This window comes from Microbacterium pygmaeum (assembly GCF_900100885.1).
Taxonomy (GTDB): Bacteria; Actinomycetota; Actinomycetes; order Actinomycetales; family Microbacteriaceae; genus Microbacterium; species Microbacterium pygmaeum.
In genome coordinates this window covers 3,533,720-3,591,390 of sequence record NZ_LT629692.1, presented here as the reverse complement: position 1 = coordinate 3,591,390, position 57,671 = coordinate 3,533,720, and the positions used below count along the sequence as shown (strand labels likewise).

The window sequence follows — 57,671 nt, the reverse complement described above, 5'->3', positions numbered from 1 at the left end:
TGGCACCGAATGCGAGAACGACGACGAGCAGGATCTGCTCGACCAGCCAGCTGCTTGCCGCGCGGGCGCGACGAATGATATTCGACATGTGTGTTTCCCCAGGTTCTGGCCGATCGCCCACGATCGACCTCGTGCGAGCGTACGCCCGTCTGTCCCCCGAATGGTGGACACGTCGCCATCTGGCGCGTACTCGCCGCGGAGATGGCGCGTTCTGGTTCACGGACTGTTCAGCGAGTGCCTGTCCGTGAATACGACGCGATGCGGTGGAGCGACTTCGACCCTGGCGCTGCGAGGTCGAGGATAGGCTCTCGCCACGGGACGAAGACGTCGGCGTCCCCAGAAGGCCGGGCTCATGGGATTCGATCACGCCCTCGTGGTGGGCGCCGGGATCGGCGGGCTGATGGCGGCGGCCGCGTTGTCTGCGAGATACGGTCGCGTCACGATCGTCGAGCGCGATGAGCTGCCGAGCACCGCAGCACATCGCCGCGGCGTCCCGCAGGGCGAGCAGATGCACTCCATCCTCGCGATCGGGCAGGCCGCCGCGGAGGATCTTCTCCCCGGCATCGCGGCCGCGCTTTCGGGCGCGGGTGGGCTCTGGTACGACTCCCCGCACGACACGGCAAGCCTGAATGCACTCGGATGGACGGCGCGCGGGCCCAGCGAAGCGTGGATCTACGGCATCCGTCGCTACGTCCTCGAGCACGTGATCCGCGAACAGGTGCGGGCGCTCCCGAATGTGGAGGTCGTCCGCGGTCGAGCGGTCGGCCTGCTCAGCACGCCGGATCGCCGGCGGGTGACGGGTCTGGCGCTGAAAGACGCGCGCGACGATCACATCACCGCCGACCTGGTGGTCGACTCCTCGGGACGCACATCTCACGCGGCCGACTGGGTCGCCGATCTCGGGTACGAACCCCCCGCCGAAGAGGAGCTCGTCAGCGACATCACCTACTCGACGGTGGTGATCCGGCTACCGGAGGGCGCGCTGCCCGAAGGTCTCAGGGGTGTGCTGGCCCCGCCGACGCCCGAGAACCTGTACGGCGCAGTGCTGCTGCCCTGCGACAACGGCCTGCACCAGATCGCTGCGCTCGGCCAGAACAGCACGACGCCCCCGACCGATCGCGATGGGTACATCGATCATCTCGCGCGTGCGAATTCGCCGATCATCGCCGAGATCGCGCGGAGCGCAGAGTTCATCGGTCCGCCGAAGCCTTTCAAGATCCGTGGCACACGGCGGCGGCGGTGGGAGGACATGGTCGACCGCCCGGAAGGATTCGTCGTGGTGGGCGACGCCGTGCTGGCGCTCAACCCCATCTACGGGCAGGGGATGTCCGTGGCGGCTGTCGAAGCTCTCCGCATGCGAGACATCCTCACGTCAGCTGACGACGACCGCGGGCTCGCCCGTCGTATCCAGGAGTCCTTCCGCCCCACCATCGATTTCCCCTTCTCGACCGGCGTCACCAACGACGCCCGGTTCGCGGGCTCGACGGCGATCGGCTTCACCCCACCCCCTGCGCCGGCGACCGGTGTGATCACGGCGCTGGCCACTGAGGACTGGCAGATCGCGGTCGCTCTTCGATACGCGGGCCACTACTTCACCCTTGATCCGCTGCGGCGTCCGGAGGTGGCGGAGAAGATGCGGGCGTGGGCGTCAGCGGGGCGGGCGGTGCGTCCGTTCGATCCTCGACGAGTCCCACCGGCGTTCGAGGGTGAGCCGCTGCCGCGCTGACCGGTGGAGCCGACGGCGGCCTGCGCGCCAGACGGCGACGACGTGCTCGCCGCCGCATCCTCCGAGCCCACGCGAATGCACGCTCCCAGGACGAATCGCGGATGAAGACCAGATCCAGTGCGATCATCGCCAGCGAGAACGGCCACAGACCGAGGAACAGTCCGATCCCGATGTGCATGCCCATGATCACAACCAGCGCCGCGTACCGTGTCGGCTTCCACAGGAGCAGGAGTGGGAACAGCAACTGGGCCCAAATCGAGATCCATGACCCGATCACCACGAAGGGTGTGACCTTCCACGCCAGATCGCTCAGCACGGGGAACACCCGGAACACATCGAGGTTCAATGCGTAATACAGCGCGCTCCCGTCCAGCCACTCTTTGCCCATGAGCTTGAAGATGCCCGCGTTGACGTAGATGAGAACCACTTGATAGCCACACAGCACGACTGCGGTGTTGTGGGCGGCGGCCCGAACCCACACGGGGATGCGCCGCACGATCGCAGACGGATAGATCGACGGGATGCCTCGTCGCCGACGCCACCACTCATCCAGCGACCAATGCCGTGACAGGTTCGCCAGAACGCAGAACAGGAGCGCGATCCGCATGACCGTGTCGCCGCCGTTGGCCAGGAACACACTGTTGGTGCTGAGCGCGACCCAGAACAACAGGAGCAGCGGTGTCACGATGCGCGTGGCGAAGCCGAGGAGGAACAGCACCGCCAGGAGCGACATCACCGCATAGCTGATATCGAAGGCGACGGCGTTGTCCTTCGGGAACACCAACCTGAGGAATTCCGGCCACCCGCGCAGCTCGACCGCCGGGTCAACCCATCGGGACCCGGCTCCCCACAGATAGTGGCGGTCAGGAGCGCTGGAGGCGAGGAAGGACAGGATCGCGATCCCGAAAAGGATCCGAAGCCCCGCCATGCTGTACGTCGCCCGCTCGGCGCCGGTGAACCAGTCCACGACCCGGGCGCTAAGGGGGAGCTTCGGCTGGGTGCTCGGCTGGGTGTTCGGCCGTCCGCTGAGCACGCGCTGCGTCGCGTTCACTGCTCGCCCCCGTACCGGGCGACCACGTCATCGAAGGTGGCCAGCACGTCAGGCCGGATGACGTCGTCGGCCTGGCGCCAACCGAACCGGAGGATGGTCGGATCGTACTGCGCGGTGCTGTCGAAGCGGCGGTCGAAATCGTTGGGACGCTCGCGCACGATCTCCCAGCGCACCCGCTCCACATCCTTCCCGAAGGTCGCGGTCGCGAAGTAGGTCGCGTACTCCTTCAGCATGTAGTCGTAACGCAGCAGATTGATGACGTCGGCTCGGCTGTCGCCGATGAAGGCGAGGTCCAACACCAGATCCTCGGAGGGCTTCGCCCGGAAGCCGTCGTCCGTGCGCTCGATGAACGTATCGCGCACGACCGCCTGCTGATCCTCCTCCAGCTTGCGGAATCGCTCCAGATAGGCGCCGAGCGCGTTCCATGAGAGCTTCTGGATGCGCGATGGCACGGGGCTGCCGACGACGGATCGGAACTCGACGGCGGTGGCGTTGACCCATGCACTCTTCACGAGCGCACCGGACTCGTCGCGCCATTGCGCCTGCACCCGCAGCTGCGGATTGGTCTTCGCGATGTCGGGTGCGAAGATGTCCCACTTCTGGGAGAAGAAGGGGCTGGCGGCTCTCGTGACCGGCGAGAGCGCCGACGCCACCGGGTTGGGCGGCAGAACGATCAGGAGGGTGACGAGCACGTACGCCGTGATGGACGCCAGCGCCACAGTGGTCGCGACGGTGCGGCCACGCGTTCGTTGCGTCATTCCTGCATTCTGCCGCTCATCCTGCGTTGCGGGTCCTTTTCGTGTGAGCGGCTTCGCGACTCCATGGTCAGGAGCACCGCCGCGTAGGCCAGGAACGCGATGGCGATCAGCGCCAAGAACGCCGGGGTCAGGATGCGATCCCACAGCAGCGCCTCGCGACCGGCGATCAGCGACGCGACGATCGCGACGAGACTGACCAGCTGCGCCTGGAAGAGGATCCGGAACGAGCTCCAGCGCGCATCGCGCAGCATCCCGAACGCCACGACTCCCGGCAGGGACAGGACTGCGCCCATCACCTGTGCGGTCAGCGGCGTCAGCGTCCACGCCCACACCGGGATCACCAGCTGCGGCGCGACGAACATGACTGCGCCGGTGATCAGCGAGGCGGCGCCGACCGCGAGCATCGCAGTGCGCACGGGCGTGGGCAGGAGGAGATCGGATGCCTCGGGCCGCCCATCATCCTGCCTCCGCTGCGCCCACCACAGCGCGGCGACCACGAAGGGCGTCGTCGCGTAGAGCGTCATCCACGCGGCGAACGACAGGTTCTGCGAGAACTTGTCCAGGTGCAGCAGCGTTGCGACGAGCAGCGCGCCGGCGAAGACGACCACCGCAGGAAAGCCCGGAGCCACGCGATGCCACCTGGTCGGGCCTACGACGCGGATGAAGAACCAGATGCCGCCGACGTATGCCGAGGCGAGCATGTAGGCGGTCAGCGGCGGGTCGATAGGCCACGCGAACAGCTCGCCGGTACGCGTCGGGAAGCCATAGAGCAGCACCGCGGCGATCAGCAGGAACGGCAGGATCACCGCGGCGACGACGCGCGTGGCGGGGGAGAGGCGATCGGATGCCGCGCGCGCGGGGGCACCGTTGCGTTTGTCGGTGCCGCGCTCGCCGGCGTCGCGCCCGCGGGCGTTGCTCTGGCCGGCGGCGCGCCCGCCGGCGTTGCTCTGGCCCGCGCCGCGCCCGCCGGCGTTGCTCTGATCGGCGTCGCGCCCGCCGGCGTTGCTCTGTCCGGCGTCGCGCCCGCGGGCGTTGCTCTGTCCGGCGTCGCGCCCGCTGGCGCCGCCGGCGGCGTCAGGCCGCGACACGGGCGAGGACTTCTGCGTAGGTGAGTCCCGCACCGACGGCGATCGCCGCGTCGATGGCGTTGGTCGCGCCACTCTCCCGCAGCGCCGCCACCGCGGGCGCATACAGCTCGAAGCCGGCGGGGTTGACCGTGCCGGTGCGACGTCGAAGGCGCTGCGCGGCTCCGATCAGGAGTCCGACACCGTCGGCATCCCCTCGTGCCGCGTGGATCGCGGTCAGCCCCTCGAGTCCGTACACGACCCCTTCGTCATGGCGGAGGGCGATGGACATGTCGAGGGATTCGGCGAAGTCGGCCTCGGCGCCGGCGATGTCGCCGCCGAAGAAGCGCGGCCACCCGCGGTGATGCTGCGCGATCGCGATCCCGAGCAGCTCGCCGTTCGCAGTTGCGAGATCGAGGCTGCGGGCGAACCGCTCCGCGGCGCCGGCGACATCGCCTCCGGCGATGTCGATGCGGCCCTGCGTGACGAGCGTCATCGCCTCACCCCAAGAGTCGTGCGCTGCGCCGAAGCCGGCCAGGCTCTCCTCGAGCACGCTGCGCGCCGCGCCCATGTCGGGCCCGGACGGCGCGGCCAGGTAGGCCAGGGCGAGCGACACCCCGGCGAGGGCGGCGCCGGCCGGATCTCCGACTTCGCGGAAACGCTCGGCACTCGTGCGCAGGCCCGGGATCACATCGACCTCGCGCTCGCGCCAGAACGTGTTCGCGCGCGTGAAGTACAGTGCGATGGCCTCGGTGCGCGGCGGAAGGGCGATGTCGTCGCGGGTGGCGATCTCGAGCAGCTCGGTCATCCAGGTGCGGACGAGTCCGAGCAGACCGCTGATCCAGACGTACAGGTACAGCGACCAGAGGAACTCTGCGACTTCGTCCAGCCGGCGCGCGTTCAGGAGGTGGCGCACGACGCCGGTCAGGTTCTCCGCTTCGGCGTCGAGCCGCCGCATCCATTCGAGCTGGTGAGCGCTTCGCAGACCTGCGGTCGCCTCGCGCGCCAGCTGCATGTAATGGGCGACCCAGGCCTCGGTCGCCGCTGCGCGCGCCTCGTCGCCGATCCGCTCGCGCGCGAAGGCGCGCATGAGCGACAGCATGCCGAAGACCCGGAGTCCGTCGCGGTCGCGCTGCCAGAGCAGGCTCGCATCCAGCAGCGCCTCGACCGCGTCGATGTCGTCGACGCCGACGATCACGTCCATGGCCGCCTCGAGGCTGAAGGGTCCGGTGAACACGGACAGCGCGTCGAACGCGGTCGAGGCGGCGGGCTCGAGGAGCCGCACGCTCCAGTCGATCGTGCTGCGCAGCGCCTGCTGGCGCGGGGGCAGGTCGCGAGAACCGCCGACGAGGAGCGTGAAGGCGGAATCCAGGCGCGCCAGGATCATCTCGGGCGACATGGTGCGCACCCGGGCCGCGGCCAGCTCGATCGCGAGCGGGACGCCGTCGACAGCCCGCACGATCGCCTCGACGGCGGGCGTGTTCTCGGGCGTGAGGCGGAACCCGGGACTGATGCCGGTGGCGAACTGCACGAAGAGCGCGACGGCTGGCCAGACGCGTCCCTCGGGGGCGGTCGGCGCGGAGCCGTCGGACGGTGTCGCGTTGGGACCGGTAGCGGCATCGGCGTCGTCGGCGCGGTCGGCGCTCGGAACCGCGAGCGGCCCGAGTTCGAAGGTGCGCTCAGCGCGGACGCGCAGCGGCGAACGGCTGGTCACGAGCACCTGGAGGCGGGGCAGCGTGGAGACGAGGTCGACGAGGTCGCCGGTCGCGTCGAGCAGGTGCTCCATGTTGTCTACGACGAGGAGCAGGTCGCGGTCGATCAGCGCCGCGATCAGCTTGTCGCCGAGGCGCTCGCCGCCGGAGTCGCGCACGCCGACCGCGCGCGCGATCGCGCTCACCACCTGCTGCGGCTCCGACAGCGATTCCAGGGGCACGAACGCGACCTCGCGCCCGGTGGCGGCGACCGCACTGCCGACCTCGATCGCCAGCCGCGACTTGCCGATGCCGCCCGGGCCGACGATCGTCACGATCCGCACCCCGGGCGCGCCGAGGAGCTCGAGCAGCCGGGTCTTCTCCTCCTGCCGGCCGACGAGCGGGTTGTACGGCGCGGGGACGGTGGCCGCGGCATCCGGTCTCTTCGTCGTTTCCGCCTGCGGACGTGACGCATCGAAGCGATCGGCGAGGAGCGTCGCGAGGTCGGCGACGAGCAGCTCCTTGAGCTCGGCCGGTGTCTCGAAGCCGCGGTACGAGCTCGTGTCATCGGAGCGCACCCGGTCGAGGAGGGCCGACAGGCGCGCCTCGCGGTCGGGCGCCGGCTCTTTGATGTAGATCAGATGCGGCATCCCGCCCGACAGCCGGTACTCGTCCTCGAGCCCGGAGATCTCCTCATCGGGGGCGACCCACCCGTAGCTCTGCCAGTAGACGGCGACGAAGATGTCGCTCTGCGCGAGGTAGGACCGGTAGAGCGAGCGCGGCGGATGCGGGCGCGCGCCGAGCTCGAACATGACCGGTGCGAGGTGAAGCGACTCGATCGCGGCACGGGCGACGTCGCGCTCGGGCTCGAGTTCTCGGAGTGTGGAGCTGAGGAAGACCCGGATGCGCTGGTCGGGAGTGCGGATCGACGCCGGGTGAGCGTCCATGGGGAAAGTGTGCCGCAGCCGGGCGCCGGCGTCCACACCCTGATGGCCGCGCCCGGAGACCGCGCCCGGAGACCGCGCTCGGGCGATAGCTCGGGGCGATGGCGTTCACAAGTCAGGAGATTCCGGCGGTTCAGCCCGTCGCGGCTCGCGAACAGGCCGATTCACCTGACTTGTGAACGAGCAACGCAGGGTCAGGGGGTCGGGGAGTTCCAGGACAGCGACTCGATGTAGCGCAGCAGCACGCCCTCGCGCAGCGCCCAGGGGCTCACCTCGAGCTCGTCGACATCCATCGCGGTCATCGCCGTATGCAGGACGACGGCCGCCGCGACGATCTGGAAGGTCCGGTCGGGCGTGATCCCCGGCAGCTCTTGCCGAGCGGATGCCGGGATCCGCGCCAGCCGCGGAATCCAGGAGCCGAGGGACGCGCGGGGGAGCAGCATCCGCTCGATTCCGGACCATCCCGGGACCGGGTAGCCGACCAGCTTCGCCAGCGACCGGATCGCCTTCGACGAACCCACGACGTGGTCGGCCCGCGGCTGTGCGCGGAAGTCCTTCGCGACCGGGGCCAGGATCTCTCGCGCGTGCTGCCGGAGCCGCTCGACCGCCTCTTCACCGGGCGGGTCGTCGGGAAGGAAGCCGATCGTCGTGCGGCCGGCGCCGAGAGGGACGGATGCCGCGACCTCGGGCAACTCGTCGGACCCGGCGGCGATCTCGAGCGAGCCGCCACCGATGTCGAAGAGCAGGATCTGACCGGCCGCCCACCCGAACCAGCGGCGGACCGCGAGGAACGTGAACCGCGCCTCGGTCTCGCCGCCGAGGACCTGCAGCGGCTGGCCGAGGGCCTCCTCGATGCGGGCGATGACGTCGGCACCGTTGGCGGCCTCGCGGACTGCGGAGGTCGCTGTGGCGAGCAGCTCGTCGACGCGCTCGGCGGCGGCGACTGCTCGAGCCTCGGTGACGGCGCTCACCAACGCGGCGACGCCCTCCTCGGTGATCGCGCCGTCGGCGTCGAGGTAGCGCATCAGGCGCAGGACGGTCCGCTGGCTCGTCGCGGCCAGCGGCCTCCCGCCCGGCCGGACGTCGGCGACCAGCAGATGGACCGTGTTCGAGCCGATGTCGAGAACTCCGAGGCGCACGGTCTCGAGGTTAGCGGGCCTCGGCGGGCGGCTCGCGGGTACCGGGCCTCGGCGGGCGGTCTCGGGGTCAGCGGGCTTCGGCGCGGCCGGCGAGGTCAGCGGGCCTCGGCGGGCGGTCTGGGGGTTGCCGGGACTCAGCGCGGCCGGCGAGGTCAGCGGGCCCGGGCGGGCGGTCTCGGGGTCGGCGGGCTTCGGCGCGCGGTCTGGGGTTGCCGAGCCTCGGCGCGCGGTCTGGGGGTTGCCGGGCCTCGGCGGGCGGTGTCGGGGTTACCGGACCTCGGCGGGCGGTGTCGGGGTTGCCGGGCCTCAGCGGACGGTCGACGAGGTCACGGTGAGGGCCGGCGCGCTCGGCGCGGTCGGTGCCGCGACCTGGATCCCGACCCGCTGCGTCTGGCCCGCCTGGATCGCGGCACCCCAGTCGGCGCCGGTGCAGGTCACGACCGACGAGGCGATCGCGCACGTCATGCCCCAGCTGCTGGTGATCGCGGTCGCGCCGGGAGAGGGCCAGCTCACGCTCCAGGACGAGGCGCCGGATGCCGCGGTCACCGCGATGTCGGCCACGTAGCCCTCGGCCCAGGCGCTCTGCACCGCAAAGGTGGCGACGACTCCGGCGGCATTGCCCGGTGCCGGCGAGGCAGGCGGGGCCGGGGTCGTCGTGCGCGGCGTCGGGGTCGCGGTGGGTTTGGGTGTCGCGGTCGCGGTGGGTGTCGCCGACGCGGTCGGTTTGGGTGTCGCGCTGGCAGTCGGTTTGGGTGTCGCGCTCGCGGTCGGCTTCGGCGTCGCGCTGGACGTCGGTTTCGGTGTCGCGCTGGCCGTCGGCTTGGGCGTCGCCGATGCGGTCGGCTTCGGCGTCGCAGTCGGCGTCGGCGAGGCCGTCGGCGTCTTCCCCAGCAGTGGCGCCAGCGCGGTCAGCTTCGCCTGCTGCGGCGTCTTCCAGTCGTCCATCACGAGGCCGCCGGTATCGCCGCTGTTCGGATTGAACGACCAGTACGCGAAGCTCATGCTCTTCTTGCCGAGGTAGCCGACGAGACTCTGCAGCCACTGCTTGTCGCTGGTCGTGGTCAGTTTCGTCCCGAATTCGCCGAGCAGCACCGGGGCGATCTTGCTCGTGGAGATGTAGCCCCAGTTCTGCTCCCACACCGACTCGAGGTTCGCCGGATAGTTCGCCGCAGTGAACCATGCCTGCCCCGACACGCTCGCGGGGTAGTCGTGCGGCGAGTACACGACGCGGTTCGCGACGCTGAGGGCCACCGGCTTGGTCTTCACGCCGCGCAGCCCGCCGCCCCACCAGGTGGTCGATCCGTCGGATTCGCGCTCGATTCCCTCGACGATGATCAGCAGGTTCGGGTTCACCGAGAGCACCGCGTTCCCGCCGCGCGTGGCCGCCGCCTGCCAGTCGCGCGCCGCGTCGCCGCAGCCCCAGCACGCCGCGCCGCGCGGCTCATTGTGCAGGTCGACTCCAATGACGGTGGGCTCGGATTTGTACCGCAGCGCCAGCATCTTCCAGTCGTCGATCCACTTCTTCTCCGGGTATGCGCTCGTGTACCAGAGTTCGGACTGACCCGCCGAGTCGGGCCGGTGCCGGTCGAGGATCACGTTCAGGCCGTTCGCCTTCGCGCGCGCGATGACGGCGTCCATCAGCTTCAAGGGGCTCAGCGGCGCGAGCGCCGGGTTCAGGGTCGCGTTGATCGAGGTCGTCGACGTCTTGCCGAGGCACTCGTTCGAGAACGGCAGGCGGATGGTGTTGAACCCCCACCCGGCGATCTGCTTGAGCCCCTGCTCGAGCGTGATCGACCAGAGTCCGTGCGGCGCGCAGTCGGAGGTCTCCATCCCGAACCACGACACCGCCTTGATCGTGTACGGCGTCCCCGCGGCGGTGACGATCTGCGCGCCCTTGGTCTGCAGAGCTCCGGATGCCGCGGCCGACGCGGCCGCGGCGGTGCCGCCGATCAGCCCGAGAGCCAGTGCGCCCGCGGCGAGCATCGCCAGCGATCGCCGGAGGACGGTGGAGCGAGATCTGTGGTGCTCTGGGCGCATGGTGCCAGGGCTTTCTCGTTCGGATGCCGGGAGTGCTCGTTCCGCTCACGGTACCGCACCCGGATGACGGGCTGATTTCGGGTGCGGCGCGGAGGTGCGCCCGGATCAGCTCACCCGGGCATCCGGGCACTTGGAGACCATCGCCTTCACGAACGCCACCGACTGGTACGCGTACTGGTACGCCCACTCCACGATGTTCAGCGAAGCGTCGACGGGCTCGACGACGGTCTGGCCGGAATAGCAGCGGTCGAAGATGTAGCGCGTCCGCGCGACGTGGGGGGTGAAGGTGAGGACGACCACGCGCTCGCCGGGCGCGTAGTCGTTGAGCACACCCGCCTCGCCGGCCGTGGTGAACGGCTTCGGATGCACGCAGTCCACGTAGTCCTCGTCGCAGATCGACTGATTCTTCGCCGACTGCTCGCCCTCCAGCGGCACCGAGATCAGGATGCGGTCGGCAACGCCCTGGTCGCGGAGCGCCTCGGCGGCGCGGATGCGCTCGATCGTGGGCGGGCCGATGACGTAGATGAGGTCAGCGGTGCCGACCTTCTCGGTCGGCGGGAAGACGTAGGCGGGCAGTCCTGCGCCCGCCACCACGAGGAGCACCGCCGCGGCCGATGCCGCGGCGATCGCCCAGCGTCGCCTGGTCCCCATGATCTGCTCCCGGTCGGGTCGACCGATGAGCGAGAGCAGCATCGACATCGCCCACCGTGAGGGTCGTGCCTCGGCCCGACCTGCGGAGAGTCTACTGACCGGCGCGTCAGGCGCGGCATCCGATCTTCGTCCTGCCATTACGATGAGCGAGATGTTTGCCGACGACGCAGCCACCCTTCCCGCGCAGACCCCGCTCTCGCTCTACCGTGAGATCGACCGCGCGGAGTGGGCGCATCTCGCCGCCGGCACCACCCTGCCGCTGACCGAGACCGAGATCGTGCAGATCCGCGGACTCGGCGACCGGCTCGACATGGCAGAGGTCCGCGAGGTCTACCTCCCGCTGTCGGGGCTGCTCAGCCTGTATGCGACGGCGACGAAGCGCCTGGGCGCCGAGACGAGCTCGTTCCTGCGCGATGACGATTCGACGACGCCGTTCGTGATCGCGGTGGCGGGGTCGGTCGCGGTGGGCAAGTCGACGATCTCGCGCCTGCTGCGCGAGCTGGTCTCGCGGTGGCCGGGAACGCCTCGGGTCGAGCTCGTCACGACGGACGGATTCCTCTACCCGAACGCCGAGCTCGAGCGGCGCGGGCTCATGGATCGCAAGGGCTTCCCGGAGTCGTACGACCGCCGCGCGCTGGTGAACTTCCTGACCGAGGTCAAGAGCGGCGCCGCCGAGGTGCGCGCGCCGTTCTACTCGCACATGCGTTATGACATCGTGCCGGACGCGCACACGACCATTCGGCGCCCCGATGTCGTCATCGTCGAGGGGCTGAACGTGCTGCAGCCCTCGCCGTCGCCGAGCGAGATGGCCATCAGCGAGCTGTTCGACTTCTCCATCTACGTCGACGCCGACACGTCGCACATCAGCGACTGGTACGTGGAGCGGTTCCTCGCCCTGCGACGGGGGGCGTTCAGCAACCCGAACTCGTTCTTCAACGTGTTCGCGCACCTGACCGACGCGGAAGCCGTGCGTATGGCGCTCGGGTTCTGGAACGACATCAACCTGCCGAACCTCGAGGAGAACGTGCTGCCGACCAAGCACCAGGCCAAGCTCGTGCTGGAGAAGGGCGCAGACCACGCGGTCGAGCGGGTGCTGCTGAGGAAGCTCTAGATGTACCCGGCTGTGACGTTGGTGACGGTTCGGGACTTGCGGTGAGGAGAACCTCCGGGGCTTAGTGGAAGTGCTTACGTTCCCTAGTCTCCCCGGAGGTTCCCATGGCCCACGGTAATGCTCGGTTGAATATCCACGGACGGACCCTGTTGATAACTCGGGTCATTCATGATGGGCGCCCTCTCGCTCATGTCGCCCGAGAGCTCGGGCTCTCGCGTCAGTGCGCGCATCGGTGGGTGTCCAGGTTCCGGCTGGAGGGCGCGGCCGGGTTGGTGGATCGGTCGTCCCGGCCACGGTCGATGCCGCGGCGCACGCCAGTCGAGATCGAGCAGCGGGTGCTCGCGTTACGCGCTCAGCTGCGGCAAGGTCAGGACCGGATCGGGCCGGTCGCTGGGGTTCCAGCCCGCACGGTCGGAGCGATCCTGCGCCGCCACGGCGTCCCACGGTTATCGGAATGCGACCCGTTGACCGGGCAGATCATCCGCGCCTCGAAACAGACCGCCGTCCGATATGAACGCTCCCGCCCCGGTGAGCTGGTGCATATGGACGTGAAGAAGCTGGGCCGTATCCCCGACGGCGGCGGGTGGCGCGCCCACGGCAGAGCGGCCGGCGATACCGCCGCTCACAAGAAGGCTCGGATCGGCTTCGACTACGTCCACTCGATCATCGATGACCACTCCAGGCTTGCGTACTCCGAGATCCACCCGGACGAGAAGGGGCCAACCTGCGCTGGGTTCCTTGCCCGCGCTGCCGCGTACTTCGCCGTGCACGGCATCCCCCGCATCGAACAGGTCATGACCGACAACCATTTCAGCTACCGGCTCTCACACGACGTCCAGGCCGTGCTCCGCACGCTCGGCGCGAAACACGTCCTCATCCGCCCGCACTGCCCCTGGCAGAACGGGAAGGTAGAACGCCTGAACCGCACTCTGCAAACCGAGTGGGCCTACCGGCAGGTCTTCCCCTCAAACACCGCCCGCACCAACGCCCTCGCACCCTTCATTGAGCACTACAACACCGAACGCCACCACACCGCCATCAACGGCACACCCCTCAGCAGAGTGTTACCCACGTGACTGCTGAGTACATCTAGAAAGCGGGGGCGAGGACCCCGTCGGTCTCGATGTAGCGCTCGCCGGTGTCGGGGCATACCCAGCCGTCCGCGTCGGCGCGCAGCGGCTTGCCGGCACGACCGACCCAGCCGATCAGGCGAGCCGGCACCCCGACGACGAGTCCGTAGTCGGGGACGTCCTTCGTCACGACGGCACCGGCTGCCACCAGTGCCCAGGCGCCGATGCGCACCGGCGCCACGCACACGGCGCGAGCGCCGATCGAGGCGCCGTCGCCGATCTCGACGCCCACCGCGTGCCAGTCATCGGCGGTCTTCACGGTCAGGTCGGGATTCGCGGCACGGGGGAATTCGTCGTTGGTCAGCACCGCCGCCGGTCCGATGAAGACCCCGTCGCCGAGCACGGCCGGCTCGTAGACGAGGGCGTAGTTCTGCAGCTTGCACGCAGCGCCGATCGTGACGCCAGGGCCGATATAGGCGCCGCGGCCGATCGTGCAGTCCGCCCCGACGACCGCGTTCTCGCGCACCTGGGCGAGGTGCCACACACGGGTTCCGGCGCCGATGTCCGCGCTGTCGGCGACATCGGCCGAGGGGTGCACGTCGGCGGCTCGCGTGTCGGTCATCGACATCCTCCTCAGAATCCGTACGGAGAAATGCTTGCTGATCTCAGTGCTCCCAAAGCTATACTTCTCCCCTGGGGATATCGAGGGTCGTGCGCTGTGGGAAGCGCGTCAGCGGCCGTCGGTACTGAAACACCTGCTGGGGCGGGTGGTCCGGGTGCTTTCGCGGTGCTGCGGACAGTCTGGGGAGACATGGGGAACGGGGCATCCGTCGTTGAAAAAACGGCGCGATTGAGCATTGCTGTCATCGGAGCGGGGTACTGGGGTCCGAACCTCGCCCGCAACTTCCGGACCGGTCCGGCGTGGCATCTCGCCGCGATCTGCGACCTCGACATCGATCGCGCGCGTCGCGTCGCGGACTCGGTGGGCGGTGTGCCGGTCACCGACGACCTGCACGACGTCCTGTCTGATCCGCTGATCGACGCGGTCGCGATCGCCACACCGGCGCGCACGCACCATGCGATCGTGATGGCGGCGCTGGAGGCTGGCAAGCACGTCATCGTCGAGAAGCCGCTGGCCGACAGCGGCGTCGCCGGCCGCGAGATGGTCGAGCGCGCGGGGGAGATGGGTCTGGTCCTGATGGCCGACCACACGTACTGCTACACGCCGGCGGTGCTGAAGATCCGCGAGCTCATCGCCGACGGGTTCCTGGGCGACATCCTCTTCGTCGACAGCGTGCGCATCAACCTGGGACTCATCCAGCCCGACGTCGACGTCTTCTGGGACCTCGCGCCGCACGACCTGTCGATCATGGACTTCGTGCTGCCCGGCGGCCTGCGGACCACCAGCGTGGCGGCGCACGGGGCGGATCCGCTGCGCACCGGCAAGGCGTGCATCGGCTACCTCGCGATGCCGCTGGCCGGGGGAGCGGTCGCCCACGTGCACGCCAACTGGCTGAGCCCGACCAAGATCCGCCAGATGGTGATCGGCGGCACCAAGCGCACGCTGGTGTGGGATGACCTCAACCCCCAGCAGCGGCTGAGCGTCTACGACCGGGGCGTCGACATCGAGCAGGTGTCGAAGGGCAGCGCAGCGGACGCGCGTGCCGCGCACATCTCCTACCGGCTCGGCGACACGTGGTCGCCGGCGCTGCCCGAGGGCGAGGCGCTGGCCGGCGTCGCCGCCGAGTTCGCCGCGGCGATCCGGGAGGGCCGCAGCGCGCGCACCGGTGGCGAGGCCGGTCTGCGGGTGCTGGCGGTGCTCGAGGCCGCGAACCGCAGCCTCGAGCGCGGCGGCGCGCCTGAGCCGCTCGAACCGCTCGAACCGCTCGCCGTCGAGCTCGTCAGCGGGGGAGTCGTCCGATGACGCGGCTGGAGGGCTCCCGCATCCTCGTCACGGGCGGTGCCGGCACGATCGGCTCGACCCTCGTCGACCAGCTGCTGGACGCCGGGGCCGCGCACATCGACGTGCTGGACAACCTGGTCCGCGGGCGCATCGGCAACCTCGAGCACGCACTGGCCACCGGTCGGGTCACGCTCGTGGACGGCGACATCCGCGATGCTGCGCTGGTGGATGACCTCACCGCCGGCAAGGACCTGGTCTACCACCAGGCCGCAATCCGCATCACGCAGTGCGCCGAGGAGCCGCGGCTGGCTCTCGAGGTGCTCGTCGACGGCACGTTCAACGTCGTCGAGTCGGCGGCGAGGCACCGGGTGCGCAAGCTCATCGCGGCATCCAGCGCATCCGTGTTCGGCCTCGCGGAGGAGTTCCCGACGACCGAACGGCACCACCACCACAACAACGACACGCTCTACGGCGCCGCCAAATCGTTCAACGAAGGGCTGCTGCGCAGCTTCCGGGCGATGCAGGGCCTGGACTACGTCATCCTGCGCTACTTCAACGTCTATGGGCCCCGCATGGACGTGCACGGCCTGTACACCGAGGTGCTGGTGCGCTGGATGGAGCGGATCGCGGACGGCGAGCCGCCGCTGATCTTCGGCGACGGCCGCCAGACGATGGATTTCGTCTGCGTGCCGGACATCGCCCGTGCGAACGTGCTGGCCGGAGCCAGCGACATCGTGGACGGCGACTACAACATCGCCAGCGGCACCGAGACCAGCCTGCTCGAACTCGCCGAGGCGCTGCTGCGGGTCATGGGTTCGGACCTGGGGGTCGAGCACGGCCCGGAGCGCGCCGTCAACGGCGTTCCCCGCCGGCTCGCCGACACGACGGCCGCCCGGCGCGACCTCGGCTTCGAGGCATCCATCGGCATCGAGGAGGGTCTTCGGATGCTGGTGGACTGGTGGGCCCCGCTGCGGGAAGAGATCGCGGCCGGCCGGACGGTCCGCGCATGAGCGCCCGCATCAACGTGATGGTGCCCTGGCTCGGGACCGAGGAGGCGGATGCCGTCGCGGAGGTGATCGCCAGCGGCTGGGTGGCACAGGGCCCGCGCGTCCTGCGCTTCGAGCAGGAGTTCGCCGCCGCGATGCAGGCGCCGTACGCCGTCGCCACGACGAGCTGCACGACCGCCCTGCACCTGGCGCTGATCGTCGCGGGGATCGGGCCGGGCGACGAGGTCGTCATCCCTTCGTTCTCGTTCATCGCCACCACGAACGCGGTCCGCTACGTCGGTGCCGACCCCGTGTTCGCCGACGTCGACGCGGGCACCGGCAACCTCACGGGCGACACCGTGGCGGCAGCTCTGACGCCGGCCACCCGCGCCGTGATCGCCGTCGACCAGGGCGGGGTGCCGGTCGACCTGGACGGCATCCGGGCGGTCACCGACCGGCTCGGAATCGTCGTGATCGAGGATGCCGCGTGCGGCGCCGGCTCGACTTACAAAGGGCGCCCCGTGGGCGCCGGCGCGGAGATCTCGGCGTGGTCGTTCCACCCGCGCAAGCTCCTGACGACCGGCGAAGGCGGCATGCTCACGACGACGCGCGAGGACTGGGCCGCGCGGGCGCGTCACCTCCGCGAGCACGCCATGAGCGTCTCGGCCGCCGACCGGCACCGCTCGGTGCTGCCGCCGGCCGAGGAGTACGGCGAGGTGGGCTTCAACTTCCGGATGACCGACCTGCAGGCCGCCGTCGGCATCGTCCAGCTGGGGCGCCTGCCCGAGATCGTGCGGCGTCGCCGCGAGATCGCGGCGGCCTACCAGCGCGCCATCGCCGGCATCCCGGGTCTTCGCGCGGTCGCCGACCCGTCGTACGGCACCGGCAACTACCAGTCCTTCTGGGTCGAGGTCCTCGACGAGTACCCGACCGATCGCGAGGGGCTGCTCGAGGCGCTCGCCCACGCCGACGTCTCGGCGCGACGCGGCATCATGGCCGCGCACCGCCAGCCGCCGTACCGTTCCCTGACGCCGGAGCGCGGGCTGCCGGTCACCGAACGCCTGAACGAGACCACGCTGATCCTTCCGGTGTTCCACACGTTGACCGCCGACGAGCAGGATCGCGTGATCGCGGTGCTGCGCGCACCGGCCGGGGTCGCGGCATGAGCGCGGGGCTGCTGCTCGTGGGGGCGAGCGGACTGGTGCGGGAGGTCCTGGCCGCCGGGATCACCGGCGTCGCAGGAATCCTCGACGATGACCAGACGCTGCACGGCAGCCAGATCGACGGCATCCCGGTGGTCGGCGCGGTCTCAGCGGCGACCGACCGCGACGAGTCGCTGCTGGTGTGCATCGGGCCGAGCGCGAGCCGCCGCAGCGTCGTACGCCGACTCGCGAAGTCCGGCGTCGGCCTCGACCGGTACGCGACGTACGTCGCGCGGTCGGCCCGGATCGGCCGGACGAGCACGGTCGCCCCTGGCAGCATCCTGCTCGACGGCGTGGTCGTCACCGCGGATGCGAGCATCGGTCACCACGTCGTGGTGATGCCGAACTGCACCGTCACGCACGACTGCGTGCTCGATGATTTCGCGACGCTCGCGGCGGGCGTCGCGCTCGGCGGGTCGGTGCGCATCCGCGGGGCCGCGTACGTCGGCATGAACGCGTCGATCCGCCAGGGCGTCGAGATCGGCCGCGGCGCGACGGTCGGCATGGGCGCCGTGGTGCTCGCCGACGTCCCGGGCGATCGGACCTGGGCAGGGGTGCCCGCTCGAGAACTGGAGGCACGGGGATGACCGGCGGCCTGCCGTTCCTGGACGCGGTGCCGTTCGTCGACCTCGGCGCCCAGCAGGCGGAGATCGTGGACGAGGTGCTCCCGGTCTGGCGTGCCCAGCTCGAATCGGCCGCCTTCATGGGCGGCCCGGAGGTCGACGCGTTCGAACGCGAGTTCGCCGACTACCTCGGTGTGCGCCACGTGATCGGGGTCTCGAACGGCACCGACGCGCTCGAGCTCGCGTACCGGGCGGTCGGCATCGGCACGGGCGACGAGGTGATCGTTCCGGCGAACACGTTCATCGCCACCGCCGAGGCGGTCTCGCGGATCGGCGCCGTGCCCGTCTTCGTCGATGTCGACGACGACCACCTCCTCCTCGACCCGGACGCCGTCGCGGCGGCGATCACGCCCCGCACCCGCGCGATCGTGCCGGTGCACCTGTTCGGGCAGACCGCGCCGATGGAGCAGATCGCCTCGATCGCCCGTGCCCACGACCTGGTCGTGATCGAGGATGCCGCCCAGGCGCAGGGCGCCGCCTCCGCGGCCGGTCGGGCCGGCGCGCTGTCACGGGTGGCGGCGACCAGCTTCTATCCCGGCAAGAACCTCGGCGCCGCGGGCGATGCGGGCGCGGTCATGACCGATGACGCCGCCCTCGCGGCGCGCGTGCGCACGCTCGGCGCCCACGGCAGCGCCGTCAAGTACGTGCACGATGTCGTCGGCGTCAACGCACGCCTCGACGCGGTGCAGGCGGTCGTGCTGCGCGCCAAGCTGCGGCGCCTCGACGGCTGGAACGCGATGCGCCGGGCCGCAGCGGCGCGCTACGCCGCCATGCTCACCGGCTTGGACGGGGTGCGCCTGCCCGCCGTGCGCCCGGGCAACGACGACGTCTGGCACCTCTTCGTCGTGCGTGTCGACGACCGTGATCGGGTGGCGGCCGTGCTTGCTGCGGCGGGCGTCGGCACCGGCATCCACTACCCGACGCCCGTGCCCTTCACCGCCGCCTACGCATCGCTCGGCTACCGTCGTGGACAGTTCCCGGTCGCCGAGGCGGCAGCGGGCCGCATCCTGTCGCTGCCGATGTTCCCGCACCTGAGCGAGGCGCAGCAGGAGCAGGTCGTCGGCGCGCTGGCCGGAGCGCTCCGGCGCACGACCGAGCGGATCGCGTCATGAGGATCGTCCGCCCCGCGCGGATGCTCCGCCGCCCGAAGGTCACCGTGGTGATCCCGCACTACAACTACGGGCAGTTCCTGCAGACGGCGGTCGACTCGGCACTGGACCAGCGCGGCCTCGACCTCGAGATCATCATCGTGGATGACCGATCCACCGACGGCAGCGATGCGATCGCGCGCCGTATCGCCGCGGCCGATCAGCGGATCACGCTCGTCGAGCACGCGGAGAACATGCGGCACATCCGCACGTACAACGACGGACTGGCCAGGGCGACCGGCGACTACGTCGTGCTGCTGTCGGCCGATGACGCCCTCACCCCCGATTCGCTCACCCGTTCTGTCGCGCTGATGGAGGCGCATCCGAACGTCGGCCTGGTCTACGGCGGAGTGGAGTTCTTCTCCGGGGAGCTGCCAGCGGTCCGCGCCGGTGGCGGGTGGTGGCAGCTGTGGACCGGCGAGGAGTGGATCGACCGACTCGTGCGCCGCGGGCGCAACGCAGTGGTCAACCCCGAGGCCGTGATGCGTCGTTCGGTGTACCTGAGCACCGGCGGCTACGACCTCGACTTCCCGCACGCCGGCGACATGTACATGTGGCTGCAGGCCGCCGCCGTCAGCGATGTGGGCTTCGTCGCCGGACCCCGCCAGGCGTACTACCGCAGCGATCACGGCGCCAACATGCACTCCAGCCAGTACGGCGGAGTGCTCGATGACATGCGGCAGGTGCGAGACGTCTACGAGCGCTTCTTCGCCGCGGACGGATCGGGGCTCGCCGGTGCCGACGCGCTCGCCGCGACCGCGCGACGCTCGGTCGCGCGCGAAGCCCTGCTTCGCGGCGCGCTGCTGCGGGCCGAAGGCGCCCCGGCCGAGGTGCTCTCGGAGCTCCAGGGCTTCGCCCGCGAGACTGCGCCGGAGATCGTGCGCACCCCGGTCTGGCGCTGGGCTGATCGCACCGCGATCGAGGGACGGCGGGCACGCGGCATCCGCTCGGCCGAACGTCTGCGCTGGAAGATCCGCTCACGTCGCCAGCTGGCGCTCGGGCTCTGAGGTCGCCGACGATGACCCGTTCGATGAGTGACCACCGCGCGACGCTGCGCTCCCAGGCGACGCGCGGCGCGGCCTGGAGCGGCGTGAGCACGATCGTGCTGCGCCTGGGCGGACTCGTCGTCGGGATCGTGCTGGCCCGGCTGCTCAGCCCCGAGGAGTTCGGTGTCTACGCGGTCGCCCTCACCGTGCAGGCGATCCTGATCACCGTGGCCGACCTGGGGTTGTCCGCCGACCTCATCCGCAGCGACGACCCCGACCGCATCGCGCCGACCGTCGCCACCCTTGGGCTTACCAGCGGCGCGATCATGACCGCGATCACGCTGGCCTCCAGCGTCGCGATCGCGGACCTGCTCGGAGCCCCCGCGGCGGCGCCCGCCATCTCGGTGCTCTCGCTCACGCTGGTGCTGGCCGGGGCGAGCGTCGTGCCGTACGCGATGCTGCAGCGCCGGTTCCAGCAGCGCGAGCTCTTCTTCGTCGGCGTCGCCGACTTCCTCGTCTCCACGACGGTGACCCTGGCCCTCGTCGCGATCGGCCTGGGTCCGCTGGGCCTGGCGATCGGACGCGTGGCGGCGCAGGTCGTCTCGACGGTCATGCAGTTCGTGCTGGCCCGGGTGGTGCCGCGGTTCGGCATCGACCGCGCCGCGATCGGGCCGGTGCTCGCCTTCGGCCTGCCCATCGCCGCCGCCAACCTGCTCTCCTGGACGCTGCTGAACGTCGACAACATCATCCTGGTGCGCATCGCCGGCGCTGCCGCCCTGGGGTTCTACGTGCTCGCCTTCAACATCTCGGGCTGGCCGATGAGCGCCCTGTCGCAGGTCGTGCGCTCGATCTCGCTGCCGTACTTCTCGCGCACCGGCAGCGGGAGCGAGGGACTCGCCCCCGTCGTCGCGGTGGCCTGGGCCGGAGCGCTCCCCGCCGGCGCGGTGCTGGCCGCGCTCAGCGCGCCGCTCATCGAAGTCGTCTACGGCGCGAAATGGCTGCCCGCCGCGCCGGTGCTGGCCGCGCTCGGCCTCTACGGCAGTCTGCGCGTGGTCTTCGACCTCTTCGCCGGCTTCCTCTACGCCCGCGGGCGGTCGCGGCCGGTGCTGTGGATCCAGCTCGCCTGGCTCGCGGTCCTCGTGGTGGGCATGATCTTCGCCACGCAGGCGTTCGGGATCGTCGGCGCCGGATGGGTGCACGTGGTCGTGGCGGTCGTCGTGGTCCTTCCCGCATACGCGCTGGCGCTGCGCTCGGCCGGCGTCCGCTTCCGGACGATCCTGCGGGCGGCGTGGTGGCCGACGGTGGCGGCGGTCCCCGCGGTCGCTGTCGCGATCGGCGCACGTCTGCTGATCGAGAACCCGGTCGGGGCGGTGCTGGTCGGCGGTCTCGGCGCCGTCGCGGTCTACCTGCTCGTCGGGTGGCCGTGGCTGCGGCAGCACGTGCGGGCGATCCGCGGCTCGGAGCGGGTCGGCGTGGCGGTGCACGATGTCGCGTGATCTCGCGGTGGCGCCAGCGACGCGGGTGCGCACCTGGACGGGATACGCCGAGTCGCACGCGATGTCGGGACGGATGCTGCGGCTGGCGGCTCGCCTCGCACCGTCGCCGCTGCGCCCGATCGCCCGGATTCCCGCGCCGAGGCTGGCGCCCCGCGCTCGGCCGCTGGTCTCCGTCGTCATCCCCTGCTACAACTACGCCCGGTTCCTCCCGGCCGCCGTGCGCAGCGCGGTCCTGCAGGAGGGTGTCGAGGTCGAGGTGCTCGTGGTCGACGACGTCTCGACCGACGACAGCCTCGAGGTCGCCCGCCGGCTCGCGGCCGAGTATCCGTCCGTCCGAGTGCTCGCGCGGGCCGAGAACGGCGGTCATGTCCGCGCCTTCAACACCGGGTGGGCGGCGGCATCGGGTGCGTACATCGTGAAGCTGGACGCCGACGATCTGCTGGCTGCCGGGTCGCTCGCACGCGCCGCAGCACTCCTGGAGTCGTGCCCCGGCGTCGGGCTCGTCTACGGGCACCCGCGGCACTTCGAGTCCGCCGAACCGCCCGCCGGCCGCACGACCGACGTCCGGTGGACGGTGTGGCGCGGGCGGGACTGGCTCGCCGAGCGCTGCCGGCTCGGCGTCAGCGCGATCACCAACCCGGAGATGGTGCTCCGCTCGAGCGTCCTCGCCGAGATCGGCCCGATGGACCCGGCGGTCCCGTACGCACCGGACATGGAGATCGCGATGCGGGTCGCCGCGGTCAGCGACGTCGGCTGGGTCGGCGGGGCGGATCAGGCCCTGCACCGCGAGCACGGCGGGAGCATGAGCGAGACCGACGGATCGGGCACCCTCGTCGACCTGGAAGCACGGGCCGATGCGTTCGCGAGCGTGTTCCGCCGCGTCGGCGATCGCGTTCCCGGTGCGAGCGCGCTGCACGACGACGCCCGTCGGGCGCTGGCACGCGATGCGCTCCGCTTCGCGTCGGCCGCGCACGACCGCGGGCACCCGCGCGGCGGGGACGACGAGCTGCTCTCGTTCGCCGCGCGCATCTGGCCGGCCGCGCGGGAGTGGTCGTCGTTCCAGCGGGTGGAGCGGGACGCGGCATCCGGACCGGCTGCCCGCGTCGCCGCGCTCGCCCGACGCGCCGCACGCCGTGCCCGGCAGGACGTCTCCTATGCGCGATGGGTGGTCTCCGGTGTCTGAATCGATCGTGGGTGCGTCCGTGAGCCGGATGCTGGCCACGGCGCGTCGCGCACGCGAGGTCGGGGCGCGCGGCGTCGCCCAGCGCCTCGCCTGGCGCGCCTATCGCGACACCGGCGCCGCCGACCTCTTCTTCCAGATCGCCGACGAGGACATCCTGGCCGAGGTGCCGGACGACCTCCCCGTCCCGCAGGAGCGTCCCGTCCGCGGCGATCCGCTCACCATCGGATGGGTCTGCACGGCGCCGGCTCCAGGCTCAGGCGGGCACACCACCCTGTTCCGGATGGTCGAGGCGCTCGAAGCGCAGGGGCACCGGTGCGTCCTCTACTTCTCCGACCGTCACGGGATGGACGCCATTGCGCTGCAGGAGGTCGTCCGGCGTCACTGGCCCGCACTGCGGGCGGAGGTGCGGGACGTGGCTGACGGCATCCGCGACCTGGACGCGGTCGTGGCCTCGGGCTGGGAGTCGGCCCATCTCATCGTCCGCTACGGCCGGACGCCGATGCGGCGGCTGTACTTCATCCAGGACTACGAGCCGCACTTCTACGGCCACGGTGCCGAGCACGAATTCGCCGCGATGACCTACCGCCTGCCGTTCCGGCGCATCGCGCTGGGCGAGATGCTCGACGGGATGATCCGGGAGGAGACCGGCCTGCACTCGGACGTCGTGCCGTTCGGATGCGACTCGTCGGCGTACCGCCTGCCTTCGCCGCAGCCGGCCCGGCACGGGATCGTCTTCTACTGTCGTCCCGATTACGCCCGTCGCGGCTACCAGCTCGCGCGCGTCGCGCTCACCCTGTTCCACCGCGCGCACCCGGAGCAGGAGATCCACATCTATGGCGCACCGCCCCGCGGATTCGACGTGCCGCACACCTTCCACGGCCGCCTGTCGACCGACGAGCTGAACGAGCTGTACGGCAGGACGATCGCCGGGCTCGCCATGTCGTTCACCAACATCACCCTCGTCGCCGAGGAGATGCTCGCGGCCGGCAACATCCCGGTCGTGAACGACATGCCGCTGGCGCACGCGGTGCTGCCCAACCCGCTCGTCCGCTGGGCCGAGCCGACCGCCGGCGCACTTGCGGGCGCCCTCGCCGCAGTCGTGACCGCACCGGACCGCGAGGCGAACGCGATCGCTGCCGCCGCCTCGGCGGGCGGACGGTCGTGGCAGCCGACCGGCGACGCGGTCGTGCGGATCGTGGAGGACGAGGTGTACGGGTCGTGACCGGCATCCGCTCGAATCTCCACCACCTGCTCACGCAGTCCGCGCAGCGGCTCCCCGACGCGCCCGCCCTCACGTACAAGAACGAGACCGCGACCTACTCAGAGGTCGCGGCGGCCGTGGCATCCGTCGCCGGGCATCTTCGGGAACTGGGGCTTCGCAGAGGCGACCGGGTGGCGATCCTCCTCGAGAAGCGCATCGAGACGGTCGTCGCGATGTTCGCGGTGTCCGCGGCCGGCGGGATCTTCGTGCCGGTCAACTCCGTGCTCAAGCCCGCACAGGTCGAGCACATCCTCGGCGACAGCGGCGCGCGCATCCTGGTGACGACGGCCGACCGGCTCCGCCAGCTCGCCGACCTGCTGCGGCAGGCCCGGATCGAGCACGTGGTCGTGGTGGGCGAGTGCGCAGGGGTTGCGAGGCAGGACGTCCCTTACGGGCTGCACGCCTGGCGGGCGGCATCCGCGCCCAACGGCGGACTCGGCGAGCCGGCGGCGATCGACGTCGACCCCGCGGCCATCCTGTACACCTCGGGGAGCACCGGCAAGCCCAAAGGCGTGGTGCTCAGCCACCGCAACCTCCTCGTCGGCGCCGAGAGCGTCAGCACCTACCTGCACAACACGAGCGATGACGTGATCCTCAGCGCCCTGCCGCTGAGCTTCGACGCCGGCCTGAGCCAGATCACCACGGCGTTCTGCGTGGGGGCGCATGTGATCCTGCTGAACTACCTGCTGCCGCGCGAGGTTCCCGCGCTCTGCGCGCGGCACGGCGTGACCGGGCTCACGGCGGTGCCGCCGCTCTGGCTGCAGCTGGCCGACGTGCCCTGGCCCGAGGAGGCCGCGCGGAGGCTGCGGTACTTCGCCAACACCGGGGGACGGATGCCGCGACCCACCCTCGATCGCCTGCGCGCCACCTTCACCGTGGCGGACCCGTACCTGATGTACGGGCTGACGGAGGCCTTCCGCTCGACCTACCTCGACCCCGCCGAGGTGGACCGGCGCCCCGACTCGATCGGCAAGGCGATCCCGAACGCCGAGATCCTCGTGCTGCGGCCGGACGGCACGCCCTGCGGGCCAGGCGAGCCGGGAGAACTGGTCCACCGCGGCGCGCTCGTCGCCCTCGGGTACTGGAACGACCCGGCGCGCACCGCAGAGCGGTTCCGGCCGGTGACGCACGCCGGCCAGGATTGGCGTGCGCCCGAGCTGGCGGTGTGGTCTGGCGACACCGTCGTCGCGGACGAGGAGGGGTTCCTCTTCTTCGTCGGTCGCTCCGACGACATGATCAAGACCTCGGGCTACCGGGTCAGTCCCACCGAGATCGAAGAGGCCGCGTACAGCACCGGCCTCGTCCGCGACGCGGTCGCCCTCGGGGTCGCCGATGCCGCGCTGGGGCAGCGCATCCTGCTGATCGCCAGCCCCGTGCAGCCCGAACTCGACGTCGCAGCGCTGATCGCAGCGCTGCGCCGGCTCCTGCCGCTGTACATGGTCCCCGCGCGCATCGAGGTCCGCGGGGAGCTGCCGCGCTCGCCCAACGGCAAGTTCGACCGCGCGCTGCTGAAATCGGAGGTGGCCGCATGATGGCCCACCAGCACCTGGCCGCGTTCGGCACGCGGGACGGCGAGCTGCGAGTCGGGGGCATGCCGCTCAGCCGGCTGGCCGCCCGGGTCGGCTCGACGCCGTTCTTCGCGTATGACAGGGGTGTGCTCGACAACAGGATCGACGCGCTCCGCAACACGCTTCCGTCGCGCATCGACCTCAGCTTCGCGATGAAGGCGAACCCGATGCCGGCGCTCGTGCAGCATATGGCCCGGCGGGTGGACCGGATCGATGTGGCCTCGGGCCTGGAGATGCAGGTCGCGCTGGACACCGGCATCCGTCCCGACCGCATCAGTTTCGCCGGACCCGGCAAGACCCCCGCCGAGATCCGCCAGGCGGTCGCGGCCGGTGTGCTCATCGAGATCGAGTCGACCACGGAGCTTCGTCGCGTCATCGCCGCGGGCGACGAGCTCGGGCTCACCCCGACGATCGCCGTGCGCGTCAACCCGGACTTCGCCGTCAAGGGGTCGGGCATGCGGATGGGTGGCGGCCCGCAGCAGTTCGGGATCGACTCGGAAGAGGTGCCGGCAGTCCTGCGCGGCATCGCCGCTGCCGGGGTGGACGTGCTCGGCTTCCACGTCTTCGCCGGCTCGCAGAACCTCAACGCCGGGATCATCGCCGAGTCGCAGCGGCGCACCGTCGACCTCGTCAGCACGCTCGCCGTGCACCTCCCACGGCCGATGCGCTACCTCAACCTGGGCGGCGGGTTCGGCATCCCGTACACGGAGAAGGATCAGCCGCTCGATCTGGGCGCCGTCGCCGAGGGGCTCCGGGAACTGGTCCATGGACCGATCGCCGAGCGCTTCCCCGACGCCACACCGGTGCTGGAGCTGGGGCGCTACCTCGTCGGCGAATGCGGCGTGTACGTGACCCGCGTGCTCGACCGGAAGCTCTCGCGCGGACGGACGTACCTGGTCGTCGACGGCGGCATGCACCATCAGCTCGCGGCATCCGGCAATTTCGGCCAGGCGATCCGTCGCAACTATCCGCTGGTCGTCGGCAATCGCGTCGACGCGGACCCGGACGATGCGGTGACGGTGGTCGGATGCCTGTGCACCCCGCTCGACCTGCTCGGCGACGACCTCGCCCTGCCGGATGCCGACGTCGATGATCTGATCGTCATCTTCCAGGCCGGCGCCTACGGCCTCACCGCCAGCCCGACCGCCTTCCTGGGGCACGCCGCCCCCGCCGAAGTCCTCGTCTGAGATCAAGGAGACCCGATGAACGACAACCTCGATGCCGTCCGCACCGTGCTGATCGAGAGCCTCGAGCTCTCGCAGTCGCCGGGCGAGCTCGCCCCCGACACCGCGCTGTTCGGCGCGCTTCCCGAATTGGACTCGTTCGGGGTGGTCGCCCTGGTGGCCGCGATCGAGGAGCGCTTCGACATCACCATCGACGACGACGAGTTCGGCGCGGAGCTGTTCGACACCGTCGGCACGCTGAGCGATTTCGTCGACGCGAAGCTCGCGTCCGCCGTGAGATGAACCCCGCTGCCCTCGCCGGCTTCCTCGCGCGCCGGACGGATGCCGCGTCGCCGGGCGACCGCCCCGCGGCAGGCGCGACGCGCGTGCGCTGCGGTGCGGTGACGATGGACCACTGGGGGCTCCGCGCCGCGTCCGAGCAGTGGCCGGTGTTCGTCGTGTCGCGGGTGCACCGGCGAGCCGGCGGTTCGGTGGACGAGGGCGAGATCGCCGCACTGCTGCGCACCGACCCGGGCTCGCTCGCCGGGCTGCTGCCGCCGTTCGGCGCGGTCGGCGCCGAACCCGGCGGAGTGTCGATGGTGGCGGACTCACTGGGATTCCAGCACCTGTTCCATTCCGCGCCCTGCCGTGCGGAAGGACCGGTGATGTCCAGCTCCGCCCTGCACGCGGGATGGGCCGCATCAGCGCCGCTGGATCGGACGGCGATCGGCGTCCAGTCGCTGCTCGGCTGGCAGCTGGGGCAGCGGACCCTCTTCGAGGGGATCCGCAAACTCGAGCCGGGTGCGAGCGCCCGGCTCGACGCGGCCGGCGTTCATGTGCGCCGGTCGCGCGAGCCGGCGGGAGATCCGATCGACATGGACGACGCCGTCCGGCGGGCCGCCGATGTGCTGCGGGTGTCGCTGAACGCCCTGCTGGACGACCACCCCGACGCGGTGCTGCAGCTGACCGGAGGGATGGATTCGCGGCTCCTGCTGAGCGCCATCCCGGCGCGGCGCCGCCGGGGTCTTCGGGCGATGACGCTGGAGGTCCCAGGGTCGGGCGATGTGGCGCGCGCCCGCGTGATCGCGGAGCGCTACGGCATCCGCCACACCGTGCACGGGCTCGCAGACGTCGGCACGGTCAGCCCCGCGGTCGCCTGGGAGCTGTGCCGGGCGGACGCGATCCGCCTGGATGCGATGGCCGACCCGGTCGCGCTCGCCGCGCAGCGGATCGCGGAGCGCGACTTCGACCAGGGTGTGCGCATCTCGGGGCTCGGCGGCGAGATGGCGCGCGGCTTCTACTACGTCGGCCGGATCCGCGACCGCGCGTACAGCCGCGGCGACGCGGAGGAACTGGCCTCGTGGCGGATGTTCGTGAACGAGGCCGTGGAGCCCGGTCTGCTCACGCACGAGTTCAGCGCCTGGGCGCGCGCTGTCGCGAACGACGAGGTGTACGCGGCGCTCGAGGCGGGTGGCGAGGAATGGTTCCGCGCGGCGGACGAGTTGTATGCCGGAAACCGCATGCAACGATGGGCGGGCGCCACGGACATCGCCGTCTCCGATCAGCGCACCATCGTCAACCCGATGCTCGACGCCGCGTTCCTGGACATCGCGGCCCGCCTCCGACCCCAGGACAAGGCGCACGCGAGATTCCTCGGTGCGCTGCAGATGGAACTGGACCCAGAGCTCGGGGTGATGCCGCTGGACGGACGCCCTGCCCCCTCGACCTACGCGGATCCCGGAGCGTGGCAACCCGTCCTGGATGTGGCGCGCACCGGTCGAAGGGCCGCTCGCAAAGCAGTGCAGCGTCTGCGGCGCGGCAATCGCCCACCGGCCGGCGGAACGATCCTGGCGGCGAAGGTCGTCGCGCACTGGCGTCAGCACCCGGAGATCCTCCGCCCGCTGGGCGACCTCGACTTCGTCCGCGGCGACTGGGTCCAGGACGTGCTGAACGCGCGCGTCGATCCGCGACCCAGTTCCGTCGCCTTCGTCACGAATCTCGTCGTGGCCTCATCGAGCGAGCCGGCCTCGCTGTCGAGCGCGCAGGGATCACTCCGGGTGGGATGACCCGGCGCGCGGCTGCGCCGCGATCTCGTCGTAGATCCGCATGACGCGCTGCACGCGATGCGTCCACAGGTGGCTGCTCTCCACCAGCGCGTGGGCGGCGCGACCCATCCGCTGCCGCAGCTCGGGATCCTCGACCAGCGCGCGGACGGCCGCCGCGCAGTCGGCGGCGAGCTGGGCGGGGGAGTCGGACTCCAGCCGGAACGCGCACGAATCGTCGACGTTCGCGCCGGGACCGCCGCGACGGCAGACGATCACCGGAAGGCTGTGGGCCATCGCCTCGAGCGTCACGTTGCCGCCGGGCTCCCGATAGCTCGGGAAGGCGAAGACGTCCGCGCGCTCATAGAACCCGTCGACCTCCTCCCGCGGGACCTTGCCGTGGAACACGACGCGCTCCGCGACGCCGAGCTCGGCCGCCAGCGCCTCGCAGGCCGCCCGATCGTTGCCCTCGCCGATCACGTCGAGGACCACGTCCAGGTCGGGTACGAGCGAGAGGGCGGTGATCACGTCGCGCAGCCCCTTGGTGCGCACGATCCGTCCGACCCAGAGCAGGCGAACCGGGCCCGCCCTGTCGGATCGATCGATCGGGGCAGGGAGTTCGAGGACGGCCGTCTCGCTCATGATCTCGAATCGCTGCAGCCGGAGCCCGCTCAGGAACTCGCCGACGTACGGCGCGACGCCGATCACGCAGGCGGCGGACTCGTACGTGCGGCGAAGAAGCGGGTCGTGCCTGATGCGCCAGGCATCCAGCGCGCGCAACCGCTGCCACCACGGCGTCGAGCCCTCCTCCTGCGCGAAGGCCGCAGGAGACTCCAGGCTGCCGCCCACCGGACCGAGGAGCAGCGGGATGCCGAGTCCGGCTGCGGGCGAGGCGTAGCGCATCGCCACCGGCACGACCTGGTGGGCGACGTCGAACCGCTCGCCCTCGGCCAGCCGGCGGCGCAACCAGCGGCGGGCGCGAAGGAAGAACGGAACGTAGCCGGGCTGCATCAGGCTGTTCAGGCGCTCGAATCGGTGCACCCCGGGCGGCTCCTCCGCCTCGATCACCCGGACACCCGGCAGCTGCAGCGCTGACGGGGTGTGACCCCGCTTGTAGGTCGTCAGGAGGGTGAGGTCGGTCTGCTCCGCCAGCATCCTGGCCCACTGGAACGCCACCCACGCCTCGCCGATGTCTTCTCCGTCGCACGCCGGCGCGATCATCACGACCTTCATCGTCGGCAGCCTCCCCGCGTGCTCATCGCGGCAGGAGCGCGTCGCTCGCCCCGAGCAGCGGCGGTCGACGTGTCGGGCGCACCAGCGCGCGGACGGTCGGCCAGGACTTGTCGTGGCCGAGAAGGGCCCGCCGGATCTCGGTCGCGACGGTCAGGCCGAAGTAGACCGACGCGCGGAGCGTGCCCGTTCGACGGCGGTACAGCCGCACCCGGTTGAGGATCTTCATCGTGTGGGTCGTCGCGCTCTCACCGGACCCGCCCCCGATGTGCATCGCGCCGGCCGCGGGCGTGTACACGGTCGACCACCCCGCATCCTTGGCGCGGAGGCTGAAGTCGGTCTCCTCGGAGTAGAGAAAGTACGACTCGTCCATCCCGCCGAGCGCGGCATAGCGCGCGCTGTCCACGAGCAGGATCGCCCCCACCGCCCACTCCACTTCGTGCTCGGTCTCGTACGCCGACGGGTCCTCGATGCGCTCCGTGAACACCGCCCAGCCGGTGAAGCTCAACCCGCCCACCCGCCCCATCGTCGGGCCGCGGCGAAGCGTCGGGGAGAGGCTGCCGTCCGCCTCGCGCACGCGCGGCGCGACGACGGCGGTGCCGGGTCTGCGCAGCACGGCGAGCATCGTCGGCACCGAACCCGGATCCAGCACGGCATCGGGGTTCAGGATGAGGATCGCCGACGCTTCCGGCGAGTGGCGGACCGCTCGGTTCATCCCGGCCGCATAGCCGTCGTTGCTGGAGCGGACGACGGTGCAGTCCGCACGGGACTCGAGGACCTCGATCGTGCGATCGGTCGAGCCGTTGTCCACGACGACGACCGACCAGGACAGGTCGCCCATCGCCGCCGGGATGCTGTCGAGCATGCCCGCGATGTGGGCCTCGCTGTTGAAGGTCACGATGACTGCCGCGATGTCGACGGTGGGTTCGGTCATCGCAGCAGCGCAGCCAGCCCGGCCCTGGCGGCCTCGATCCGGCGCAGCGCGCCCGCCATGCCGAGGATCAGGAACAGCGTGCCCATCGTCATGGGGAAGGCGAACGCGTCGAACATGAAGAGACAGGCGAACCCTGCGCAGATCGCCGCTGCCAGCGCCATCGCAAGATCGCGGGACGCCTCGTCGCGCAGGCGCGTCCGCAGCCGGAACATCGTGACGGCGGCAGTGACCCCCAGTGCGAGGAACGCGAGCGTGCCGACGATGCCGATCGTCACCAGGAGCAGGAGGTACTGGTTGTCGAAGATCCGGTACTTCGGCAGGAAGGTGCCCAGCCCCCGTCCGAACCAGGGGTTCTGCGCGATGAAGTTCCCCGCCACGGCGAAGCCGTCGGTCCGGGAGGTGATGCTCGGATCATCGCCCGCCCCGGTGAACAGTCCCGCGATGGAGTTCACGAAGTTCGGCGTCAGCACCAGCATCGCCAGGAGGCCTGCCGCCACCAGCCCGGTGACGCGGAGCCGTCGAGCCCGCGTCCACCCCACCATGCAGATCACGAGCGCGATCGCAGCGCCGAGATAGGCCGAGCGCGACGAGGTCAGCGGAATGATGGCGCCGATCGCCGCCGCGGGGAGCCACCGCACGACCGGTCCGCGGTGGGTCTGCGCGAAGCCGACGTACAGCGCGATCGGCAGCAGCATGGCCAGGATCACGCCGTACTCGATGGGATGCGTCGCCGTGCCCGGCGGGCGTGGGTAGCCGCCGCGCGAGCCGAGCGTGTACACCGGCTCGCCGGACAGGCCCGGGATCGACAGCTGGTCGACCCACAGCTGGCGCGTGGCGATCTGGAACAGGCCCAGCGCGGCGATGAGTCCGCCGCAGACCGCGAAGCGCCAGATGAGGGTCTCGAGCCGGCTTCGGTCGTCGATGCCGTCGTGTGTGAGCAGCAGCGTGCCGGCCCACGACGCGAGCGCGAGCAGGGCCACATCGGCGGGGCTGGTCTCGTCGGGGCTGAGCGGCCGGGTCATGGCCATCACGTACGAGACGCCGACGCAGAACAGCAGCACCCCGAGGGCGATCCGGATCGGCTGCGGGCCGGATGAGACCCGCCGCGCGGCGCCGATGAACATGAGCAGCCAGAGCAGCAGGCTCCCGAGACCGAACAGGAGCGACGGCGCCCCGGCGCTGCCCAGCGGTCCGAGGACCAGCCGGGTGGGCAGGAACAGCAGCAGGATCAGGTACAGCGTCAGCCAGCCCACCGCGTCGGGTCGGGTCCGGGTCTTGCGCAGCGGCACCAGCGCCTGGGTCAACTGCCGCGTCCCGCCTGCATCTCCACGGGGTCGCCGTCATCGGCGGGGGTGGACTCGTCGGCTGTGGCGGGCTCCGCTTCCGCATCTGTGCGTCGGCGACGGCGATGGCCCTTCGGCGGCGGCGTCGCCGCGGCATCCTCCGCGAACTCGTCCTCGATCGGCGGCAGGGGCGGAGCCGGCCGGCGTGCGCGCCTGCGCAGCAGGATCCCGTCCATGGCGAAGGCGACGAAGCCGGTGAGGACGAGTCCGACCACGACGGCGGCGATCACGTTTCGGATGGTCGCCGAGGAGTCCCTGGACGCTTCCGCGTCCACGGCGAGCGGCATGGAGGTGATGACGGATGCCGCGGGCGCGTCGACCTCGCCCTGCAGGCGCGCGAGCTCTTCCGGAATCCGGTTCTGCAGGTAGTCCAGGGTGGCCAGGGTCGACTCGGCACTGGTGTCGGTCACGTCGACCGAGATCACCGGACCCCGCGTCGAGTCGTCCAGGAGGACCCGGTACTCCGCGGTCGGCCAGCGATCGGCGACCTCGGTCTGTGCGGACTCGCTGGAGAAGTAGGCCACGACGATGCTCGCCGGCTGCTCGAGCCCGCTGAGCGCCAGGAACGGGTTGCCGCCGTCGCCGACGGTGTTCGAGCCGGGCAGGAGCAGGACCAGCGCCCGCGCGTTGTACTCGGAGGGCGTGGCGACGTACGCCGCAGACGCGAGGCCCACGGTCAGGATCAGTCCGACGAGCACCACGTACCAGCGGCGCGCCAGAGCCTTGACGACATCGAGTACCACAGGCATCCCCCCCACCGGCGCGCCTTCGCGATCATGGTCGAGCGTTAGTCTATTGGAGGGGACTTATGACTTTCTGGGAGCTTCTCAGGGCGATTCTGCGGTACTGGCCCGTGGTGCTGGTCGGCGCGCTCTGCACGGTGCTGGTCGCGCTGACCGTCGTCGACGATGACGGCGTGCACTTCACGCGCACGGAGATCATCTTCCTGGCCCCCACCAGCCCGACCTACCCGAATGCGCTGCGCACCCAGTCCGAAGACGTCATCGACATGGCCGGGGTCGTCGCCAAGCGGGTCACCGGTCCGGCGGAGGTGCCGAAGTTCGCCAGCCCCGATGTCACCCTCGTCGGGCTCGGCGTGCGCGACGGATGGTCGCTGCGACTGCCTGACACCGGCGGGCAGTGGAGTTCGAACTTCGCCACGCAGCGACTCGTGCTCGATGTCGTCGGCCCGACGGAGGAAGCGGTGCGCGCGCGTCAGATCGAGGTGCTCGACCGCGTCTCCGCCGAGCTCTCCGCGCTGCAGAACAGCATGGGCGTGGACGCGGTCAACGAGATCACCGCGATCGCCGCGCCGGAGTCCACGCGGATCACGCACGTCGGGGGCAGTCGTCCTCGTGCGCTGGGCATGACGCTCGCGCTCGGCGTCGGGGCGAGCATCGCCGTCGTCCTGCTGCTGGAGCAGCGACGCCGGCGCGCCGCCTTCGCGGAGGTGCGCCGGCGCGAGCCCGCTCAGTTCGCCGGGGCGACCGGCGTTCCGTCGTCGTAGAGGTTGTTGCGCCACACGGCTCCGGGAGCGTTGATGTCGAAGGACGTGATCGGCCCCCACCACCCGCACACGTAGCCGCGCCCGCCGTCACCCATCGAGGTGCCGCGCTGCCACACGTTGTCGATGAAGCGGATGTCCCGGGTCTGGCCCGAGAAGGGCTTGCCCGCGGTCGACCCGCCGTAGGCGCAGTAGCCGCCGGATCCGGCGACGATCAGGTTGTTCTCCACCCGGTTGTTCTGCACCGGATCGAAGTCCGGGTAGCCGGTGAGAGCGGCCGAGCATCCGGCATCCGGTGCGAAATCGGGCGCATCGCACGCGATCGTGTTGTGGATCAGGGTGCTGTTCGTGTTGATCCGGATGCCTGATTCATGGTTCACGCCGGAGGTGTCGTGCCACTGGCCGTGCACGTAGGAGTCCTGCACCGTGCAGTTGGCGTAGCAGTTGATCGACCGGGTTCCACCGGTCACCTCGACCCGCGTTGCGGTGAAGAAGGCGTCGCCGATCCCCGTCGCCGCCCCGTTGCCGGCGAAGACCTCGCTGTCGGTGATGGTGAAGGAGCCGATGCCGTCGTTGTAGTCCGCGTAGATCGTGCCGGTGATCCGGGAGTTCTTGACGACGACGTCACGGGCGAGGATGCGCAGAGAGCACTTCACGTCCTTGCCGTCGATGACCGTCCCGGCGGCCTGGATCGTGCACGGCCCGGTGTACGCGGACAGGGTCGTCCCCGCGGGCACGCCCGTCGTCGCCGAGTTCGGGAACGATCTGCCGAGTGCGGTGAAGCCGCCGGTGCTCGGGGGAGCGGGGGTGGTCGTCGGCGTCGGCGTCGGCGTCGGGGTCGGCGGCTTCGGGGTCGCGGTCGGGGTCGCCGTCGGCGTGGGCGTCGCGGTCGGGGTCGCCGTCGGCGTGGGGGTCGCGGTCGGGGTCGCCGTCGGCTTGGGGGTCGCGGTCGGGGTCGCCGTCGGCTTGGGAGTCGAGGTCGGCGCGGCGGATGCCTGGTAGACGACGTCCACGAGGTAGTTGGAGCCCTGGTAGGACGAGGTCGGGACGCTGCCCGTCTGTCCATAGCGGTAGACCCCCGCCCCGGCAGTCAGCGCGAATCCGTTCTGGGTCTTCGCCACGCCGAGATCGCGTGCGATGGCGGGATAGCCGCCCTTGGGCGCGTGATACGAGACCACGTAGGTGCTGCCGGCGTTCAGCGAGACGGGCGTCGACAGCGGTACGGTGCGCCAGCCGGCGGTGGTGGACTTCGAGAAGCTCACACGCGCGAGCACCCGCCCCTCGGCCGTCCACAGCGTGGCGGTCGTGACATCGCGCGCACCTCTGCCCTGGTAGTACTGCAGCGCTGTCACGGTGCCGTTCTTCTGCGGCGAGAATTTCACCCCGAGCTCGACCGCTGCGCGGTCCGCGTCGACCGCGATCGTCGGTTTGAGGTCGTCGGCGAAGATGCCGGTGGTGGAGGGCGCGGCCACGGCCGGAGCGGTGGCGAAACCGGTGATGGCGACGGCGAACGCGATCGCCGCGGAGAGCACCCACCGGATGCGGTTTCGGGCGGCCGGAGCGGCGGGCGGGGCGTGATGATTCATGGTCGATCCTGGAGGGGGGTTCGGGAGGGCTACTGGCAGTATTGCCCACGAGCGACAAAATGCCCGGTCGAATGAGAGAACCCTCACGTGGGACCGAGCGGCGGAGCGGGCGACGAAGGGTGGCGCGGTGGGGATCGAGTGCGAGAGAAAGACCGGCGGATGAGCGACGCGTCGCCCCGTCTGGCGCCTGTCCTCGAGGCCGACGTGGACGCCGTCGCGGCCTTCCTGCACCGTGAGCTGAACAGTCGGGTGACCGTCTCCTCATGGGCTGCGCTGCTGCGGCCGCCCTGGCAGGCGGGCACCGCGAACCGGGGGTTCCAGCTCCTCGAGGACGATCGGGTCGTCGGCGTCTACGCGGCGGTGTACTCCGAGCGGGAGATCGACGGTGAGCGTCGGCGCTTCTGCAATCTCGCCGCGTTCTGCGTGCTCGAGGGGCATCGTGCCCACAGCATCCGACTGCTGCGCGCGATCCTCGGCGAGCGATGCGACGTGTTCACCGACCTCTCGCCGAGCGGGAACGTCGTCGCGGTGAACGCCAGACTCGGCTTCGCGACCCTCGAGGGCCCTACCGTGCTCACCCCGAACCTGCCGTGGCCCGCGAAGCGCGGAGTCGCGATCTCGGCCGACCCCGCAGCGCTGACAGCGACCCTGCGCGGCGCGGACGCCACGATCCATCGGGATCATCGAGATGCGGCGGCGGCCCGTCATCTTCTGGTCACGGATGGGGACGACTACGCGTACCTGGTGTTCCGGAGGGATCGCCGCAAGCGGCTGCCGATCTTCGCCACGCCGCTCTACGTCGGGGGCAGCCCGGCTCTGCTGCGCTCCGCGTGGCCGGCCGTCGCTTCGCACCTGCTGCTACGTCACGGCATCGCCGCGACCCTGGCAGAAGAGCGCATCCTCGGCTTCACCCCCGGGTTCGGACGCCGGCTCTCGTCACCGCGCACGAAGATGTTCCGCAGCAAGACCGTGCCCGCCGCCGGCATCGACTATCTGTACAGCGAACTGGCGCTGCTTCAGTGGTGAGGGCTCCTCGCTCCTGCGCTCACCGGACGCGCTTGAGCGCGCTCTTGAGCAGACCGCGAGCGTCTTCGAGCCCCGGACGACGTGCGAGGCGGGCGCGGATCGACTCGCGCGTGTCGTCGGCGGTCACGCTGTAGCGCGCCTGGAACCAGGAGCCGGCTCGCGCTGGGAAGCGGTCGCTGGTGTAGACCGCGGCGTAGTCGCAGCGCTTCAGCCGGTGCACCAGCGCCCGGTCGTAGCGACCGAGCGGGAGCGCGGCCTCGTCGACGGGCCCAGCGCTGGCCTCGCTGAGCGCGCTGCGCGCCTCGACGAGTTCGCGGGCGGCCACCTCGTCGGACACTCCGCGCCAGGGGATGTGCGACCAGCCGTGGCTGCCGATCGGCATCCCCGCCGAGCGCAGCAGGCGAAGGTCGGCCGGGCGAAGGCTCGCGGGGTCATCCAGCCGACCGGCGAGCGCGAAGAACGTCGCGGTCAGACCGCGATCCTGCAGCGCGGGAAGTGCAGCCGCAGCATCCGAGATGTTCCCGTCATCGAAGCTGAGCCGCACCTCCGGGTGCAGCGCGATCTCGTCCAGCAGTCGAAGGAAGTGCGACTCGCGCACCCAGTAGCGCGCCTCGCCGTCCTCCCGCTCCCGCGCGCACACCCCGACGCCGTGGAAGCAGAGATTCGTGATCACGTGGCCATCCCGTGCGTGAGCATCGCACCACGTTCGCGTGTGCTCGGGTCCTGACCCCAGGACGTGCCCGCCGTCGGCGTGTGTCGTGCCCGGCGCGCTGCCAGCACCGTGATCGCGGCGTACGCGATCCCGCGCAGCCACAGGCGCGGATGCGGCAGAGCCACGCGCAGCCACGCCCATCGGTCCGACGGGCGGACATCGACGTGGATCTGCCCGGTCGCCGCCGCTGCGCGCATCTCGGCGTTCCCGCGACGCACTCGCACCAGACGGTTCATCAGGTCTCGCGTGCGGTACGGCGCCTCGATCAGCACCGAGACGCCGCCGACCTCCGCCTTCTCCGAGGCGGCGAACTGCGAGTCCAGGAAGAGGTCGTCCGCGACCATGCTGGGGAACGCGCCGAAGCGCTCGCGACCTTCCTGCGAGACGACGATGAGTCCTCGTCCGAACAGGCTGTTGTGGAACGCGGGGAGCCGCTCGTTGATGGCGAAGTACGCGCGCACCGGCCACTGGCGGCCTGCGGTATTCAGCTGACGACACGGAACCACCGCCAGGGCCGTCGGGCTGACCTGCAGGCTCTCGACCAGCGCGGCCACGGCACGGTCGGGGACGACGATGTCGGCATCCAGGTAGACGCGCGGGTACGACGAGGCGACGGCATCCCCGGCGTTCAGCGCGCCCGCCTTGCCTGGCTCGGTGCGGTCGATCACGGTGACCCCGTAGGCGCCTGCCACCTCCGCCGTGTGATCGCTGCAGCCGTTGGCCACGACGATGATCTCCTCACGGCGCACGTCCTGTTTCAGCAGCGCATCCAGACACGCGCCGATGACGCGCTCCTCGTTGTGGGCGGCGATGACGAACGTGGGTCGGGTGCTTTGGAACATGCTCATCCTCCTTGATGAGTGCTGGCGCCGGGCCAGGGGTGGCGAGGTCGAAAGGGATCCACGGCCGGGCGCGTCGGCGCTCACAGCGCTGAGGCGGGGCGCCGACGAGGGACGGGGTGACCCGGCCGTGGATCCGGTCTTGGGTGTCGAGAAGGCTGTAGTGGCAGCCATGGCGCTCAGTACGCGCCGTTCGGGCGCACCATCACCCGGGCGGTGCGCCACATGATCATCAGATCGGTCATCACCGACCAGTTCTCGACGTAGTGCAGGTCCAGGCGCACGCTCTGCTCCCAGGTCAGGTCGCTGCGGCCGCTCACCTGCCAGAGACCGGTGATGCCCGGCTTGATGTACAGGCGGCGCCGGACGGCGTGGTCGTACCCGCCGACCTCGTTGGGCAGCGGCGGCCGCGGGCCGACGACACTCATGTCGCCCCGCAGCACGTTCCAGAACTGCGGCAGCTCGTCGAGCGAGAAACGCCGCAGCACCTTCCCGATCCGGGTGACCCGGGGGTCGTCGTGGATCTTGAACAGCGGCCCGGCCGCCTCGTTGCGTGCGGCCAGTGCGGCGAGCTCGCTCTCGGCGGAGGTTCGCATGGTCCGGAACTTGACGATCTCGAACTCCCGGCTGTTCAAGCCGACGCGCCGCTGGCGGAAGAACAGCGGACCCGGCGAGTCGAGGGAGACCGCCAGCGCGATGAACGGTGTGAGAAGGGCGATCGGCACAAGGGCGACCGTGGCGATGAGGATGTCCAGCGCCCGCTTGTAGACGTGGCGCGCACCCTCGAAAGTCGGGATCCGCACCTGCACGAGGGGGAGGCCGTCCACCTGCCGGAGCGAGATGCGCGGGCCGGCCACATCCGTGAGGCGACTCGAGAGCACGAGGTCAGCGGCAGTGCCCTCCAGCTCCCAGCTGAGCCGCCGGGTGTAGTCGGCGTCGTCGAGCTGGCTGGCGACGATGATCGTGTCGGCACCGATGGCCCGTGCCGCCGCCGCAACCGTGCCCGGCGTCCCGACGACCGCGAAGGACTCGTCCTCGACCAGCAGTGCGGCGCCGGCATCCGTCTCCGCCAATGCCGCGCCGACGACGTGATAGCCGAAGTGGTCGTTGCGTCGGAGTGTCCCGATGACGTGCTCGACGTCGCCGCGGCGACCGACGACGATCGTTCGGGACACCGATCGCCGCGCGTGCCGCTGCGCGATCAGCCAGCGTCGCCATGCGTGCCGGCCGAGGAGGAGACCGAGCAGTCCCACGGGGAGGGCGAGGATCAGCTGGTCGCGCAGGCCCGACCACGAGAAGACGGTGAATGCGATCGCCAGCACGCCGAAGGCGAGTCCGGTTGCATGCGCCACCCGGACGTACTCGGCGCTTCCCGCGCCGATGACGCGCGGCGCGCGGGTCTGGAACGCCCAGAGCATCACCAGCCAGGTCACCGTCGCCCCGAGCGGCAGTCGGGTCAAGACCCACGGATCCTCGACGAGGACGCGCGGTGCCGCGGCGAGCAGATGCAGCACCGAGGCCGAGACGGTGGCGGTGGCGATGATCGCGGCATCGGTGACGATCAGCCGGATGCGGAAGCGTCGCTCCCACAGGCGCCGTCGCTCCAGTGCCGGTGTGGCGCGCCGGATGGCCGCATCGGTCGCGGATGCCGCGGCGCCGCGCGCATCGCGATCGACGGACGGACGCGGCGTGGCCGGGATCTCCGGGATCCACGTCGCGGATGCGGCGCCCGCATCGACGGCCGTCATCGCGCTGTTTCGTTCCGGTGCGTGCGAGCGGCGTGTTCACGTAGCCGTGCACCGTCGAGCGTGCGCATCCGCGCACCCCCAACAGTGCGCGGGTACGCCGAATGGCGTATCCCCATGACGTGCTATCCCCAGTATCCCCAGTAGCGGGCCCCATACCCGCGTTCACATCGAAGAGAAGACCTCGTCCCCGACCCCAGATCGGGAGGCCTTGCTCCGCGGACCCCTCCGCGGTGCACTCTCTCGACATCTTGCGATGTCGGATGTGGGGGAATCCTAACCCACGAGTCCCGAATCGGAGAACACTTTTTTCTTCGCGCATCGGCGGTGTTCGAGCGACGGCGATGCCCGCATCGACGGCGATGTCGGAACAGCGGAAGCGTCCGCGCGCAGAAGCACCCGACCCTGCGCATAGCGCCCTTCGGTGGGCGTCACACGCAGGGCCGGGTTCCGGCGAGTTCTCCCCAGAAGTCCCCGCTTTTGAGCGCGGCAGCGGTGACCAGTTCGTGCGTCCCCAGAGGCACACCCTGCCCTGCGCGAACACTGTACATCCGCAACCCTTGTCCACCAAATGGGGGACAAGAATTCTCATGAAGTTCCTATCCGCGTGTCCCGTGGTTCCTATCCGCGCGTCCCGTGCGCGACTCACGAGCAGTGTGTCGTGTGCGTCGACCGGCCGGATCGGCCGAGAAATCCGGGAGTCGATCCCCGCCAGCCGCTACAATCGGGACCGCCTCCGGCGTAGATCTCGCCTGTCCCCAGCAGTAAGAGACGGTCCGCTCCCCAGCGGCACGTTGCGAATCGGCCGCCGGGGTGAGCGGGCCCCCTCGCCTGGCCGTCCCAAACGGTCGGCTCGAGGGGGCTCGCGTCTCGTTCGAGCCGGCCGGCCGGCATCCGATCGGCCCCGCCGCCTCCGGAGTTCGCACAGGCAGCCGATCTAGGATTGGCCCCATGTGTGGAATCGTCGGATACGTGGGCCCTCGCGACAGCCAGGCCATCCTCCTCGCCGGGCTGGCGCGGCTCGAGTACCGGGGGTACGACTCCGCAGGCGTCGCCGTGATCGACGGCAACGGCGACCTCGGCATGCGCAAGCGCGCCGGCAAGCTGAAGGTGCTGCGCGACGACCTCGAGGCGAACCCCCTCGCCGACGGCACCACCGGCATCGGTCACACCCGCTGGGCGACGCACGGCGGACCCACCGACACCAACGCGCACCCCCACCTGGCCGACGACGACAAGCTCGCCGTCATCCACAACGGGATCATCGAGAACTTCTCCGAGATCAAGGCCGACCTGCTCTCGGAGGGCTGCACCTTCCGCAGCGAGACCGACACCGAGGCCGCGGCGATCCTGCTGGGGCGCGAGTACGCGGCATCCGGTGGCGACCTCGAAGCCGCGTTCCGCGCGGTCGTCAGCCGTCTCGAAGGGGCTTTCACCCTCCTCGCGATGCATGAGGACCACCCCGGCCTCGTCGTCGGCGCCCGACGGAACTCGCCCCTGGTGATCGGGCTCGGCGAGGGCGAGAACTTCCTCGGCTCCGACGTCGCCGCCTTCGTCGAGCACACGCGCAACGCGCTCGCGATCGGGCAGGACCAGATCGTCTCGATCACGCCAGGGGCCGTCACCGTCACCGACTTCTTCGGCGAGCCGGTCGAGGTCGAGCCGTTCGAGGTGCTGTGGGATGCCACGGCCGCCGACAAGGGCGGCTGGACGAGCTTCATGGCCAAGGAGATCAGCGAAGAGCCCGAGGCCGTGCACAACACGATCCTGGGCCGGACCCGCGGCGGGCACGTCGTCATCCCGGAACTCGACGGCCTCGATGACCTGTTCTCCGGTATCCAGCGCATCATCATCGTCGCGTGCGGGACCGCCGCCTACGCCGGCGCGGTCGGCAAGTACGCCATCGAGCAGTGGGCGCGCGTGCCGGTGGACGTCGAGCTCGCGCACGAGTTCCGCTACCGCGACCCCGTGATCGGCGCGGACACGCTCGTCGTCTCGATCAGCCAGTCGGGCGAGACCATGGACACCCTGATGGCCGTCAAGTACGCCCGTGAGCGCGGCGCGAGGACCCTGTCGATCTGCAACACCCAGGGCGCGACGATTCCGCGCGAATCCGACGCGATCGTCTACACGCACGCCGGGCCCGAGGTGGCCGTCGCCTCGACCAAGGCATTCGTCGCCCAGATCACCGCGCTGTACCTGCTCGGCCTGCACATCGGCCGCGTCCGCGGCACGATCGGCGACACCGAGGCCGCGCAGCACGTGCTGGAGCTCGAGTCGATCCCGGACAAGATCCGCCGCATCCTCACCACCGAGCAGGAGCGCATCGAGCAGCTCGCACACTGGATGGGCGACACGCGTTCGGTACTGTTCCTCGGTCGTCACGTCGGATACCCGATCGCGATGGAGGGGGCGCTCAAGCTCAAGGAGCTGGCATACATCCACGCCGAGGGCTTCGCGGCGGGCGAGCTCAAGCACGGACCCATCGCCCTGATCGAACCCGGACAACCGGTGTTCGTCATCGTGCCGTCGCCCCGCGAGTCCTCGGAGCTGCACAAGAAGGTCGTCTCGAACATCGAGGAGATCCGCGCGCGCGGCGCGCGCGTGATCGTGATCGCCGAGGAGGGGGATGCCGCGGTGCTGCCGCACGCCGACGAGGTGCTGCGCATCCCGCTGGCTGGACCGCTGTTCGAGCCGCTGCTGGCCGTGGTGCCGCTGCACATCTTCGCCATGGGCCTCTCGACGGCCAAGGGCCTGGATGTGGACCAGCCCCGCAACCTGGCGAAGTCGGTGACCGTCGAGTAGACGTCGGCGGAACCCGGGCGATCGTCCGCGCCGATCGCCCGGGATACAGTGGCGGAGTGCTGAAACGGGTTCGCGCGTGATCGTCGGGATCGGCGTCGACCTCGTCGACATCGCGCGCTTCGAGCGCACGATCGAGCGGACTCCGCGGCTCCTCGAACGCCTGTTCACAGCCGATGAGCGCCGGTTGCCGCCCCGGTCGCTCGCCGCGCGCTACGCCGCCAAGGAAGCGCTCATCAAGGCCCTCGGCGGGTCGGACGGCGTGCACTGGACCGAGATCGAGGTCACGCCCGAGGCATCCGGTCGTCCGTGGTTCACCCTCACCGGATCGACCGCCGCCGTTCTCGCCGACCGCGGCATCACGACGGTGCACCTGTCGATGTCGCACGACGCCGGCCTGGCGACCGCGTACGTGATCGCCGAATCGGCCCTTCCCAGCGCGGCGTTTCTCAGCGCGACGCCTCCCGACGACGGGGCGCGCACGTGACCGCCATGCCCCCGGGCGTGATGCGCGAAGCGCGCATCGACGTCGGCGCCATCACCGCCAATGTGCGCCACCTGCGGCGCCTGACCGACTCCGAGATCATCGCGGTCGTCAAGGCCGACGGCTACGGACACGGTGCCGTTCGCACCGCAGCCGCCGCACTCGACGGCGGCGCGACCCGACTCGGCGTCGCCGACATCGGCGAGGCACTGGCGCTGCGCCGCGGCGGGATCATGGCGCCCATCCTCGCGTGGCTGCACGCCCCGGGTGCCAACTTCACCGAGGCCGCCTCGGCAGGCGTCGAGCTCGGCATCTCGAACATCGACCAGCTCCTGGCCGCTGCCGCGGCGGCATCCGGCGAGCACGCGGTCGGCGTGCACCTCAAGCTCGAGACCGGGCTGAGCCGCAACGGCATCGCGCCCGAGGACTACCGCGTCGTCTTCGCCGAGGCCGCCCGACTCGAGCGGATCGGCAAGCTGCGCGTGATCGGCCTGTTCAGCCATCTCTCCAACGCGTCCGCCGACGACGACCGCGCGGCGCTGCGGCGGTTCGAGGAGGGCGTCGGCGTCGCGGCATCCGCTGGTCTCGCCCCGCCGCTGCGGCATATCGCCGCCACGCACGCGGCGATCGCGCTTCCCGAGGCGCGGCTCGGCTGTGTGCGCATCGGCATCGGACTGTACGGACTCTCACCCTTCGCCGACCGTTCCTCGGCCGACCTGGGACTGCGGCCCGCGATGACGTTGCGCGGCGCGGTCGCCGCGGTGCGCCGCGTGCCCCCCGGCCAGGGAGTCTCGTACGGCTACGACTACCGCACCGAGCGCGAGACCACCCTGGCGCTCGTGCCCGTCGGCTATGCCGATGGCGTGCCACGAGCGGCGTCCGGCGCAGGACCGGTCACGATCGGCGGCACGCGGTTCTCGGTCGCGGGTCGCATCGCGATGGACCAGTTCGTCGTCGACGTCGGCGATCACCCCGTCTCGGTGGGCGACGAGGTCGTGCTGTTCGGGGATCCGACGCTGGGCGTGCCCGCGGCGGACGAGTGGGGCACGGCCGCGGGCACCATCAACTACGAGATCGTGACGCGCATCGGCCCACGCGTGCCGCGGCGGCAGGTTTCGGCGTGACGGGGCGGGTGCGGCTGCCGGTCTCGGCGCCCGCGTGTGTCATGACTCCGCCTGGGCGCGGCCCGCGTGACGGAGCGACCGCGGAATCCCGGGCATCGGTCGTCGCGGCCCCGATGCAGAGGCTGAGTTATGACACGGGAGGCGCCGCACAGTGACCCTCGACACCCTGCTCGGGCGCCGCGAGGTCGCCACGCCCGATGACATGGAGACCTTCGGCGAGAAGATCGGGCGGATGCTGGCCCCCGGCGACCTCCTCGTCCTCACCGGCCCGCTGGGCGCGGGGAAGACGACCCTCACCCGCGGGATCGCGGCGGGGCTCGGCGTGCGCGGCCCCGTCCAGAGTCCGACATTCGTGATCGCCCGGACGCACCCGTCCCTCGTCGACGGCCCCCCGCTCGTGCACGTCGACGCCTACCGGCTCGGCTCGGCGCTCGAGCTCGACGACCTCGACATCGATCTGGACGGCTCGGTCGTCATCGTCGAGTGGGGCCGCGGGATGGTCGATGGGCTCCGCGACCGATGGTGGGAGATCGAGCTGGAGCGCCCGCGCGGCGATCAGCTCGACGTCGCAGCGCCCGACGCCGAACTCGATGCCGATGCGCCACGGACGGTGACGGTCACCCGCCACCCCCGCTGAGCCGGCTACGAACGAGCCGCGCCGTCCAGCGCGTTCGCGGTGCGTCGTGCGACGCCCGTTGACTGCTCCCGAAGAAGCGCGTCGAGCACGGCATCCGGACGCTCGATGTGCGCGAAGTGCCCGGCACCGGCCAGGCGCACCTCGCGGAACTCGGGGATCAGGGCGATGAAGGCCGCGGCATCCGACTCTCCGGCGAAGACATCGCGCGCTCCGCGGACGGAGCGCACCGGACAGCGCACTCCGGTCCAGGTCCGCAGTTCGTAGGCTGCTGCCAGCCGTGCGGCCGCGCCGAACGCGGCGGGGCGGGCCTCGTCGGCGAACGCCGCGACCACCGACGGATGCACGGACGCCGAGAACAGCGGCGCGGTGAGTGCCGGCATCCATCCCCGTTCGGCCAGGAAGCGCACGAACCCGCGCCCGGCCGCGCCGAACGCGGCGAGCGCGCGCATCCCGAGCAGCATGCCCGCGAAGCCCGGCAGCGCGAGGCCGCCGCGAAGCGGCCGGCGGATCGCATCGACGACGGCGGCGCCGCTGGCCGAGACGAGTACGACACCGAGCGTGGAATCCGGATGCCGCGCAGCGACGTCCAGCGCCACGAACCCGCCCAGCGAGTGACCGACTACGCGCCACGAGTCGTATCCGAGCGCTCGCGCGACCTCGACGATGGCGTCCGAGAGATCGCCGACGCTGTGCACGCGATCGATGCCGCAGCTCTCACCCCAGCCGGGCAGGTCGAGTGCGATCACGTCGGTCAGCGGCGCGTGGGCGAGAGCGGATGCCGCGAGCAGCGGCGTCCAGGTCGTCCACGATCCGGCGGCGCCGTGCAGGAGGATCGTCGCCGGGCCGCCCGTGCGCCGGCCCGCGCGCACCACGATCTCACCGACGGAGGTCGGGATGACGAGGCGCTGCAGGCCGAGCGCCTCCGCGTCGGTGCGGAGCGGGAGCGCGTGCGGGAGGTTCACGCTCGTTGTTCGTGGCCGTCGGGGGATCGGATGCCTCGCGCCGCCGCGCCGCACGCTGCGCGCCCGACACCGTACCCACGCCGCGCTCGCGGATCCCGCCGCCGCGCTGCGCGCTGCGCGCCGCGCCGAGACACCGTACCCACGCCGCGCTCGCGACACCAGATCAGGAGATCTCACCGGCACAGGACGTTCTGCGCCGAATCCTCCTGTCCCGGCGAGATCTCCTGATTCGGCGACTCCGCCGAGCACCGCCCGCGCGGGCGCCCCCGACTACCCTGGAAGGGTGATCCTCGCCATCGACACGTCCCTCGGCACCGCCGTCGCGGTGGTCGAGGACGACGGCGTCGTGCTGGCCACGGAGTCCAGCGAGAATCCGCTCGGGCACGCCGAGGCGATCGGCGATCTGCTGCAGAGGGCCCTGGCCGCAGCCGCGCTGTCCCGCGAGTCATCGAGCGAGTCGCTGACCTCTGTCGCTGCGGGCATGGGTCCCGGCCCGTTCACCGGACTGCGGGTCGGGATCGCCGCCGCCCGCGCGTTCGCGCTGGGCCGCGGCATCCCGGTCGTGCCGGTGCCCAGCCACGATGCGATCGCGCTCGAGGTCCTGCTCGACGGGATGCTCGGCGAGACCGACACTCCTCGTTTCGCCGTGGTCACCGATGCTCGCCGCCGCGAGTTCGCCTACACCGTCTATGACGGCATCGACGACGACGGACTCCCGATCCGCGCGACCGAGTCGATGCTCATCCCGCGCGTTGACCTCGACGAGCGCCTCGCCGAGCTGGGGGCCCAACGCCGGGACGCGACGGCGGTGCCGGCCGCGATGGTCGCGCTCGTGGCATCCCGAGCCCTCGCTTCCGGCCGCACCCTCACCGGCACCGAGCCGCTGTATCTGCGTTCGCCCGACATCACCCTGCCCCACGCGCCGAAGCGGGTGGGCACATGACGACGCGTCCCGCCACCCTGGACGACCTCGAGGCGATCATGGCGCTCGAGCGCATCTCCTTCCCGACCGACGCCTGGTCGGAGACGATGATGCGCGAAGAGCTCGCATCCCCGCACGGCTGGTACCTGGTCGTCGAAGAGGCCGGGAATCTGATCGGGTACGCCGGGCTCCGTGCGGTGAAGGGGGCGACGGATGCCGACATCCAGACCATCGCGATCGCCGCGAGCGCGCGCGGCCGAGGTCGCGGGCGCGCCCTCGTGACCGATCTGCTCGCCGAGGCGGCGCGGCGCGGCACGCGCGACGTGTTCCTCGAGGTGCGGGCCGACAACCCGGTGGCCCAGGCGCTGTACGCATCGGAGGGCTTCACCGAGGTCGGCCGCCGCGCGCACTACTACCAGCCCGACGACGTCGACGCGATCGTGATGCGCCTCGACGTGTCCGGCTGGACGGCACGCAACCGCCCCGATGACGGCGCCGAGGCGGGAGCCTGCACGTGAACCGCGCCGAGCCGCTGATCCTCGGGATCGAGACCAGCTGCGATGAGACCGGCATCGGGATCGTCCGCGGCCGGACGCTGCTGAGCAACACGATCGCCAGCAGCATGGACGAGCACGCCCGCTACGGCGGCGTCGTGCCCGAGGTCGCCGCGCGCGCCCACCTCGAGGCGCTCACCCCCTCGATCGAGGCCGCGCTCTCCGAAGCAGGGGTTGGCCTCGACGAGCTCGACGCGATCGCGGTCACCTCCGGGCCGGGGCTGGCCGGCGCACTCATGGTCGGCATCGGTGCGGCCAAGGCGCTCGCCGTCTCGCTCGGCACGCCCCTGTACGCCGTGAATCACCTCGTCGGGCACATCGCCGCCGACATCCTCGACGGCGATGCGCCGCGGCTGGAGTACCCCACCGTCGCGCTGCTGGTGAGCGGCGGTCACACGTCGCTGCTGCTCGTGCGCGACCTGACCGGCGATGTCGAGCTCCTCGGCGAGACGATGGACGACGCCGCCGGTGAGGCCTTCGACAAGGTGGCACGACTCCTCGGCCTGCCCTACCCGGGCGGCCCCGAGATCGATCGCGCGGCAGCGGAGGGCGACCCGACGGCGATCGCCTTCCCCCGTGGGCTCTCCCGGGCGTCGGATCTCGCCAAGCACCGCTACGACTTCTCGTTCTCCGGGCTCAAGACGGCCGTCGCGCGATGGACCGAGCAGCGCTCGGCGCTCGGCGAAGACATCCCGGTCGCCGATGTCGCGGCATCCTTCCGCGAAGCCGTCGTCGATGTGCTGGTCACCAAGGCTCTCGCCGCGTGCGCGGACCACGGCGTCCCTCGCCTGCTCCTGGGTGGCGGAGTGATCGCCAACCGCAGGCTTCGCGATGTGGCGAAACAGCGAGCGGATGCCGCGGGCGTCACGCTCCGCATCCCTCCGCTGTCGCTGTGCACCGACAACGGCGCGATGATCGCGGCGCTCGCCGCCGAACTCGTGATGGCCGGTCGGGAGCCCTCGACCCTCGCCTTCGGCGCGGACTCGACGCTGCCGGTGACCGAGATCCAGGTGGGGGCTCTGTCATGAGCGATCGCGAGCCCGGCACGGAACCCGAGGATGCTGAGCCGAAGCCCTCGATCACCCAGCCGAAGCCCCCCGTCGTCGAACCCCCGTCGCCCGATGTCGCCCCGGTCGGAGCCGAATCCGGTGTTCCCGGCCGCCACCGCGGCGGGTTCGAGCGCTGGCCCACCGCGCCGGTCGGCGTCCTGCCGGAGGAGCTGACGGTCGAGGGTCCATCCGAAGACCAACCGCTCGTCCTGTGGGCGCCACCCGAACCGCGCGCGCCCTATCGCGGACTCGCCGCCTGGTCGCTCGGATTCGCGATCGCCGCACTCGTGCTGTCGATGTTCATCGGATGGGCCTTCCCCGTCGGACTCGCCGCCATCATCGCGGCGATCGTCGCGCTGCGGCGTCCCCTCGAACCGCGGGGAGTCGCCGTATGGGCGATCGTGCTGGGCGCGATCTCGGTGGTCTACAGCGCCGGGTGGTTGATGTGGGCGGGGACCCAGGTGGATCTGTTCGTCTGACCAGGTGGATCTGTTCGTCTGACCAGGTGGATCTGTTCGTCTGAGCGGTCGAGCTCGACGAGCGGATGTCACACCCGGTCGGCCAGGATCGCCGAGCGCTTCGACCCGATCCGCGTGAGGAAGAGCGTCGCCGACTCGCTGCCCTGCAGCTTCAGCGTGCGCCGCAGCACCGCCGGGTCGACATCGACGCCGCGCTTCTTGATCTCCAGCGTCCCGATGCCGCGCTCGCGCAGCGCGCGGGCGAGTGCGCGGGTGTCGGCCGGCAGCTCTTCCCGCACCCGGAAGCTCGAGACGAAGGGGCTGGTCAGCGCGGCGTCCGAGGTGAGATAGGCGATCTGGTCGGCGAGCATCCCGGCTTCGAGCGCCCGCGCCACCTCGCCGATCAGCCGGGCGCGGATCACGGCCCCGTCGGGCTCGTGCAGGTACGCGCCGAGCGGCCGGACCGGCTGGTCCTCGGCATCCGCCCCCGCCGTCAGCTCCCAGGCCGACTCGCCGCGCACGACCAGCGCCGCACGTCGCACGTCATCGCGGGCGAGCGCGCCCGACCAGAGCACGAGCTCGACCGTGGAACCCTCGGCGCTCACCCACTGCGCCTCGACGTCATCGGGGATCAGCGCCCGGTCCAGGCCCGGCCCGAGTTTGATACCGGTGGGCATGCGCTCCGCGAGCGCGAACGCCCACTCCAGCGACGGCGACCAGTCCTCCGGGCGCGTGCGCGAGGTCTCGGCGTGCCCGGCCGTGCGACGCGCGGGATCGAGCCACACGCCGTCGACGGAGGACAGATCGGATGCCTCGGCCCGCCCGGTCTGCACGGTGACCGTGTCGCCGAACGGCGCCAGGTTGTAGGCGGCGATCGCGGCGGTCACCTCGTCGGCGTCCACAGCCGTCACGTCGAGCCCGAGACCGGCCATGCCGAGGGCGTCTCCGCCGATGCCGCAACCCAGGTCGGCGACGCGCGCAATGCCGGCGTCGCGGAATCGCGCAGCATGGCGGCCGGCGATCGCCAGGCGCGTCGCCTGCTCGAGGCCGGCTTTGGTGAACAGCATCCGGTCGGCGAACGGCCCGAACTTGGCGCTCGCGCGCGACCGGAGCTGGGCCTGTCCGACGACGGCCGACACGAGCTCGGGGGAGTGCCCGGCCTTGCGCAGCCGCGACACGGTGCCGGTGACGTCGGCAGACACCGCCTGCGGATCGAGGTCGTCCAGCAGCCGCAGGCCTTCCGGGGTGAGCAGCGCGGTCAGCTCGGCCAGGTGCATCCCGCAAGCCTACGGACCGATCCCCGCGGAATCCCCCAAACCCCCACCCCGACCCCTAGGGGGTTTTCGGGATCGTGCGGGCTGATCCCCGATGTTGCTCCAGGCCCTTGCTCGCACACTAGAGAAACAGCCACACCGGCGAACCACAAACGTAAGGAAACACCATGGACCCTCTGCTCGAAGTTAGCGACAACTTCAATGACAACGTCGTCGGCAGCACCGTCGTCGAAGACAACAACGTTGCGTCGAACAACGACCTGCTCTCGAACAACGACGTCGATGTCGACGTCGAGGACAACAACGTCGGCAGCGTCGTCGACAGCGGCAACATCGACGACTCCGGCAACATCGTCACCGAGGACTCGGGCAACACCGGAAACGTGGTCGGCAACGACGACAACAACATCGGCAACGTCGTCACCGAGGACTCGGGCAATACCGACAACTCGCTGGACGTCGACGTCGAGGATGTCGCCATCGGCAACACCGACAACTCGGTAGACGTCGAGGACTCCGGCAACGGCAACTTCTCGGGCAACACCGACAACTCGGACAACTCGGACAACTCGGACAACTCCGACAACTCCGACAACTCGACGAACGACTCGGGTAACGGCAACGGTTCGCAGAACGGCAACACGTCGGACTCGGGCAACGGCAACGGCTCGCAGAACGGCAACATCGCCGTGGGCATCGCCGACTCGGGCAACGACAACTCGACGGACAACTCGGACAACTCGGACAACTCCGACAACTCGGACAACTCCGACAACTCGGACAACTCCGACAACTCGGACAACTCCGACAACTCGGACAACTCCGACAACTCCGACAACTCCGACAACTCGGACAACTCGACGAACGACTCGTACAACGACAACTCGGACTGGGAAGACAACTCGGACCACTACTCGAACAACGAGGAGTCGTTCAACAACTACACCGACTCGTTCAACACGACCACGCTGAACGACAACTCGGTCAGCAACGGTGTGCGTCAGTACAACCAGGGCTTCGGCGACTTCAACGTCGGCGGCATGGTCGGCAGCGCGGCTGCTGCGGCAGCCGCCGGTGCGGGAGAGCTGAACATCGCGATCGACAACCGCGCCAGCGCGGTCGACCAGTCCACGAACCAGAACATCTGGTCCGGTGGCGGCGACGTCAACCAGGCCTTCGGCCAGGAGGCTCAGGTCAACCTGGGCGACTGGGGCGCGGCCGCCGGCGACGACGCCAACATCGACAACTCGACCACGGACATCACCGTGGGCGACGTGTCGATCGGCAACACCTGGATCGACACCGCGATCTCGGACTCGTTCAACGACTACTCGACGAGCAACGAGTGGGACCTGGACGTCGAGGTCGAGGACTCGTTCAACGACTACTCGGACCACACCGACGTCAGCATCGAGGACTCGTTCACCAGCGAGATCGACGCGGAGTTCGAGAACCACCAGGAGTGGGAGAGCACGGTCAACGAGTTCAACGGCAACGACATCGCCGGCGACGACATCATCGACCTCTGATAGCGCTCTGACACACCAGCACTAACCTCTTGCCCGGCCGTCTCCTCGGAGGCGGCCGGGCAAGATCCATTTGCGGGGTGGTCCGCTCGCCCAGATCGCCTCTCGCCTGACCTCATCGGCCGCCCATGGCGTAGCGTTGTGCTCGGGGACTCGTACTTCAAAGGGGATGCACCTGTGGCTGGAAAGTCGACGGTTTCGAGAGTGGGCTCGGGCGATGCGGATGCTCTCACGCCTCCAGCGGTGAAACGCTCGACCACCACCGCTCTGGAGACCATGGTGGACAGCGTCGGCAAGCTCGCCGCATCCACCGGACGCGACGATCTGGCTAAGCGACTCGAACACACGCAGGTGCGCCTGCACGATCCCAACGTGCGGGTGATCGTGGTGGGTGAGTTCAAGAAGGGCAAGAGCAAGCTGATCAACGCCCTCGTGAACGCTCCGGTCTGCCCGGTTGATGACGATGTCGCGACAAGTGTTCCCACATCCGTGGGCTACGCCGACACGCCGGGCGCGTGGGTGCTGGTGCAGGAACCGGGCGAAGAGGGCAAGGTCCGTCGAGAGCCGATCGCCCTCGAAGAGCTCTCCCAGTTCGTGTCCGAGAGCGGCAACCCGGGCAATGAGCGCAAGCTGATGTCGGCAGAGGTCGTCCTGCCGCGCGAGCTGCTCAAGGGCGGTCTGCGCCTCGTCGACTCTCCGGGCGTGGGCGGGTTGGACTCCGTGAATGCGCTCACAACCCTTGCCGCCCTGTCGTCGGCTCACGCGGTCCTTCTCGTCTCGGATGCCTCGCAGGAGTACACAGAGCCCGAGGTGCAGTTCCTCAAGCACGCGATGCGGGTCTCTCCCAACGTCGCCGCTGTCCTCTCCAAGACCGACCTCTACCCCCAGTGGCGCGAGATCGAACGCATCGACCGGTCGCACCTCGGCGACGTGGGCGAGGTGCCGATCTTTTCCGTCTCGAGCGACCTGCGACTTCTCGCGGCAGAGGAACGCGACCGCGAATTGAACGACGAGTCGGGATTCCCGGCGCTCGTGGCACACCTGCGGCGCGAGGTCCTCGGCCGCGCAGAGGACATCCACACCCGCAGCGCGATCCATGACGTCGCCTCGGTCGTCGATCAGCTGAAGATGTCCGTGACGTCCGAGCTGACCGCCATCTTGCACCCCGAGGACACACCGCGAATGATCGCGCAGCTCGAGGACGCGAAGGCGAAGGCCGACGAGTTCCGCGGGCGCTCGTCACGTTGGCAGATCACGCTGAACGACGGTGTCGCCGACCTCATCTCAGATATGGAACACGATCTTCGTGATCGCCTCCGCAAAGTGATGCGTGAGGCCGAGAACGCCATCGATGAGGGCGACCCGGGCCCCATCTGGGACCAGATCACCGAGTGGCTCGACCAGCGGATCTCGGCTGCAGTCTCGGAGACATTCGTTTGGACCGATGAGCGATCGAGATGGCTGTCGGAAGAGGTCGCTGAACTCTTCATCGAGGGTGAGGGGGAGCTTCCGGTCATCCAGGTCGGCGACACGGAGGGTGTCCTCGACGCCGTGGACTCGATCGCACACCTCGATTCAGGACAGATGGGCGCCGGCGAGAAGATCTTCATCGGCGTCAAGGGGTCATACGGCGGTGTGCTGATGGTGGGACTCGCGACCGGACTGGTGGGCTTGTCGCTCATCAACCCCATTTCGCTTCTCGCCGGAGTTCTCGTCGGACGCCGAGCATTCCGTGAAGACATGGGCTCACGGCTGAACCGTCGTCGATTCGAGGCGAAGAACCTCGTGCGTCGCCACATCGACGAAGTGCAGTTCCAGGTCGGCAAGCAGCTGAAAGACCGTCTGCGGATCGTCCAGCGGTCCGCGCGAGATCATTTCGGCAGCATCGCTGACGAACTGCATCGCTCGCTCTCGGACTCGGTACTGGCCGCCAAGCAGGCCGCTGGCACCTTCGCTGCCGGCCGGGAGGAGCGGATCAAGGTGCTCAACGCGCAGATCCAGCAGATCGAGACGCTGCGGGCTCGTATTCCCGCACTGCCGCCTTCGGCGCTGGGGGCGAGACCTGCGCCCGCTCAGGTCGAGGCCGCGCGACGGTGAAGGCATCCGTCCGCGACGACGCTGGTGCGTTGATCCGGTCTTCTCTCGCGCTGTACGAAGACGATCCCGTCTCCACAGCAGTGCTGACCGAGCTGGAGCGCCGGCTGAACGAGCCGCTGCGCCTCGCCCTCGCGGGAATGGTCAAGGCGGGGAAATCGACGCTGCTCAACGCGATGCTCGGCGAGGAGATCGCGCCCACGGACGCGGGCGAGTGCACGCGCATCGTGACCTGGTACCGCTACTCGGCGACGCCGTCGATCACGCTCCATCCTCACGAGGGCCCGCCCCGCAGGATGCCCGTGCGTCGCGAGAGAGGCAGGCTCGTCCTGGACATCGGGGGCACCCCGGCCGAGGAGGTCGCCTGGATCGACATCGGCTGGCCTTCGACGGGACTGCGCTCCGCCATCCTCATCGACACTCCCGGCATAGCCTCCCTGTCGGTGGACGTGTCCGAGAGGTCGATGAAATTCCTCGTACCTGAGCAGGAGACATCCTCGGCCGATGCGATCGTGTACCTGATGCGACACCTTCACGCCTCGGACTTGAAGTTCTTGGAGTCGTTCCGCGACACGGCGGCGGGTGCGTCGCAGACGGTCAACGCGGTCGCGGTGCTGTCGCGCGCTGACGAGATCGGATCGGGACGCATCGACTCGATGCTTTCCGCAGGCAAAGTTGCGCGTCGCTACGAGCGCGACGGCGAACTCAGTTCGCTCTCGCTGGGAGTCGTCCCCGTCGCCGGTCTGATGGCGGAGAGCGCACGTACGTTGCGCGAGAGCGAATTCGCCGCCTTCCGCGAACTCGCCAGGATCGATCGAAAAGATCGTGAGCGCTTGATGGTCTCGGCGGATCGGTTCGTCAAGCCCACGGACAGCACCACGCTGTCAGAACTGGAGCGTCGCGACCTTCTCGGCCGGTTCGGCATCTTCGGGGTCCGACTTGCCACTGCGATCGTGCGTGGAGGTGCTGCCGACTCGTCAGAGCTCGCGGAGCAACTCGTGCAGCAGAGCGGGCTCAACGAACTCGAGCAGTTCGTGCGGCTGCAGTTCCGGACGCGCGCAGCAGCATTGAAGGTGCGCGGAGTCCTCGGCACGCTGGAGCGTCTTCTCAAGGATGACCCGCGTCCCGGCTCCGACGACGTCCTTGCAGGAATCGAGCGTATCCACGCGACCACCCACACCCTCCGGGAGCTGTCGCTCCTGTCGAAGGCGCGGTCATCCGGCCTGCCGTTGGAAGCAGAGGATGCTGCCGTCGCAGAGCGCATCATCGGCGGTGCCGGCGCGACCGCCAGCGTTCGGCTCGGACTGCCTGAGGATGCGGATCAGGAGCAGCTTCGGGAGAGCAGCGTCGAGCAGCTCGCGTACTGGCGTGCCTACAGCCAGTCGCCGCTCACCGAACGCGGCTCCGTCGAGGTGGCGCGCACAGTGATCCGCAGTCTCGAAGAGATCGCGTCAGAAGTCGGTGCCCCCCGCGTCGGCGATCCCTCGTCTGACGTCGTGTCGGCGAGCGGTCCAGGCGAGAGCGCCTCGGAAGGTGCTGAACAGGAGGGCGAGGAGGGCGAACGCGACTTGGATCAGCATCAACTGTCTGAGGAGTGGACCGTGCTCGCCGATGGCGACGATCTCCAGGGAGAGCAGGAAGACGAGTACCTGGGCGATCACGGTGGCAAGCTGCCACCAGCGGACATTCGGCTTGCGACTCGTGAACGAGACGAGCAGGGTGACCTGGATGAGGAGCAAGCAGACGAGGGCGCCGAAGACCGCCCAGTAGATGATGTCCGCGGCGGTCTTGTACGTCTCGTCTGGTCGTCCTTCCGCGCGCGCTTTCACCGCTTCCGTGACGACCGGCATGAGGTCCTCCCGGATTACGAAGAGGAAGACGATCGCGATGGCGCCGGTGAGAAGACTGAGAACCCATAGGAACTGACTGAGCCGCACCGAGAACGGTGGTGGGAGCTTGGTCAGCACCGGGGGCGCGTTCGGGCTCGCGGTCGCAGGTCGCTCAGGCGCTTCGCGCTTCGGCGCCTCGTACGGCGGCGGAGGAACGGGTGGGCGCGCGCCAGCGCGCCCTGACTGAGTCAGGGCGCGCGGGGGCGGGGGTTGGTCCGGCCGATCGGTCATGTCGTAGAACCTAGAGGTTCTCCTCCGCCTCGAAGTCCTCCGGGGCGTCGGTGATCATGACGCTCGTCGTGTCTGTGACGTCGGTGTCGCTCTCGTACTGGAACGAGTCGTCCACCGCGACATCGACGTTCGTCGACTCGTCATTGAACGAGTCCTCGGCCTCTGCCTCGATGTCCACGTCGGTGTTCGTCGACTCGTCGTCGAACGAATCCGTGATGGTCGTGGTCGTTTCTTCGTTGCCGATCGCGACGTCGCCGACGGTGACATCCGTGTCGGAGTTGTCGACATCGGCGTCGTCTCCGGCAGCTGCACCGTGATCGCCGAGGTTGACGACGGCTTCCTGATCGAAGAGCTGGTTGACGTCACCGCCCTCTGTCCAGATGTTCTGGTTGACCGACTGGTCGACGATCGAGGACCGGTTGTCGATGGTGAAGTTGTTGGAGATGTTCATGATCTCCTTCTCCACCGACGGGGGTCCCGGAGGGCCAGGGGGCGGGGGCTTCGGGCTGGGATGCACGTCCGGTCGGTCGACGACCACGGGCGCGACGGCGCGCACGTCATCGACGCAGACGCTGCTGAGCCCATTGCGAGCGAGCACGGCTTCGGGCTCGTCGGCGAACTCTGCAGCTGCGGCCGGGTCGTGCAGCAAACTGAGAATGAACTCAATAAGCGCATCGGCGATCGTTGCCAGCGGTGTTGTCATGATCCTGCTCCTGTCACTGCGTGAAATCTCTTCGAGACTATGTCGCTACGGTCGGTGGTGAATCGGGGGTTTCCCCGAAACGTATGGGGTTTCGAAGGGGGGTCTTGGGGGTCGACGCGGTTCATCGGCCACTCCTCTCCGGAATCGGCCCGGTCGCGGGCTGAAGAGCAACGCGAAGCTTGGCGATGAGGTCAGAGCGTGATGTCGCTCCCAGCCGTCGCCGGATGCTCGCGATGTGGTGCTCGGCCGTCCTCGGCGAGATGAAGATGGTCTCGCCGATCTCCGCATACGTCTTGCCCTGAATCACCAGGCGCGCGACGTCGACCTCGCGGTCGCTGAGCACGGAACCGTCGAGCGAAAGCGTTGCTTCGTCTTCAGAGGCGGACGTCGGAGTCCGGCCGGAATCCTGTGGATGCAGCTCCCGCGCGCGCGCCAGGAGGCGCGCGGACACCTTCCGGTCGGATGACTGGTTGGCTCCATACCCGGCGAGGCGCGCGGCGTCCCACGCGAGCCCGATCGCGGCCAAGTCCTGCGCGGCCTTCTCGACGGCATCGACGTCCGCGCTGCCGGCCAGAACCGAGCTCCACGTCCTCCCGGCGCTGGCCATCGTCGCCGCCACCGAACTCACGGGGGCGGCTTCCACGAGTGCACGGGCGTGCGAGCCGAGAGTGTCGGGGCGGTTCACGAGGATGCCGTGCTGGATACCCGACCATCTGAGCTGTGTCGCCCACACCGCCGGCGACCCGATCGATTCCACGATCGCGAGCGCCTTCGCGAACTGCGTGTCCGTGGCTGCGTCGTCACCGAGCCGTGCGGCAGCACTGACGAACTCAGCGAGCGGATGCAGCGTGAACAGGTCGACGTCGATTCGCTGCAGCGAGTCCCGGGCGCGGTCCCACGCCGACTTCAGGGCGGCGGTGTCCTCCCAGCGCCGGGCGATCGCCACCTGCAGCGCCTGCACCATCAGATCGTCGCGCGGAGATGGGTGCGGTGCGATCCGCATCGCATCGGCGAGAGCGTCACGCGTCTCGGCCGGCCGCACCCGCAGCATGGACACCCACGCCCGCCACAACAGCAGACGAGGACGCGCCCACTGCCCGCCTTGACCGGCTTCGAGGGCCGCCTCGATGACGGATCGGGCGGTGGTCAGATCACCCAGATTGATCGCCACGATCGTGGCGATCACCGCGGGGATCTCTGGAATCGGTGCGGAGCTGTGCGAAGACGAGTAGAGGTGCGA

General features: G+C 70.1%; 49 protein-coding genes and 1 pseudogene (2 of these 50 running past the window's edge). 29 read left to right on the top strand and 21 right to left on the bottom strand.

Translation table 11 applies throughout. The annotated features are described in order from the left end of the window. Nucleotides 1-88: the 5' portion of a hypothetical protein gene (locus BLT19_RS17730; protein WP_157681895.1), read on the bottom strand. It extends 62 nt beyond the left edge of the window; only the first 88 of its 150 coding nucleotides appear in the window; the start codon lies at nt 86-88; the stop codon falls past the left edge of the window. Between the two features lie 264 nt (nt 89-352). On the opposite strand from BLT19_RS17730, the gene BLT19_RS17725 reads away from it, so the two are divergent. Beyond that, on the top strand, nt 353-1,726 hold the full coding sequence (locus BLT19_RS17725; RefSeq protein WP_157681894.1) for an FAD-dependent monooxygenase: 1,374 nt from the start codon (nt 353-355) through the stop codon (nt 1,724-1,726). Between the two features lie 109 nt (nt 1,727-1,835). Here the strand turns inward: BLT19_RS17725 and BLT19_RS18055 are convergent. From BLT19_RS18055 to BLT19_RS17125, 7 genes and pseudogenes are all read right to left on the bottom strand, one after another. Beyond that, nucleotides 1,836-2,654: pseudogene (locus BLT19_RS18055) on the bottom strand (HTTM domain-containing protein); the annotation flags it as partial. A gap of 119 nt (nt 2,655-2,773) precedes the next feature. Continuing rightward, nucleotides 2,774-3,535 carry a DUF5819 family protein gene (locus BLT19_RS17150; protein ID WP_091492854.1) on the bottom strand — a complete coding sequence of 254 codons (762 nt, stop codon included), beginning with the start codon at nt 3,533-3,535 and terminating at the stop codon, nt 2,774-2,776. Next, the gene (locus tag BLT19_RS17145; RefSeq protein ID WP_091492851.1) at nt 3,532-4,623 is read right to left on the bottom strand and encodes a hypothetical protein; all 1,092 of its coding nucleotides are present in this window, start codon (nt 4,621-4,623) and stop codon (nt 3,532-3,534) included. The genes BLT19_RS17150 and BLT19_RS17145 overlap by 4 nt, the downstream gene beginning before the upstream one ends. Continuing rightward, a complete protein-coding gene (locus BLT19_RS17140) occupies nt 4,610-7,237 on the bottom strand; it encodes an ATP-binding protein (RefSeq protein WP_091492849.1) in 2,628 nt (875 codons plus the stop codon). The genes BLT19_RS17145 and BLT19_RS17140 overlap by 14 nt, the downstream gene beginning before the upstream one ends. A gap of 191 nt (nt 7,238-7,428) precedes the next feature. Further along, entirely contained in the window at nt 7,429-8,373 is a 945-nt protein-coding gene (locus BLT19_RS17135) for a Ppx/GppA phosphatase family protein (RefSeq protein WP_091492847.1), read from the bottom strand. 306 nt (nt 8,374-8,679) lie between these two features. After that, nucleotides 8,680-10,410: a cellulase family glycosylhydrolase gene (locus BLT19_RS17130; RefSeq protein WP_091492845.1), complete on the bottom strand. Its 1,731-nt coding sequence runs from the start codon at nt 10,408-10,410 to the stop codon at nt 8,680-8,682. A 105-nt stretch (nt 10,411-10,515) separates the two neighbouring features. Then, entirely contained in the window at nt 10,516-11,109 is a 594-nt protein-coding gene (locus BLT19_RS17125) for a hypothetical protein (RefSeq protein ID WP_091492842.1), read from the bottom strand. A gap of 103 nt (nt 11,110-11,212) precedes the next feature. Here BLT19_RS17125 and coaA point away from each other — a divergent pair, with 103 nt between their 5' ends. Both coaA and BLT19_RS17115 read left to right on the top strand, forming a co-directional pair. Then, nucleotides 11,213-12,172, top strand: a complete 960-nt coding sequence (gene coaA / locus BLT19_RS17120) for a type I pantothenate kinase (protein WP_091492840.1) — start codon at nt 11,213-11,215, stop codon at nt 12,170-12,172. A 104-nt stretch (nt 12,173-12,276) separates the two neighbouring features. Beyond that, the gene (locus tag BLT19_RS17115; protein WP_091486997.1) at nt 12,277-13,248 is read left to right on the top strand and encodes an IS481 family transposase; all 972 of its coding nucleotides are present in this window, start codon (nt 12,277-12,279) and stop codon (nt 13,246-13,248) included. Nucleotides 13,249-13,261: 13 nt separating this feature from the next. On the opposite strand, the gene BLT19_RS17110 is transcribed toward BLT19_RS17115, so the two are convergent. Then, the gene (locus BLT19_RS17110; protein ID WP_091494355.1) at nt 13,262-13,864 is read right to left on the bottom strand and encodes an acyltransferase; all 603 of its coding nucleotides are present in this window, start codon (nt 13,862-13,864) and stop codon (nt 13,262-13,264) included. Nucleotides 13,865-14,053: 189 nt separating this feature from the next. Between BLT19_RS17110 and BLT19_RS17105 the strand changes: the two genes are divergently transcribed. Genes BLT19_RS17105 through BLT19_RS17045 form a run of 13 tightly spaced genes read left to right on the top strand, consistent with a single transcriptional unit; the run spans nt 14,054 to nt 28,827 of the window. Continuing rightward, nucleotides 14,054-15,166 (top strand): Gfo/Idh/MocA family protein, encoded by a 1,113-nt coding sequence (locus BLT19_RS17105; RefSeq protein WP_091492837.1) that lies wholly within the window; start codon nt 14,054-14,056, stop codon nt 15,164-15,166. Beyond that, entirely contained in the window at nt 15,163-16,155 is a 993-nt protein-coding gene (locus BLT19_RS17100; protein WP_091492834.1) for an NAD-dependent epimerase/dehydratase family protein, read from the top strand. Before BLT19_RS17105 ends, BLT19_RS17100 begins: the two co-directional genes overlap by 4 nt. Beyond that, nucleotides 16,152-17,297 carry a DegT/DnrJ/EryC1/StrS family aminotransferase gene (locus tag BLT19_RS17095; protein ID WP_231917708.1) on the top strand — a complete coding sequence of 382 codons (1,146 nt, stop codon included), beginning with the start codon at nt 16,152-16,154 and terminating at the stop codon, nt 17,295-17,297. The genes BLT19_RS17100 and BLT19_RS17095 overlap by 4 nt, the downstream gene beginning before the upstream one ends. Beyond that, on the top strand, nt 17,294-17,920 hold the full coding sequence (locus tag BLT19_RS17090; protein ID WP_091492832.1) for a NeuD/PglB/VioB family sugar acetyltransferase: 627 nt from the start codon (nt 17,294-17,296) through the stop codon (nt 17,918-17,920). Before BLT19_RS17095 ends, BLT19_RS17090 begins: the two co-directional genes overlap by 4 nt. Then, nucleotides 17,917-19,068: a DegT/DnrJ/EryC1/StrS family aminotransferase gene (locus BLT19_RS17085; RefSeq protein WP_091492829.1), complete on the top strand. Its 1,152-nt coding sequence runs from the start codon at nt 17,917-17,919 to the stop codon at nt 19,066-19,068. The genes BLT19_RS17090 and BLT19_RS17085 overlap by 4 nt, the downstream gene beginning before the upstream one ends. Next, nucleotides 19,065-20,111, top strand: coding sequence for a glycosyltransferase (locus tag BLT19_RS17080; RefSeq protein WP_091492827.1), 1,047 nt, complete (start codon nt 19,065-19,067; stop codon nt 20,109-20,111). Before BLT19_RS17085 ends, BLT19_RS17080 begins: the two co-directional genes overlap by 4 nt. 23 nt (nt 20,112-20,134) lie before the next feature. Further along, nucleotides 20,135-21,586, top strand: coding sequence for a lipopolysaccharide biosynthesis protein (locus BLT19_RS17075; protein WP_157681892.1), 1,452 nt, complete (start codon nt 20,135-20,137; stop codon nt 21,584-21,586). Beyond that, the gene (locus BLT19_RS17070) at nt 21,576-22,769 is read left to right on the top strand and encodes a glycosyltransferase family 2 protein (RefSeq protein WP_091492821.1); all 1,194 of its coding nucleotides are present in this window, start codon (nt 21,576-21,578) and stop codon (nt 22,767-22,769) included. The genes BLT19_RS17075 and BLT19_RS17070 overlap by 11 nt, the downstream gene beginning before the upstream one ends. Beyond that, nucleotides 22,762-23,991, top strand: coding sequence for a rhamnosyltransferase WsaF family glycosyltransferase (locus BLT19_RS17895; RefSeq protein ID WP_231917707.1), 1,230 nt, complete (start codon nt 22,762-22,764; stop codon nt 23,989-23,991). Before BLT19_RS17070 ends, BLT19_RS17895 begins: the two co-directional genes overlap by 8 nt. Then, nucleotides 23,988-25,562, top strand: a complete 1,575-nt coding sequence (locus BLT19_RS17060; protein WP_231917706.1) for an acyl-CoA ligase (AMP-forming), exosortase A system-associated — start codon at nt 23,988-23,990, stop codon at nt 25,560-25,562. The genes BLT19_RS17895 and BLT19_RS17060 overlap by 4 nt, the downstream gene beginning before the upstream one ends. Beyond that, nucleotides 25,559-26,785 carry a pyridoxal-dependent decarboxylase, exosortase A system-associated gene (locus BLT19_RS17055; RefSeq protein WP_091492814.1) on the top strand — a complete coding sequence of 409 codons (1,227 nt, stop codon included), beginning with the start codon at nt 25,559-25,561 and terminating at the stop codon, nt 26,783-26,785. Before BLT19_RS17060 ends, BLT19_RS17055 begins: the two co-directional genes overlap by 4 nt. 15 nt (nt 26,786-26,800) lie before the next feature. Beyond that, nucleotides 26,801-27,064, top strand: coding sequence for an acyl carrier protein (locus tag BLT19_RS17050; protein WP_091492811.1), 264 nt, complete (start codon nt 26,801-26,803; stop codon nt 27,062-27,064). Beyond that, nucleotides 27,061-28,827 (top strand): asparagine synthase-related protein, encoded by a 1,767-nt coding sequence (locus BLT19_RS17045; protein WP_091492808.1) that lies wholly within the window; start codon nt 27,061-27,063, stop codon nt 28,825-28,827. The genes BLT19_RS17050 and BLT19_RS17045 overlap by 4 nt, the downstream gene beginning before the upstream one ends. On the opposite strand, the gene BLT19_RS17040 is transcribed toward BLT19_RS17045, so the two are convergent. The 4 genes from BLT19_RS17040 to BLT19_RS17025 are packed head-to-tail and all read right to left on the bottom strand — an operon-like array spanning nt 28,810 to nt 33,059. Beyond that, nucleotides 28,810-30,036, bottom strand: a complete 1,227-nt coding sequence (locus BLT19_RS17040; protein ID WP_091492806.1) for a glycosyltransferase family 4 protein — start codon at nt 30,034-30,036, stop codon at nt 28,810-28,812. The genes BLT19_RS17045 and BLT19_RS17040 overlap by 18 nt on opposite strands. A 22-nt stretch (nt 30,037-30,058) precedes the next feature. Further along, entirely contained in the window at nt 30,059-30,967 is a 909-nt protein-coding gene (locus tag BLT19_RS17035; protein WP_091492803.1) for a glycosyltransferase family 2 protein, read from the bottom strand. Continuing rightward, nucleotides 30,964-32,271, bottom strand: coding sequence for an O-antigen ligase family protein (locus BLT19_RS17030; RefSeq protein ID WP_091492801.1), 1,308 nt, complete (start codon nt 32,269-32,271; stop codon nt 30,964-30,966). The genes BLT19_RS17035 and BLT19_RS17030 overlap by 4 nt, the downstream gene beginning before the upstream one ends. Next, entirely contained in the window at nt 32,268-33,059 is a 792-nt protein-coding gene (locus BLT19_RS17025; protein ID WP_091492799.1) for a YveK family protein, read from the bottom strand. Before BLT19_RS17025 ends, BLT19_RS17030 begins: the two co-directional genes overlap by 4 nt. Nucleotides 33,060-33,118: 59 nt before the next feature. Between BLT19_RS17025 and BLT19_RS17020 the strand changes: the two genes are divergently transcribed. Further along, nucleotides 33,119-33,817 (top strand): hypothetical protein, encoded by a 699-nt coding sequence (locus BLT19_RS17020; protein ID WP_197672991.1) that lies wholly within the window; start codon nt 33,119-33,121, stop codon nt 33,815-33,817. Here the strand turns inward: BLT19_RS17020 and BLT19_RS17015 are convergent. Beyond that, nucleotides 33,781-35,400 (bottom strand): DUF4082 domain-containing protein, encoded by a 1,620-nt coding sequence (locus BLT19_RS17015; RefSeq protein ID WP_091492797.1) that lies wholly within the window; start codon nt 35,398-35,400, stop codon nt 33,781-33,783. The genes BLT19_RS17020 and BLT19_RS17015 overlap by 37 nt on opposite strands. A gap of 159 nt (nt 35,401-35,559) precedes the next feature. Between BLT19_RS17015 and BLT19_RS17010 the strand changes: the two genes are divergently transcribed. Next, the gene (locus BLT19_RS17010) at nt 35,560-36,426 is read left to right on the top strand and encodes a hypothetical protein (protein WP_091492794.1); all 867 of its coding nucleotides are present in this window, start codon (nt 35,560-35,562) and stop codon (nt 36,424-36,426) included. A gap of 19 nt (nt 36,427-36,445) precedes the next feature. On the opposite strand, the gene BLT19_RS17005 is transcribed toward BLT19_RS17010, so the two are convergent. The 3 genes from BLT19_RS17005 to BLT19_RS16995 form a co-directional block, all read right to left on the bottom strand. Next, nucleotides 36,446-37,099 carry a polysaccharide deacetylase family protein gene (locus BLT19_RS17005; protein ID WP_091492792.1) on the bottom strand — a complete coding sequence of 218 codons (654 nt, stop codon included), beginning with the start codon at nt 37,097-37,099 and terminating at the stop codon, nt 36,446-36,448. Then, nucleotides 37,096-37,980 carry a glycosyltransferase family 2 protein gene (locus tag BLT19_RS17000; RefSeq protein ID WP_091492790.1) on the bottom strand — a complete coding sequence of 295 codons (885 nt, stop codon included), beginning with the start codon at nt 37,978-37,980 and terminating at the stop codon, nt 37,096-37,098. Before BLT19_RS17000 ends, BLT19_RS17005 begins: the two co-directional genes overlap by 4 nt. Before the next feature lie 176 nt (nt 37,981-38,156). Next, nucleotides 38,157-39,725, bottom strand: coding sequence for a sugar transferase (locus BLT19_RS16995; protein WP_091492787.1), 1,569 nt, complete (start codon nt 39,723-39,725; stop codon nt 38,157-38,159). 948 nt (nt 39,726-40,673) lie between these two features. On the opposite strand from BLT19_RS16995, the gene glmS reads away from it, so the two are divergent. From glmS to tsaE, 4 genes are all read left to right on the top strand, one after another. Continuing rightward, complete coding sequence (gene glmS, locus BLT19_RS16990) at nt 40,674-42,527, top strand: glutamine--fructose-6-phosphate transaminase (isomerizing) (protein ID WP_091492783.1); 1,854 nt, start codon at nt 40,674-40,676, stop codon at nt 42,525-42,527. Nucleotides 42,528-42,603: 76 nt separating this feature from the next. Next, nucleotides 42,604-43,011 carry a holo-ACP synthase gene (locus BLT19_RS16985; RefSeq protein WP_091492780.1) on the top strand — a complete coding sequence of 136 codons (408 nt, stop codon included), beginning with the start codon at nt 42,604-42,606 and terminating at the stop codon, nt 43,009-43,011. Between the two features lie 5 nt (nt 43,012-43,016). Then, nucleotides 43,017-44,132: an alanine racemase gene (gene alr / locus BLT19_RS16980; RefSeq protein ID WP_091494350.1), complete on the top strand. Its 1,116-nt coding sequence runs from the start codon at nt 43,017-43,019 to the stop codon at nt 44,130-44,132. 202 nt (nt 44,133-44,334) lie between these two features. After that, a complete protein-coding gene (gene tsaE / locus BLT19_RS16975; RefSeq protein WP_091494346.1) occupies nt 44,335-44,769 on the top strand; it encodes a tRNA (adenosine(37)-N6)-threonylcarbamoyltransferase complex ATPase subunit type 1 TsaE in 435 nt (144 codons plus the stop codon). Nucleotides 44,770-44,774: 5 nt separating this feature from the next. On the opposite strand, the gene BLT19_RS16970 is transcribed toward tsaE, so the two are convergent. Beyond that, entirely contained in the window at nt 44,775-45,731 is a 957-nt protein-coding gene (locus tag BLT19_RS16970; RefSeq protein WP_091492778.1) for an alpha/beta fold hydrolase, read from the bottom strand. Nucleotides 45,732-46,014: 283 nt separating this feature from the next. Between BLT19_RS16970 and tsaB the strand changes: the two genes are divergently transcribed. Genes tsaB through BLT19_RS16950 form a run of 4 tightly spaced genes read left to right on the top strand, consistent with a single transcriptional unit; the run spans nt 46,015 to nt 48,735 of the window. Beyond that, a complete protein-coding gene (gene tsaB / locus BLT19_RS16965; protein ID WP_091492776.1) occupies nt 46,015-46,674 on the top strand; it encodes a tRNA (adenosine(37)-N6)-threonylcarbamoyltransferase complex dimerization subunit type 1 TsaB in 660 nt (219 codons plus the stop codon). After that, the gene (rimI, locus tag BLT19_RS16960) at nt 46,671-47,171 is read left to right on the top strand and encodes a ribosomal protein S18-alanine N-acetyltransferase (protein WP_091492774.1); all 501 of its coding nucleotides are present in this window, start codon (nt 46,671-46,673) and stop codon (nt 47,169-47,171) included. Before tsaB ends, rimI begins: the two co-directional genes overlap by 4 nt. Next, complete coding sequence (tsaD, locus tag BLT19_RS16955; RefSeq protein ID WP_091492771.1) at nt 47,168-48,235, top strand: tRNA (adenosine(37)-N6)-threonylcarbamoyltransferase complex transferase subunit TsaD; 1,068 nt, start codon at nt 47,168-47,170, stop codon at nt 48,233-48,235. The genes rimI and tsaD overlap by 4 nt, the downstream gene beginning before the upstream one ends. Further along, nucleotides 48,232-48,735, top strand: a complete 504-nt coding sequence (locus tag BLT19_RS16950; RefSeq protein ID WP_231917705.1) for a hypothetical protein — start codon at nt 48,232-48,234, stop codon at nt 48,733-48,735. The genes tsaD and BLT19_RS16950 overlap by 4 nt, the downstream gene beginning before the upstream one ends. A gap of 68 nt (nt 48,736-48,803) precedes the next feature. Here the strand turns inward: BLT19_RS16950 and BLT19_RS16945 are convergent, their stop codons facing one another. Then, nucleotides 48,804-49,991, bottom strand: a complete 1,188-nt coding sequence (locus BLT19_RS16945; RefSeq protein ID WP_091492768.1) for a class I SAM-dependent methyltransferase — start codon at nt 49,989-49,991, stop codon at nt 48,804-48,806. Between the two features lie 164 nt (nt 49,992-50,155). Here BLT19_RS16945 and BLT19_RS17890 point away from each other — a divergent pair, with 164 nt between their 5' ends. The 3 genes from BLT19_RS17890 to BLT19_RS16930 all read left to right on the top strand — a co-directional run bounded on the left by BLT19_RS17890 (nt 50,156) and on the right by BLT19_RS16930 (nt 55,527). After that, nucleotides 50,156-51,517, top strand: coding sequence for a hypothetical protein (locus tag BLT19_RS17890; RefSeq protein ID WP_197672989.1), 1,362 nt, complete (start codon nt 50,156-50,158; stop codon nt 51,515-51,517). A gap of 240 nt (nt 51,518-51,757) precedes the next feature. Continuing rightward, entirely contained in the window at nt 51,758-53,611 is a 1,854-nt protein-coding gene (locus tag BLT19_RS16935; RefSeq protein ID WP_331710699.1) for a dynamin family protein, read from the top strand. Nucleotides 53,612-53,640: 29 nt separating this feature from the next. After that, nucleotides 53,641-55,527 (top strand): dynamin family protein, encoded by a 1,887-nt coding sequence (locus BLT19_RS16930; protein ID WP_231917704.1) that lies wholly within the window; start codon nt 53,641-53,643, stop codon nt 55,525-55,527. A 211-nt stretch (nt 55,528-55,738) separates the two neighbouring features. Here BLT19_RS16930 and BLT19_RS16925 read toward each other — a convergent pair whose 3' ends face one another. Further along, entirely contained in the window at nt 55,739-56,431 is a 693-nt protein-coding gene (locus BLT19_RS16925; RefSeq protein WP_197672987.1) for an IniB N-terminal domain-containing protein, read from the bottom strand. Nucleotides 56,432-56,552: 121 nt separating this feature from the next. Further along, nucleotides 56,553-57,671 carry the final stretch of a LuxR C-terminal-related transcriptional regulator gene (locus BLT19_RS16920; RefSeq protein WP_091492763.1) on the bottom strand. It continues 1,425 nt past the right edge of the window, so 1,119 of the gene's 2,544 nt are visible here — the last part of the coding sequence; its start codon lies off the right edge, out of view; it ends in the stop codon at nt 56,553-56,555.

Bases quoted from the DNA above. Each gene is read 5' to 3' on its own strand.
- BLT19_RS17725 (WP_157681894.1), top strand. From the start codon at position 353: ATGGGATTCGATCACGCCCTCGTGGTGGGCGCCGGGATCGGCGGGCTG.
- BLT19_RS17150 (WP_091492854.1), bottom strand. From the start codon at position 3,535: ATGACGCAACGAACGCGTGGCCGCACCGTCGCGACCACTGTGGCGCTG.
- BLT19_RS17140 (WP_091492849.1), bottom strand. From the start codon at position 7,237: ATGGACGCTCACCCGGCGTCGATCCGCACTCCCGACCAGCGCATCCGG.
- BLT19_RS17130 (WP_091492845.1), bottom strand. From the start codon at position 10,410: ATGCGCCCAGAGCACCACAGATCTCGCTCCACCGTCCTCCGGCGATCG.
- BLT19_RS17125 (WP_091492842.1), bottom strand. From the start codon at position 11,109: ATGTCGATGCTGCTCTCGCTCATCGGTCGACCCGACCGGGAGCAGATC.
- coaA (WP_091492840.1), top strand. From the start codon at position 11,213: ATGTTTGCCGACGACGCAGCCACCCTTCCCGCGCAGACCCCGCTCTCG.
- BLT19_RS17115 (WP_091486997.1), top strand. From the start codon at position 12,277: ATGGCCCACGGTAATGCTCGGTTGAATATCCACGGACGGACCCTGTTG.
- BLT19_RS17110 (WP_091494355.1), bottom strand. From the start codon at position 13,864: ATGACCGACACGCGAGCCGCCGACGTGCACCCCTCGGCCGATGTCGCC.
- BLT19_RS17105 (WP_091492837.1), top strand. From the start codon at position 14,054: ATGGGGAACGGGGCATCCGTCGTTGAAAAAACGGCGCGATTGAGCATT.
- BLT19_RS17100 (WP_091492834.1), top strand. From the start codon at position 15,163: ATGACGCGGCTGGAGGGCTCCCGCATCCTCGTCACGGGCGGTGCCGGC.
- BLT19_RS17095 (WP_231917708.1), top strand. From the start codon at position 16,152: ATGAGCGCCCGCATCAACGTGATGGTGCCCTGGCTCGGGACCGAGGAG.
- BLT19_RS17090 (WP_091492832.1), top strand. From the start codon at position 17,294: ATGAGCGCGGGGCTGCTGCTCGTGGGGGCGAGCGGACTGGTGCGGGAG.
- BLT19_RS17085 (WP_091492829.1), top strand. From the start codon at position 17,917: ATGACCGGCGGCCTGCCGTTCCTGGACGCGGTGCCGTTCGTCGACCTC.
- BLT19_RS17080 (WP_091492827.1), top strand. From the start codon at position 19,065: ATGAGGATCGTCCGCCCCGCGCGGATGCTCCGCCGCCCGAAGGTCACC.
- BLT19_RS17075 (WP_157681892.1), top strand. From the start codon at position 20,135: ATGAGTGACCACCGCGCGACGCTGCGCTCCCAGGCGACGCGCGGCGCG.
- BLT19_RS17070 (WP_091492821.1), top strand. From the start codon at position 21,576: ATGTCGCGTGATCTCGCGGTGGCGCCAGCGACGCGGGTGCGCACCTGG.
- BLT19_RS17055 (WP_091492814.1), top strand. From the start codon at position 25,559: ATGATGGCCCACCAGCACCTGGCCGCGTTCGGCACGCGGGACGGCGAG.
- BLT19_RS17050 (WP_091492811.1), top strand. From the start codon at position 26,801: ATGAACGACAACCTCGATGCCGTCCGCACCGTGCTGATCGAGAGCCTC.
- BLT19_RS17045 (WP_091492808.1), top strand. From the start codon at position 27,061: ATGAACCCCGCTGCCCTCGCCGGCTTCCTCGCGCGCCGGACGGATGCC.
- BLT19_RS17040 (WP_091492806.1), bottom strand. From the start codon at position 30,036: ATGAAGGTCGTGATGATCGCGCCGGCGTGCGACGGAGAAGACATCGGC.
- BLT19_RS17035 (WP_091492803.1), bottom strand. From the start codon at position 30,967: ATGACCGAACCCACCGTCGACATCGCGGCAGTCATCGTGACCTTCAAC.
- BLT19_RS17025 (WP_091492799.1), bottom strand. From the start codon at position 33,059: ATGCCTGTGGTACTCGATGTCGTCAAGGCTCTGGCGCGCCGCTGGTAC.
- BLT19_RS17020 (WP_197672991.1), top strand. From the start codon at position 33,119: ATGACTTTCTGGGAGCTTCTCAGGGCGATTCTGCGGTACTGGCCCGTG.
- BLT19_RS17015 (WP_091492797.1), bottom strand. From the start codon at position 35,400: ATGAATCATCACGCCCCGCCCGCCGCTCCGGCCGCCCGAAACCGCATC.
- BLT19_RS17010 (WP_091492794.1), top strand. From the start codon at position 35,560: ATGAGCGACGCGTCGCCCCGTCTGGCGCCTGTCCTCGAGGCCGACGTG.
- BLT19_RS17000 (WP_091492790.1), bottom strand. From the start codon at position 37,980: ATGTTCCAAAGCACCCGACCCACGTTCGTCATCGCCGCCCACAACGAG.
- BLT19_RS16995 (WP_091492787.1), bottom strand. From the start codon at position 39,725: ATGACGGCCGTCGATGCGGGCGCCGCATCCGCGACGTGGATCCCGGAG.
- glmS (WP_091492783.1), top strand. From the start codon at position 40,674: ATGTGTGGAATCGTCGGATACGTGGGCCCTCGCGACAGCCAGGCCATC.
- alr (WP_091494350.1), top strand. From the start codon at position 43,017: ATGCCCCCGGGCGTGATGCGCGAAGCGCGCATCGACGTCGGCGCCATC.
- tsaE (WP_091494346.1), top strand. From the start codon at position 44,335: ATGGAGACCTTCGGCGAGAAGATCGGGCGGATGCTGGCCCCCGGCGAC.
- rimI (WP_091492774.1), top strand. From the start codon at position 46,671: ATGACGACGCGTCCCGCCACCCTGGACGACCTCGAGGCGATCATGGCG.
- BLT19_RS16950 (WP_231917705.1), top strand. From the start codon at position 48,232: ATGAGCGATCGCGAGCCCGGCACGGAACCCGAGGATGCTGAGCCGAAG.
- BLT19_RS16945 (WP_091492768.1), bottom strand. From the start codon at position 49,991: ATGCACCTGGCCGAGCTGACCGCGCTGCTCACCCCGGAAGGCCTGCGG.
- BLT19_RS17890 (WP_197672989.1), top strand. From the start codon at position 50,156: ATGGACCCTCTGCTCGAAGTTAGCGACAACTTCAATGACAACGTCGTC.
- BLT19_RS16925 (WP_197672987.1), bottom strand. From the start codon at position 56,431: ATGACAACACCGCTGGCAACGATCGCCGATGCGCTTATTGAGTTCATT.